At 72.0% G+C, this 56537-nt stretch carries 50 protein-coding genes and 2 pseudogenes (2 of these 52 only partly in view); 19 read left to right on the top strand and 33 right to left on the bottom strand.

Annotated elements, in window-relative coordinates:
• From ACGFNV_RS25375 to ACGFNV_RS25360, 4 genes are all read right to left on the bottom strand, one after another.
• Positions 1-955, bottom strand: the 5' portion of a protein-coding gene (locus ACGFNV_RS25375) for a zinc-binding dehydrogenase (RefSeq protein ID WP_393625290.1). The gene continues 128 nt to the left of window position 1, outside the view; only the first 955 of its 1083 coding nucleotides appear in the window; the start codon lies at positions 953-955; the stop codon falls past the left edge of the window.
• Positions 956-999: 44 nt separating this feature from the next.
• Positions 1000-2388 (bottom strand): aldehyde dehydrogenase family protein, encoded by a 1389-nt coding sequence (locus ACGFNV_RS25370; protein ID WP_393625289.1) that lies wholly within the window; start codon positions 2386-2388, stop codon positions 1000-1002.
• A gap of 104 nt (positions 2389-2492) precedes the next feature.
• A complete protein-coding gene (locus ACGFNV_RS25365; RefSeq protein ID WP_393625288.1) occupies positions 2493-3851 on the bottom strand; it encodes an ABC transporter ATP-binding protein in 1359 nt (452 codons plus the stop codon).
• 175 nt (positions 3852-4026) lie between these two features.
• Positions 4027-4677 (bottom strand): class F sortase, encoded by a 651-nt coding sequence (locus ACGFNV_RS25360; protein ID WP_393625287.1) that lies wholly within the window; start codon positions 4675-4677, stop codon positions 4027-4029.
• Between the two features lie 237 nt (positions 4678-4914).
• Here ACGFNV_RS25360 and ACGFNV_RS25355 point away from each other — a divergent pair, with 237 nt between their 5' ends.
• A complete protein-coding gene (locus ACGFNV_RS25355; RefSeq protein WP_393625286.1) occupies positions 4915-5733 on the top strand; it encodes a hypothetical protein in 819 nt (272 codons plus the stop codon).
• 307 nt (positions 5734-6040) lie between these two features.
• Here ACGFNV_RS25355 and ACGFNV_RS25350 read toward each other — a convergent pair whose 3' ends face one another.
• From ACGFNV_RS25350 to ACGFNV_RS25325, 6 genes are all read right to left on the bottom strand, one after another.
• A complete protein-coding gene (locus tag ACGFNV_RS25350) occupies positions 6041-6610 on the bottom strand; it encodes a hypothetical protein (RefSeq protein WP_393625285.1) in 570 nt (189 codons plus the stop codon).
• A gap of 101 nt (positions 6611-6711) precedes the next feature.
• Positions 6712-7965, bottom strand: a complete 1254-nt coding sequence (locus ACGFNV_RS25345) for an MFS transporter (RefSeq protein WP_393625284.1) — start codon at positions 7963-7965, stop codon at positions 6712-6714.
• 58 nt (positions 7966-8023) lie between these two features.
• The gene (locus ACGFNV_RS25340) at positions 8024-9493 is read right to left on the bottom strand and encodes a CitMHS family transporter (protein WP_393625283.1); all 1470 of its coding nucleotides are present in this window, start codon (positions 9491-9493) and stop codon (positions 8024-8026) included.
• Positions 9494-9670: 177 nt separating this feature from the next.
• Complete coding sequence (locus ACGFNV_RS25335) at positions 9671-11902, bottom strand: molybdopterin oxidoreductase family protein (protein ID WP_393625282.1); 2232 nt, start codon at positions 11900-11902, stop codon at positions 9671-9673.
• Between the two features lie 101 nt (positions 11903-12003).
• Positions 12004-12624 (bottom strand): TetR family transcriptional regulator, encoded by a 621-nt coding sequence (locus ACGFNV_RS25330; RefSeq protein ID WP_393625281.1) that lies wholly within the window; start codon positions 12622-12624, stop codon positions 12004-12006.
• Positions 12621-13205, bottom strand: a complete 585-nt coding sequence (locus ACGFNV_RS25325; RefSeq protein WP_393625280.1) for a hypothetical protein — start codon at positions 13203-13205, stop codon at positions 12621-12623. The genes ACGFNV_RS25330 and ACGFNV_RS25325 overlap by 4 nt, the downstream gene beginning before the upstream one ends.
• A 161-nt stretch (positions 13206-13366) precedes the next feature.
• Here ACGFNV_RS25325 and hmgA point away from each other — a divergent pair, with 161 nt between their 5' ends.
• From hmgA to ACGFNV_RS25310, 3 genes are read left to right on the top strand one after another with little or no spacing between them, the layout of a single operon-like run.
• Positions 13367-14719 carry a homogentisate 1,2-dioxygenase gene (gene hmgA / locus ACGFNV_RS25320; protein WP_393625279.1) on the top strand — a complete coding sequence of 451 codons (1353 nt, stop codon included), beginning with the start codon at positions 13367-13369 and terminating at the stop codon, positions 14717-14719.
• A gap of 29 nt (positions 14720-14748) precedes the next feature.
• Positions 14749-15498 carry a GntR family transcriptional regulator gene (locus tag ACGFNV_RS25315; RefSeq protein ID WP_393625278.1) on the top strand — a complete coding sequence of 250 codons (750 nt, stop codon included), beginning with the start codon at positions 14749-14751 and terminating at the stop codon, positions 15496-15498.
• A 25-nt stretch (positions 15499-15523) separates the two neighbouring features.
• Entirely contained in the window at positions 15524-16675 is a 1152-nt protein-coding gene (locus ACGFNV_RS25310) for a type ISP restriction/modification enzyme (protein WP_393625277.1), read from the top strand.
• Here ACGFNV_RS25310 and ACGFNV_RS25305 read toward each other — a convergent pair.
• On the bottom strand, positions 16672-17385 hold the full coding sequence (locus tag ACGFNV_RS25305; RefSeq protein WP_393625276.1) for a TetR/AcrR family transcriptional regulator C-terminal domain-containing protein: 714 nt from the start codon (positions 17383-17385) through the stop codon (positions 16672-16674). The two genes, ACGFNV_RS25310 and ACGFNV_RS25305, sit on opposite strands and share 4 nt — an antisense overlap.
• 63 nt (positions 17386-17448) lie before the next feature.
• Between ACGFNV_RS25305 and ACGFNV_RS25300 the strand changes: the two genes are divergently transcribed.
• The 3 genes from ACGFNV_RS25300 to ACGFNV_RS25290 are packed head-to-tail and all read left to right on the top strand — an operon-like array spanning position 17449 to position 20395.
• Complete coding sequence (locus tag ACGFNV_RS25300) at positions 17449-18393, top strand: ATP-binding cassette domain-containing protein (RefSeq protein ID WP_393625275.1); 945 nt, start codon at positions 17449-17451, stop codon at positions 18391-18393.
• Positions 18390-19166 carry an ABC transporter permease gene (locus ACGFNV_RS25295; protein WP_393625274.1) on the top strand — a complete coding sequence of 259 codons (777 nt, stop codon included), beginning with the start codon at positions 18390-18392 and terminating at the stop codon, positions 19164-19166. The genes ACGFNV_RS25300 and ACGFNV_RS25295 overlap by 4 nt, the downstream gene beginning before the upstream one ends.
• Positions 19167-19198: 32 nt before the next feature.
• Positions 19199-20395 (top strand): CaiB/BaiF CoA transferase family protein, encoded by a 1197-nt coding sequence (locus ACGFNV_RS25290; RefSeq protein ID WP_393625273.1) that lies wholly within the window; start codon positions 19199-19201, stop codon positions 20393-20395.
• A 9-nt stretch (positions 20396-20404) separates the two neighbouring features.
• Here ACGFNV_RS25290 and ACGFNV_RS25285 read toward each other — a convergent pair whose 3' ends face one another.
• The 3 genes from ACGFNV_RS25285 to ACGFNV_RS25275 all read right to left on the bottom strand — a co-directional run bounded on the left by ACGFNV_RS25285 (position 20405) and on the right by ACGFNV_RS25275 (position 22144).
• Complete coding sequence (locus ACGFNV_RS25285; protein WP_133929279.1) at positions 20405-20671, bottom strand: hypothetical protein; 267 nt, start codon at positions 20669-20671, stop codon at positions 20405-20407.
• A 115-nt stretch (positions 20672-20786) separates the two neighbouring features.
• Positions 20787-21605 carry an anti-sigma factor domain-containing protein gene (locus ACGFNV_RS25280; RefSeq protein WP_393625272.1) on the bottom strand — a complete coding sequence of 273 codons (819 nt, stop codon included), beginning with the start codon at positions 21603-21605 and terminating at the stop codon, positions 20787-20789.
• Entirely contained in the window at positions 21602-22144 is a 543-nt protein-coding gene (locus tag ACGFNV_RS25275) for a sigma-70 family RNA polymerase sigma factor (protein WP_393625271.1), read from the bottom strand. Before ACGFNV_RS25275 ends, ACGFNV_RS25280 begins: the two co-directional genes overlap by 4 nt.
• Positions 22145-22349: 205 nt before the next feature.
• Between ACGFNV_RS25275 and ACGFNV_RS25270 the strand changes: the two genes are divergently transcribed.
• The 4 genes from ACGFNV_RS25270 (at position 22350) to ACGFNV_RS25255 (ending at position 28918) form a co-directional block, all read left to right on the top strand.
• Positions 22350-23870, top strand: a complete 1521-nt coding sequence (locus tag ACGFNV_RS25270) for a DUF4331 domain-containing protein (RefSeq protein WP_393625270.1) — start codon at positions 22350-22352, stop codon at positions 23868-23870.
• A 128-nt stretch (positions 23871-23998) separates the two neighbouring features.
• Positions 23999-25540: a tetratricopeptide repeat protein gene (locus tag ACGFNV_RS25265; RefSeq protein ID WP_393625269.1), complete on the top strand. Its 1542-nt coding sequence runs from the start codon at positions 23999-24001 to the stop codon at positions 25538-25540.
• Positions 25537-27267 carry a nickel transporter gene (locus ACGFNV_RS25260; protein WP_393625268.1) on the top strand — a complete coding sequence of 577 codons (1731 nt, stop codon included), beginning with the start codon at positions 25537-25539 and terminating at the stop codon, positions 27265-27267. Before ACGFNV_RS25265 ends, ACGFNV_RS25260 begins: the two co-directional genes overlap by 4 nt.
• 58 nt (positions 27268-27325) lie before the next feature.
• On the top strand, positions 27326-28918 hold the full coding sequence (locus ACGFNV_RS25255; protein WP_393625267.1) for a protein kinase: 1593 nt from the start codon (positions 27326-27328) through the stop codon (positions 28916-28918).
• A gap of 3 nt (positions 28919-28921) precedes the next feature.
• Here the strand turns inward: ACGFNV_RS25255 and ACGFNV_RS25250 are convergent, their stop codons facing one another.
• Positions 28922-29728: an SGNH/GDSL hydrolase family protein gene (locus tag ACGFNV_RS25250; protein WP_393625266.1), complete on the bottom strand. Its 807-nt coding sequence runs from the start codon at positions 29726-29728 to the stop codon at positions 28922-28924.
• Between the two features lie 272 nt (positions 29729-30000).
• On the opposite strand from ACGFNV_RS25250, the gene ACGFNV_RS25245 reads away from it, so the two are divergent.
• Both ACGFNV_RS25245 and ACGFNV_RS25240 read left to right on the top strand, forming a co-directional pair.
• Positions 30001-31095 (top strand): DUF5925 domain-containing protein, encoded by a 1095-nt coding sequence (locus tag ACGFNV_RS25245; protein WP_393625265.1) that lies wholly within the window; start codon positions 30001-30003, stop codon positions 31093-31095.
• A gap of 29 nt (positions 31096-31124) precedes the next feature.
• On the top strand, positions 31125-31895 hold the full coding sequence (locus ACGFNV_RS25240) for a DUF72 domain-containing protein (RefSeq protein ID WP_393625264.1): 771 nt from the start codon (positions 31125-31127) through the stop codon (positions 31893-31895).
• Positions 31896-31963: 68 nt separating this feature from the next.
• Here the strand turns inward: ACGFNV_RS25240 and ACGFNV_RS25235 are convergent, their stop codons facing one another.
• Positions 31964-32335: a GntR family transcriptional regulator gene (locus ACGFNV_RS25235; RefSeq protein ID WP_393625263.1), complete on the bottom strand. Its 372-nt coding sequence runs from the start codon at positions 32333-32335 to the stop codon at positions 31964-31966.
• Positions 32336-32406: 71 nt separating this feature from the next.
• On the opposite strand from ACGFNV_RS25235, the gene ACGFNV_RS25230 reads away from it, so the two are divergent.
• Together ACGFNV_RS25230 and ACGFNV_RS25225 are read left to right on the top strand one after the other, a co-directional pair.
• Positions 32407-33336 (top strand): GNAT family N-acetyltransferase, encoded by a 930-nt coding sequence (locus ACGFNV_RS25230; protein WP_393625262.1) that lies wholly within the window; start codon positions 32407-32409, stop codon positions 33334-33336.
• Positions 33317-33817: a DUF402 domain-containing protein gene (locus ACGFNV_RS25225; protein WP_393625261.1), complete on the top strand. Its 501-nt coding sequence runs from the start codon at positions 33317-33319 to the stop codon at positions 33815-33817. Before ACGFNV_RS25230 ends, ACGFNV_RS25225 begins: the two co-directional genes overlap by 20 nt.
• 64 nt (positions 33818-33881) lie before the next feature.
• On the opposite strand, the gene ACGFNV_RS25220 is transcribed toward ACGFNV_RS25225, so the two are convergent.
• Positions 33882-34496, bottom strand: coding sequence for a class I SAM-dependent methyltransferase (locus ACGFNV_RS25220; RefSeq protein WP_393625260.1), 615 nt, complete (start codon positions 34494-34496; stop codon positions 33882-33884).
• A 163-nt stretch (positions 34497-34659) separates the two neighbouring features.
• Here ACGFNV_RS25220 and ACGFNV_RS25215 point away from each other — a divergent pair, with 163 nt between their 5' ends.
• Positions 34660-34794 carry a hypothetical protein gene (locus tag ACGFNV_RS25215; protein ID WP_133929265.1) on the top strand — a complete coding sequence of 45 codons (135 nt, stop codon included), beginning with the start codon at positions 34660-34662 and terminating at the stop codon, positions 34792-34794.
• A 14-nt stretch (positions 34795-34808) separates the two neighbouring features.
• Here the strand turns inward: ACGFNV_RS25215 and ACGFNV_RS25210 are convergent.
• A pseudogene (locus ACGFNV_RS25210) lies at positions 34809-35072 on the bottom strand (GNAT family N-acetyltransferase); the annotation flags it as partial.
• A gap of 168 nt (positions 35073-35240) precedes the next feature.
• Here ACGFNV_RS25210 and ACGFNV_RS25205 point away from each other — a divergent pair.
• On the top strand, positions 35241-36248 hold the full coding sequence (locus ACGFNV_RS25205; RefSeq protein ID WP_393625259.1) for a lytic polysaccharide monooxygenase: 1008 nt from the start codon (positions 35241-35243) through the stop codon (positions 36246-36248).
• Between the two features lie 63 nt (positions 36249-36311).
• Here ACGFNV_RS25205 and ACGFNV_RS25200 read toward each other — a convergent pair whose 3' ends face one another.
• On the bottom strand, positions 36312-37175 hold the full coding sequence (locus tag ACGFNV_RS25200) for an esterase/lipase family protein (RefSeq protein WP_393625258.1): 864 nt from the start codon (positions 37173-37175) through the stop codon (positions 36312-36314).
• A 171-nt stretch (positions 37176-37346) separates the two neighbouring features.
• The gene (locus ACGFNV_RS25195; RefSeq protein WP_393625257.1) at positions 37347-37790 is read right to left on the bottom strand and encodes a MarR family winged helix-turn-helix transcriptional regulator; all 444 of its coding nucleotides are present in this window, start codon (positions 37788-37790) and stop codon (positions 37347-37349) included.
• A gap of 90 nt (positions 37791-37880) precedes the next feature.
• On the opposite strand from ACGFNV_RS25195, the gene ACGFNV_RS25190 reads away from it, so the two are divergent.
• The gene (locus ACGFNV_RS25190) at positions 37881-38255 is read left to right on the top strand and encodes a cupin domain-containing protein (protein WP_393625256.1); all 375 of its coding nucleotides are present in this window, start codon (positions 37881-37883) and stop codon (positions 38253-38255) included.
• Here the strand turns inward: ACGFNV_RS25190 and ACGFNV_RS25185 are convergent.
• Genes ACGFNV_RS25185 through ACGFNV_RS25175 form a run of 3 tightly spaced genes read right to left on the bottom strand, consistent with a single transcriptional unit; the run spans position 38233 to position 43824 of the window.
• Positions 38233-39375 carry an NADAR family protein gene (locus ACGFNV_RS25185; RefSeq protein ID WP_393625255.1) on the bottom strand — a complete coding sequence of 381 codons (1143 nt, stop codon included), beginning with the start codon at positions 39373-39375 and terminating at the stop codon, positions 38233-38235. The two genes, ACGFNV_RS25190 and ACGFNV_RS25185, sit on opposite strands and share 23 nt — an antisense overlap.
• A 49-nt stretch (positions 39376-39424) precedes the next feature.
• A complete protein-coding gene (locus ACGFNV_RS25180; RefSeq protein WP_393625254.1) occupies positions 39425-40393 on the bottom strand; it encodes a hypothetical protein in 969 nt (322 codons plus the stop codon).
• A complete protein-coding gene (locus ACGFNV_RS25175; protein WP_393625253.1) occupies positions 40390-43824 on the bottom strand; it encodes a DNA polymerase III subunit alpha in 3435 nt (1144 codons plus the stop codon). The genes ACGFNV_RS25180 and ACGFNV_RS25175 overlap by 4 nt, the downstream gene beginning before the upstream one ends.
• A 317-nt stretch (positions 43825-44141) precedes the next feature.
• On the opposite strand from ACGFNV_RS25175, the gene ACGFNV_RS25170 reads away from it, so the two are divergent.
• The gene (locus ACGFNV_RS25170) at positions 44142-45791 is read left to right on the top strand and encodes an alkaline phosphatase family protein (protein ID WP_393625252.1); all 1650 of its coding nucleotides are present in this window, start codon (positions 44142-44144) and stop codon (positions 45789-45791) included.
• Positions 45792-45810: 19 nt separating this feature from the next.
• On the opposite strand, the gene ACGFNV_RS25165 is transcribed toward ACGFNV_RS25170, so the two are convergent.
• The 10 genes and pseudogenes from ACGFNV_RS25165 to ACGFNV_RS25120 all read right to left on the bottom strand — a co-directional run.
• Positions 45811-46203 (bottom strand): MerR family transcriptional regulator, encoded by a 393-nt coding sequence (locus ACGFNV_RS25165; RefSeq protein WP_393625251.1) that lies wholly within the window; start codon positions 46201-46203, stop codon positions 45811-45813.
• A gap of 46 nt (positions 46204-46249) precedes the next feature.
• Positions 46250-47299 (bottom strand): NADP-dependent oxidoreductase, encoded by a 1050-nt coding sequence (locus ACGFNV_RS25160; RefSeq protein ID WP_393625250.1) that lies wholly within the window; start codon positions 47297-47299, stop codon positions 46250-46252.
• 153 nt (positions 47300-47452) lie between these two features.
• Positions 47453-48535 carry a S1 family peptidase gene (locus ACGFNV_RS25155; protein WP_393625249.1) on the bottom strand — a complete coding sequence of 361 codons (1083 nt, stop codon included), beginning with the start codon at positions 48533-48535 and terminating at the stop codon, positions 47453-47455.
• 458 nt (positions 48536-48993) lie between these two features.
• Complete coding sequence (locus ACGFNV_RS25150) at positions 48994-49899, bottom strand: S1 family peptidase (RefSeq protein ID WP_393625248.1); 906 nt, start codon at positions 49897-49899, stop codon at positions 48994-48996.
• Between the two features lie 210 nt (positions 49900-50109).
• Positions 50110-50919, bottom strand: a pseudogene (locus ACGFNV_RS25145) (DUF1684 domain-containing protein).
• A 4-nt stretch (positions 50920-50923) separates the two neighbouring features.
• Positions 50924-52267, bottom strand: coding sequence for an NtaA/DmoA family FMN-dependent monooxygenase (locus ACGFNV_RS25140; protein WP_393625247.1), 1344 nt, complete (start codon positions 52265-52267; stop codon positions 50924-50926).
• Positions 52264-53343 (bottom strand): LLM class flavin-dependent oxidoreductase, encoded by a 1080-nt coding sequence (locus ACGFNV_RS25135; protein ID WP_393625246.1) that lies wholly within the window; start codon positions 53341-53343, stop codon positions 52264-52266. Before ACGFNV_RS25135 ends, ACGFNV_RS25140 begins: the two co-directional genes overlap by 4 nt.
• An 81-nt stretch (positions 53344-53424) precedes the next feature.
• Positions 53425-54186 carry an amino acid ABC transporter ATP-binding protein gene (locus ACGFNV_RS25130; protein ID WP_393625245.1) on the bottom strand — a complete coding sequence of 254 codons (762 nt, stop codon included), beginning with the start codon at positions 54184-54186 and terminating at the stop codon, positions 53425-53427.
• Between the two features lie 47 nt (positions 54187-54233).
• On the bottom strand, positions 54234-55988 hold the full coding sequence (locus tag ACGFNV_RS25125; protein WP_393625244.1) for an FAD/NAD(P)-binding protein: 1755 nt from the start codon (positions 55986-55988) through the stop codon (positions 54234-54236).
• On the bottom strand, positions 55985-56537 hold the 3' portion of the coding sequence (locus ACGFNV_RS25120) for an amino acid ABC transporter permease (RefSeq protein ID WP_393625243.1). The gene runs 302 nt beyond the window's last position; 553 of the gene's 855 nt are visible here — the last part of the coding sequence; the start codon falls outside the window, past its right edge; it ends in the stop codon at positions 55985-55987. Before ACGFNV_RS25120 ends, ACGFNV_RS25125 begins: the two co-directional genes overlap by 4 nt.

Below are 56537 nucleotides of genomic sequence, written 5' to 3'. Positions count from 1 at the left end.
CGGCGAGCACCGGCAGGTCCCGTGCCGGGTCGGAGTTGCCGTAGACGCAGCCCGAGAGGGTCCTGCCCCAGTGGAAGATCTCCAGGGCGTTGAAGGTGACCTGCTGGTCCTTGCCGCCGATGCCGACGACCGTCGTACGGCCGCCGCGGCGGGTGGAGTCCCAGGCCGCGCGGATGGTGCTCGCGCGGCCCACGCACTCGACGGCCACATCGACACCCTGCTTGTCCGTGAGCCCCCGGATCTCGCGGGCCGTGGTGTCCGAGGCCACCACGTAGTCGGTGGCTCCGGCGGCGCGCGCCAACTCCTCCTTCTCCGGGGAGACATCGACCGCGACGATCTTCGCGGCCCCCGCGATACGGGCCGCCTGGAGCGCGGCGAGCCCCACTCCGCCGACGCCGTACACCGCCACCGTCTCCCCGGCCTCGACCCGCGCCGAGTGGTGGACGGCGCCGTAACCGGTGAGGACCGCACAGCCGAGCAGTGCCGCGTCCGTGAGCGGGACGCCCTCGGGGAGGGGCAGGACGCAGCTCGCCGACACGACCGTCTCCTCGGCGAACGCGGCGACGTTCAGGCCGGGGTGCAGGTCGGTGCCGTCGACGGTACGGGCGTACACGTCGGCGGCGCCGTTCAGCGCGTTGGCGCACAGCCAGACCTCGCCGAGCGAGCAGGCGTGGCAACCGCCGCAGGAAGGGGCCCAGTTGAGGACGACTCCGTCGCCGGGCGTGAGGCCGACGACCCCTTCGCCGACGGCGACCACCGTGCCCGCGCCCTCGTGGCCGAGGACGGCGGGGACCGGTACCCGCATGGTGCCGTCGGACAGGGACAGATCGGAGTGGCAGACCCCGGCGGCGGCGAGCCGGACGCGGACCTGGCCGGGTCCGGGGTCGGGCAGCTCGATGTCGGTGATCTCCAGCGGGGAGCCGATGGCGGGGAGTACGGCGGCACGGACGGCCATGACGGGCAACGCTCCTGACATCGGAGGGACTAGAACTGGAGGGACTAGAACTGGAGGGACTTGGTCTGGAGGTATTCGGCGAGACCGTGCGCGCCCAGTTCGCGGCCGACGCCCGACTGCTTGTAACCGCCGAACGGGGCCAGCGGGTTGAACCGGCCGCCGTTGATGTCGACCTGGCCGGTGTCCATACGGCGGGCGAAGGCCACCGCCTCGGCTTCCTCCCCGGCCCAGACGGCGCCGGCGAGCCCGTACAGCGTGCCGTTGGCGATGCGCAGGGCGTCCTCCTCGTCCTCGTAGCGGAGGATCGACAGGACCGGGCCGAAGATCTCCTCCTGCGCGATGGTCATGTCGGGGGTGACGTCGGCGAAGACCGTGGGGCTGACGAAGTAGCCCCGCTCGCGCGGGGATTCGGTGCCTCCGGCGACCAGACGGGCGCCCTCGGCGAGGCCCTTGTCGATGTAACTCAGCACCCGGGCCCGCTGCTTGGCGTTGACCACCGGGCCGATGCGCTCGCCGTACTTGGCGGCCGCGGCGGCGGCGATCCCGACCGCCTCCTCGTACTGCGAGGTGTGCACCAGCATCCGCGTCCAGGCGCTGCACGTCTGACCGGAGTTGGACATGACGTTGGCGACGCCGACGTTGACCGCCTTGGCGAGGTCGGCGCCGGGCAGGATGACGTTGGCGGACTTGCCGCCCAGTTCCAGGGCGACCTTCTTGACGGCCGCGCCCGCCGTCGCGCCGATCTGGCGGCCGACGGCCGTGGAGCCGGTGAAGGAGACCAGGTCGACGTCGGGGTGTTCGGCGAGGGCCTGTCCGGCGATCGGGCCGAGGCCGGTGACCAGGTTGAACACACCCGCCGGGAGGCCCGCCTCGTGCACCGCCTCGGCGAAGAGCTGGGCGACGAGCGGGGTGTCCTCGGCCGGCTTCACCACGATCGTGCAGCCCGCGGCGAGCGCCGGGGCGACCTTCGCGACGATCTGGTGGAGCGGGTAGTTCCAGGGCGTGATCGCGCCGACCACGCCGATCGGCTCGTGCAGGACGGTCGAGTTGCCGACCTTCTCCTCGAACTCGTACGTCGCCGCCAGCTCGGCGTACGACCCGGCGACCGCGATCGGCACGGCCGCGTGCACCGCCTGCGCGAAGGGCAGCGGGGAGCCGAGTTCGGCGGCGACGGTCTCGGCGATCTCGTCCTTGCGGACCACGAGGACGTCCCGCAGGGCGGTCAGGCGCGCGGCCCGCTCGGCGGGCGGGGTCGCGGCCCAGGCCGGGAGGGCGGCACGGGCGGCCCGTACGGCGGTGTCGACGTCCAGGGCGGTGCCGGCCGGGACCCGGCCGATCACCTGCTCGTCGACCGGGTTCACGACCTCGATGACGTCCGGACCGGCGGCGGGGCGCCAGGCGCCGTCGATGTACATGCCGTCGTGTGCCTTCATCGCGTTCCTTCCGGCGGGGCTACGTCGTACGGCACAACAAACTAGCGGCGATAGTTTTCTGGCGCCAGACACTTCCGGCCAGGGTCACCCCGGCGTGGTACGCCTCACTCCCCCAGGTCCGGCAGGTGGGACGGGGCCGGGCAGACGCGCTCGCCGTGCTGGTCGAAGACGAAGAGGTGGGCGAGGTCGACGAGGAGGGGGACCTGCATGCCCTGGCGGAGCTGGATGTCGGGGCTGGTGCGGACGACCAGGTCGCCGGGCAGGCGCGCCTCGACGAAGGCGGCGGACTCGGCGGGCCCGCGGTCGCCGTCGCCGGCCACGTCCAGGACCGCTGTCGGGACCGCCCCCCGCAGCGCGACCGCCCGTTCCCGGAGGCGGTGAAGAACCGTTCCGTCGCTGCGCGTCCGCCCGCGCCGGGCCGCCCGGACCCCGGGCCGCGCGGCCTCCAACTCGGGTACGACGGCGGGCCGGGAGCCGGTGTTGAAGTGCACGATGACCTCGTGCCCCTGGTACTCCAGGTGCTCCACCAGGCCGGTGAGCACCACCTCGCCGGGTCGCGCGGCGGCGGGCTTGGCGATGCGGACGGCCTCCGAGCGCAGGCCGACGATGACCTCACGGCCCTGCTGGACGCGCAGCAACTGGTGGTCCAGTGAGAGGGGTTCGGGCAGACGCAGGGCCTGCTTGCCGAGGCTGATCGTCATCGTTCCGTCGAGCGGGGCCCGGACCACACCGCGGATCAGGTTGATGCGCGGGGTGCCGATGAAGGCTGCGACGAAGACGTTGCGCGGCAGGGCGTAGACGGCGCGCGGCGTGTCGACCTGCTGGAGGACGCCGCCGCGCAGTACGGCGACCCGGTCGCCGAGGGACATGGCCTCGGCCTGGTCGTGGGTGACGTACACCGTGGTGACGCCCAGGTCGCGGGTGAGGCGGGAGATCTCGGCGCGCAGGTGGCTGCGGAGCTTGGCGTCGAGGTTGGACAGCGGCTCGTCCATCAGGAAGGCGGAGGGGTGGCGGGCGATGGCCCGGCCCATGGCCACGCGTTGGCGTTCGCCGCCGGAAAGCTGGGCGGGGAAACGGTCGAGGAGGTCCTCGATGCCCAGCATGCGGGCGGTGGTGTCGATGCGCGGGCCGGGGTCCTCGCCGGGGGCCTCGATGCGCAGGGGAAAGCCGATGTTGTCGCGGCTGGTCATGTTCGGATAGAGGGCGAAGTTCTGGAAGACCATCGCGATGTCCCGGCCGGACGGCGGCAGATGGTTGGCGTACTCGCCGTCGAGCAGCAGCTCGCCCTCGTCGATCTCCTCGAGGCCGGCGATCATCCGGAGCACGGTGGACTTCCCGCAGCCGGAGGGGCCGAGGAGGACGAGGAACTCCCCCGGGTTGATGTCCACCGACAGCCGGTCCACCACGCGGACTCCTCGCGTGTAGGACTTGCTCACGTCGTGCAGAGAGATGGCGCGTGTCATGGCAGGTGCCCCCGGGGGCTCACTCGGCGCTGGTGCTCCGCGGTTCGGAAGTCCCGTGCGGGTCGTACGGGGCTCGTGGGTCACGGAAATTAACGGACAGTGTGCGGGCGAGGGAAGAGACCGGGCGGGAATAGGGCGCTCCGGTCCACCTGGTGAGAAAAGGGGGCGGTCGGATTCAGTGGGCGCGGGAGTGTTTGTCCGGTTCGTGGATCTCTTTGAGGTGGGCGAAGACGACGAGGTTGCCGGAGTAGCCGGTTCTGCGGTTGTAGTCACCGCCGCAGGTGATGAGCCGTAGTTCGGGGCGGCCGCGGGGGCCGTACACCTCCTTGTTGGGGAAGTTCGCCTTCTCGTACTTCCTGACGGCGTCCACGGTGTAGACGGCGGTCCGCCCGTCGGCCCGCCGCACCTCCACGAGGACGCCCCGCTTCACCTCGGTGAGCCCCGCGAAGACGGCGGGCCCGGTGTCCGTGTCCAAGTGCCCGACCGCCACAGCGGTCCCCTTCTCCCCCGGAGTCGGCCCGTCCGCGTTCCACCCCACGAAGTTCGCCTTGCCATCGGGCGGCGCGGGAAGCCGCCGCTGCCGGTCGAGCCGGAGGTCCATGATCGGGGCCTTCAGACTCAGGTAGCGGATGAGGAGCACGGTCGCGCGCGAGCGCGGCAGAGGGCGGGGCCGGGGCTTGGCGGGTGGACGGCGGGGGATGGCGGGGGGCGCGGGGTGGGGGTTTTGGGCGGCGGGAGCGGCGGGGGTGGTGGGCTGGGCGCCGGGGGGCGTGGGGTTGGGGTTGGCGGCGGGGGCCGCAGGGCGGGGGTGCTGGGCGCCAGGCACCGCGGGGTTGGGACGCTGGGCGCCCGGGCGCGCGGGATTGGGACGCTGTGCGGCAGCGGCCGCAGGGCCGGGGCGCTGGGCGCCAGGCACCGCGGGGTTGGGACGCTGGGCGCCCGGGCGCGCGGGATTGGGACGCTGTGCGGCAGCGGCCGCAGGGCCGGGGCGCTGGGCGCCAGGCACCGCAGGGTTGGGACGCTGGGCGCCCGCGGCCGCAGGGCCAGAGGCGGGCCGCTGAGGTTGCTGCTTGGCGCCGCCCGCGCCGGGGTGTTCGGGTCGAGCCTCGCCGGGTTCGGCACCGGCTCCGGGCTGCCGCGGGGGCACGCCGTTGGGGGCCGGACGAGCGCCGGGGGGTTGTGGCCGTGCGGCGTCGGCAACCGGACGGGCGCCGGGCCGCTGCGACTTCGCCCCGACGACACCGGTTCCGGACGGCTGTGGCCGCGCCGCACCAGGCCGGGCACCGGGGCCGGGCCGGTGCGCGTCAGCCCTGCCCGCACCGGCGCCGGGCGGCTGCGGCTGAGCCGTGCCCGCAGCGGCGCGGGTCTCGGGCCGGGCGGGGCGTGCGGTGTCCGCGTCGGGGAGGGCACCTGGCCGGCCCGGCCGCACGCTCCCCGACTGCTGGGGGCGCGCTCCGCCCACGTCGGCGCACACCGGCGACCCGTCAGGCCGTGCCCGGTCGGCGACGTCACCACGGGCGCCTGGTCGGCCCTGCTGGACACTTCCCGGCCACCCGGTGCCACCCCGGCCAGCCCGGGTGCCAGGCGGCTCACGTCCGGCGTCGTCCCCGGCAGTGCCGGGACCCGGCGCCACGCCCCCGTTGCCGGCCCGCGCCCCGGACGACTCACGCCCGGCCGCACCAGCGCCACCCGCACCCGCACCCGCACCCGCACCCGCACCCGCACCCGCCGCAAGTTCCCCCTGCCGCGCTTCGCCGACACCGGCACCAGGCCCACCGGGCCGGGCTCGGCCCGCGGAGGCACCAGGCCCACCGGAACGTACGCCGGCCGCAGCCGAAGGGGCGCCCGGTCCAGCGGAACGTACGCCGCCCGCGGCGGCTGAGCCTCCCGGACCACCCGGCTCCCCACCTCCCGCGTCGACCCGCTCACCCGGGCAGCGGGGCCCGGCCCTCCTGGTCCGCGCCCCCGCACCGGCCGCCTCCGCACGCGCCCCAGCCGCACCCCGCTCCGCCACCTTCCCCCGTGCGTCCACGCGGGCCCCGGAGGAGCCCGGTGGGGCGGCCGTGGCCGGGGTCGGGGGTTCCTCGTCCTGGGCGCACCAGACGCCGCCCGCCACCAGGGAGGCGGCCAGTACGGCCGTTCTCGTGAGGCGGTAGGCGCGCGTCCGGTACCAGGGCCTGCGGGCTCGCCTACGCGGCGCCATGGGGACGGCGCCGGAGCCGGAACCAGACCGCTCCGCCGACCGCGGTCAGCCCCACCGCGGCCGCACCGGCGACCGGGGTGAAGGCGTCGGCGCGGGCCAGTCCGCCGCCGCCCGCGGGCGGGCCGCCGTTGGGCACGCCGATCGAGTCCGGGCACTCGGACTGGAACACCTTCTGCCTGGGGGCACCCGTGCCGCCGACGACCGTCCACTCGAGCGTGTACTGCCCCGCGGGCAGCATCATGTTCTCGGTCACCCCTTCGCCGTTGGCCAGCGTGATGACGCCCGTGAGCGTGGCTCCCGTGCCCGTCTGCGCGGACTGCGGCTCGATGGTCCAGTTGACGCCCTGGGCGACGTCGAAGTTGAACGCGTCGAGGTAGAACCTGCAGACCTTGGGCTGGTTGGCCCGGGCCTCCACGGCGGTGCCCGCCATATGGATCTTGATGTCTCCGTTGTCCCCCGGGGCGGCCACCGCGGCCGGGGCTCCGAGGAGCAGGGCTCCGCCGACGGTGAGTGCCGCGAGTGCGGCGGCTCTGCGCGGACGGGACGAGGTCGGCATACGAGACCCTCCAAATCAGGTGATTTTCATACAAATCAGACTGCACCTGATTCGATGTCACACTTCGTCCGGAGAGTGTGGGAGGAGCGCCCCACGCTCCGTCAGATATCGCTCTTCCGGCGCAACCGCGACGACGGCCCGGGTCGCCCGGCCCGGCGCCCTCCCGCCGCCTCCACCGCGCCGTCCGCGGTCTTCTCCGGTGACCGCAGCGCGATCCCCGACGACAGCAGCAACAGCGCCCCGAGCATCACGAACGGAGCGGCCGCCCCCGCGACTCCCGCGATCAGCCCCGCCGCGGCCGGTGCGGCGACCTGCCCGAGCCGGTTGCCGGTCAGTCGCAGGGCGAGAGCCGTGGAACGGGCCCCGTCGGGGGCGGCCTGGACGACCGTCGTCATGGACAGCGGCTGACCGACGCCGAGGCAGAAGCCGAGCGCGGCCAGCATCAGCCCGAGCGCCCACACCGGCACCGGCACCGCGATGCCCGCGCACAGCAGCGCCGCCAGCAGACACGTCACGGTCAGCAGCCACGCCCGCCCGAGCAGCCGCAGCAGGGGCGTGAGCACCAGGCGGCAGGCGATGGTGGCCGCCGCCCGCAGGCTGAGCAGGACGCCGATCACGGACGGCGCGATGCCACGGTGTTCGCCGACCACCGGCAGGTAGGCGGTGAGGATGTCGGTCGCGGACAGCACGGCGAGGCTGATGAAGATGCCCGCGGGCACACCCCGGGCCCGCAGGATGCGCCGCACCGGCACCGGCTCGCCGCGCTCCGCAGGGGACTTGGACGTCGTACGGCTCTCTATGCGCCACAACGACGTGAACGCGACCGCCGCCCCCGCGCCCGCGACGACGAGGGCCAGCGCGCTGGTGCCCGCCATGTCGGGGCCGCCGATCAGGGCGCCGGCCGCGATCGGGCCGACCAACTGGCCGAGGGAGGCGCCGATGGTGAAGTGACCGAAGTTGCGGTCCTGTTCGTGCGGGGCGGACTGGCGGGCGACGAGCGACTGGGCGCCGATCACGAAGCACAGGTGCCCGAGGCCCATCACACCGCTCCACAGGGCCATCGCCCACAGGGAGCCCGCGAGGCCACTGAGCGCGCAGCCGCCGGATATCAGCACGACGCCGAGCGGCAGCAGGGGCGCGCAGCGGCCGTGGTCGGTACGGCGCCCCAGGGGGACGGCCGCGAAGAGTGGCAGCAGCGCGTACACGCCCGCGATGACACCGATCGCCCGCTCGTCCGCGCCCAGCGCGAGGGCCCGGTAGGACACGGCGGGCCGGGCCATCGACACCGCCCCCTGCGCGAAGCCGAAGGCGATGACGAGGCGAAGCAGCCAGCCGCGGTTCCCACCGGGCCCCATGGCGAAGACCTCCTGTGAAGGCTCGAAGGATCAGAACAGTCGGAGGGGGGCGGGAGGGTCAGATGATCCCGAAGAGCATGCCCGACGCGAGGATCACCAGGCAGGTCAGCGCCGCCCACTTGACCACGAACCGGGTGTGGTCGCCGAACTCGACCTTCGCCATGCCGACGAGGACGTACACGGCGGGGACCAGCGGGCTCGACATGTGCAGCGGCTGGCCGACCAGCGAGGCGCGGGCCATCTCCAGCGGCGTGACACCGTGCGCCGCGCCGGCCTCGGCGAGGACGGGGAGAACACCGAAGTAGAAGCCGTCGTTCGACATGAAGTAGGTGAGCGGGAGGCTCAGGACGCCCGTCACGAGGGCCATGTGCGGGCCCATGCCGGCGGGGATGACGTCCACCATCCACTTGGCCATGTGGTCGACCATGCCGGTGCCCTGGAGGACGCCGGTGAAGACGGCGGCGGCGAAGACCATGCCGGAGACGTTGAGGACGTTGTCGGCGTGGGCCGCGAGGCGGGCCCTCTGGTCGGGGATGCGCGGGAAGTTGACGGTCAGCGCGAGCGCGGCACCGAGCAGGAACAGCACCGGGATCGGCAGGTACTCCATGATCATGGCGGCGAGCAGGGCCACCGTGAGCAGCGCGTTGAACCAGTACAGCTTGGGGCGCAGCGTGGCACGGTTCGGGTCGAGGCCCTGCATGCCGTCGTCGGACTCGTCGTCGTCGCCGAGGGCGACATCGGCGCCGGAACCCCCGGTGCGGGCGGCGCCCTTGCCGGGGCCGGAGGAGCCGGAGGCCCCGGAGCCGGCGCCCACGAGCACCGCCTCGGTCTCCTTCTCCTCGATCTTCTCCCCGGCCTTCTCCGTGACCTTCTCCTCGGCGTGGCCACCGACCAGCGCCTCGTCCAGCGTCAGCACGCCGAGCCGCTTGCGCTCGCGGCGGCCGAGGACGTACGAGAGGGCGATCACGAAGACCAGGCCGACGGCGAGCGCGGGGATCATCGGGACGAAGATGTCGCTGGCGTCGAGCTTCAGCGCGGTGGCGGCGCGGGCGGTCGGGCCGCCCCACGGCAGGGTGTTCATCACGCCGTTGGCCATGGCGGCGACACCGGTCATCACGACCAGGCTCATCTTCAGGCGCTTGTACAGCGGGTACATCGCCGAGACCGTGATCATGAAGGTGGTCGAGCCGTCGCCGTCGAGCGAGACGATCGCCGCGAGCAGGGCCGTGCCGACGACGATGCGCAGCGGGTCGGCCTTGCAGAACTTGAGGATGGCCCGGACGATCGGATCGAAGAGGCCGACGTCGATCATCACACCGAAGTAGACGATCGCGAACATGAGCATCGCCGCGGTGGGGGCGAGGCTGGTGACGCCGTCGATGACGTAGTCACCGAGCTTGGCGCCCTTGCCGACGAACACACAGAACAGCGCGGGGATCAGCACGAGCGCCGCGATCGGCGACATCTTCTTCAGCATGATCAGGACCAGGAAGGTCGCGATCATGGCGAAGCCGAGGATGGTCAACATGAGTGGATACCTAACGTTCGCCCTTGAACTCCCACCAGGGCCGGCGGTTCGACGACGTTAGGTCTGTTCGTTTGGCGTTAACAAGACGTTGACGTGCGAGCAATAAGCGCAAAACTGCTGGTCACGGCTTTGCTGAGGTCAGAGGCATAAGCATTTCGGCCATCGGAGCCGTATTTTTCACGCCAGCGGGGCCAGTTCGACGGGGACGCCGTTGAGGACCGCGTTGCCCGAGAGGGGGTCGAGCAGGCTGCCGTCGAGGAGCTGGTTGACGTTGACGCCGGGGTCGGTGGCCGCGTGGCTCATCCGGGTGCCGGGCCGGTCGTGGCCCCAGCCGTGCGGCAGGCTGACCACGCCCCGGCGCACGCCGTCGGTGACCTCGGCCGGGGCCGTCACCTCTCCCCCGGCGCCCTTCACCCGCACCGGCGCCCCGTCGCGCACGCCGAGCCGTTCGGCGTCCTCGGGGTGGATGTGCAGGGTGCAGCGGTTGCTGCCGCCGGTCAGGGCGGGGACGTTGTGCATCCAGCTGTTGTTGGACCGCAGGTGCCGGCGCCCCACGAGGACGAGTCCGGCGGGGCGTTGCGCCAACGCCGCGCGCAGCCGCGGCAGGTCGTCCGCGATCGGCGACGGCAGCAACTCGACTTTGCCGCTCGGGGTCTTGAGCGGCTGGGGCAGGCGGGGCCGCAGCGGACCGAGGTCGATGCCGTGCGGATGGGCCAGCAGTTTCTCCAGGCTCAGCCCGTCCGGTCGTACGCCGAAACCGTCGCCGTAGGGTCCGAGGCGCAGCATCATGTCGAGTCGCCGCTCGGGGCCGTCGGCGCCGGTGAGCAGGGACGCCAGCTCGCGGGGGTCGCGGCCGTGCACGGGTGAGTGGGGTTCCTTCACGGCCTTGCCGAGGGTCTGGTCGAGGACCAGCGTGTCGACGGCGGACGGGTCGGCGCCGTGCATGCCGGTGACGGCCAGGATCAGCCGGGCGAAGATCTCCGTCTCCGCCATCCGGCCGGGCTCCAGCCGGAGGGCGGGGCGCGTGTAGCGGACCTGGTTGCGTACGGCGAGGGTGTTGAAGGCGAAGTCGTGGTGGGGGCTCTGCGAGGGCGGGGGCGGCGGCAGGACGACGTCCGCGTGACGCGAGGTCTCGTTGAGGTACGGGTCGACGACGACCATGAAGTCCAGGGAGTCCAGCGCCTTGTCGAGGCGGTCGCCGTCGGGGGCCGAGAGCACCGGGTTGGCGGCGACGGCGATCAGCGCCCGGATCGGCTCGCCCTCCTCGGTGGCGGTGTCGATCTCCTCGGCGAGTACGGAGAGCGGCAGTTCGCCCTTCGCCTCGGGGTGGCGGCCGACCCGGGAGTGCCAGCGCCCGAGCGCGAAGCCGCGGCCGGGTCCCGCGGGGCGGGGCGTCCGGTCCGTGGCGGCCAGCGGGAAGAGGGCGCCGCCGGGCCGGTCGAGGTTGCCGGTGAGGATGTTGAGGACGTCGACGAGCCAGCTGGCGAGGGTGCCGTGCGGGACCGTGCAGCTGCCGATGCGGCCGTACACGGCGGCCGTGGGCGCGGCGGCCAGCTCGCGGGCCAGGGCACGGGTCACGGAGGCCTCGACGTCACAGGCCTCGGCGACAGCCTCGGGGGTGAACTCCCGTACGGCGGCGTGCACTTCCTCGACGTCCTGGACGTGCGGGCCCAGCTCGCCGAGGTCGACCAGGCCTTCCTCGAACAGTACGTACGTCATCGCCGCGAGCAGCAGCGCGTCGGTGCCGGGCCGGATCGCGACGTGCCGGTCGGCGAGCTTGGCGGTGCGGGTGCGGCGCGGGTCGATGACGGTGAGGGTGCCGCCGCGGGCCTTGAGCGCCTTGAGCCGGCCGGGGAAGTCGGGCGCGGTGCACAGACTCCCGTTGGACTCCAGGGGGTTGGCGCCGATGAGGAGGAGGTGGTCGGTGTGGTCCAGGTCCGGTACGGGGATGGCGTTCGCGTCGCCGAACAGCAGCCCGCTGGAGACGTGCTTGGGCATCTGGTCGAGCGTGGAGGCGGTGAACAGGCTGCGGGTGCCGAGGCCGGCGAGGAGCACCGCCGGGTAGAGGCCGCCGGCCACGGTGTGCACGTTGGGGTTGCCGAGGACGACCCCGACGGAGTGCGGCCCGAACCGCTCGACGACCGGCCGGACGCCCGCCGCGACCGCGTCGAACGCCTCCTCCCAGCTCGCCTCCCGCAGCTCGCCGTCCTTGCGCACGAGGGGCGCGCGCAGCCGGTCGGGGTCACTGTCGACGGCTCCGAAGGAGGCCCCCTTGGGGCAGATGAATCCCTTGCTGAACACGTCGTCCCGGTCGCCGCGGGCGCCGGTGACCTTCGTGCCCTCGATGGTGAGCGTCAGCCCGCAGGTGGCCTCGCACAGGGGACAGATACGCAGAGCGGTGCGGGACACGGGTCCTCCTGGGGGCAGCGGTGCCTGTCCCGGATGAGCATACCGACCGGTATGCACGGAGGGGAGGGCCTCGCCCGGTCGAAACCGGCGCCGAAGCGCTCTCAGTCCAGTACCCGCGCCAGATAGGCCCGCAACAGCTCCCGCGCTTCCGTGATGATCTTCTCGTCGCCCTCCGGGTCCACCCGGAAGGCGAGGTGCACCAGGGTGTCCGCGGTCTCGACGGCGACGAGGAAGGTGCGCTGCATGTCCTCGTCGGGTTCACGGCCGAGATAGCCGGAGAGGAGCTCGGTGAGGCGCTCGGCGACCCGGTGGTTGGGTTCGCCGTCCCGGGCCCCGACCGGGATCTGGTTGCCGAAGTCGACGAGGGAGAAGCCCGGCGCGGTGCGCTTCATCCCCAGGTACTCGTCGAGCACCGCGTCCATGGCGGCCCGCCAGTCTCCCCCGCCCCCGGCCTCCTTCAGCCGCTCGGTGACACGCTCGGTGTAGCGCTCCAGGTTGCGCTGGGCGAGCGCGTCGGCCATCGCGCGCTTGTTGCCGAAGAACCGGTACACCGAGCCGATCGGGACGCCGGCGCGCAGTGCCACGGCGCGGGTGCTCAGGGCGTCGTAGCCGACCTCGTCGAGGAGGTCGGCGCAGGCGTCGAGGATCCTGGTCAGGCGTTCCGCGCTGCGCCGCTGCACGGGCGCACGGCGTAGCGATGTCGCGTGGGGCACGGGCTTCATGATGCCTCTCCGCCGCGGTCCGGTGAACCTCGCCCCCCAGTACGGGGCGAAGCGCTCCCGGAACTCACCGCGGGCGTGGGCTCGGCGGCCGAGGCGGTGATGTCCGCCGTGCACTCGACCGACTCGCCGTCCACGGCCCAGACCGTGTCGTCGTCGGCGTACAGGCGCGCGGTGACGTGGTGGGTGCCGTGCGGGAGGAAGGCGGCCGCGAGCCGGTGGTCCGGGCCGCGCAGGGTGGCGACGGGGCGGCCGTCCACGAAGAGGCGTGCGATGCCCTGTCCGGCCACGGCCCGTGCCGCCGTACCGGCCGGTGAGAAGCGGAAGGCGGTGACGGTCAGCCGCACGTCCCAGCTGCCGTCGGCGTCGGGCTGGACCTCCATGGCGACCCGGGGTGCACCCTTGTCGTCCACTTCCCGCAGGCGGTGCCCCTCCCGGTCGGTGTCGTCCAGGAGCTTGCCCACGGGCGACGACTCCCCCGGCCCGGCCTGCCCGTAGGCATCACTCGAAGCGCAACCCGCGGATCCGGTCACCATCAGGACACAGACCGCGAGCGCGGCGAAGAACCCCCGCTTCCACGACATGCCGGGGAGCGTAGAACATCCGTCCGACACCTCGGATCCCCCTGTGGTCGGGTTCTCGAGGCACCCGTGTAGTCCTCCATGAGGAGATCACGTCGGCCTCTTGCGCCCCGGAAACCGCAATCCTACGGTGATACATAGGAATCGGACGCAAGGGAGCGACCATGGGCAGCGGGGACGCACGGAAGACCGCCGAGGGGCTGACCTACCTCTCCGGTTTCGGCAACGAGCACAGCTCCGAGGCCGTCCCGGGCGCCCTCCCCGAGGGCCGCAACGCACCCCAGCGCGCCCCCCTCGGCCTGTACGCGGAACAGCTCAGCGGTACGGCGTTCACCGAGCCCCGCGCCCACAACCGCCGCTCCTGGCTGTACCGCATCCGCCCGTCGGCCGCCCACCCGGCGTTCACCCACACGCACAACGGCCGGGTCCGCTCGGCGCCCTTCACGGAGTCGGTGCCCGACCCGAACCGGCTGCGCTGGGACCCCCTGCCCGAGCCGCAGGAGGGTACGGACTTCCTGGCCGGCCTGTGGACCCTGGGCGGCAACGGCGACGTCACCCAGCGCACCGGCATGGCCGTGCACCTGTACCACGCGGACTCCTCGATGGACCGCGTCTTCAGCGACGCCGACGGCGAGCTGCTGATCGTCCCCGAGCGCGGCGGCCTGCTGCTGCGCACGGAGTTCGGCCTGCTGCACGTCGAGCCGGGCGAGGTGGCCCTGATCCCGCGCGGGGTCCGCTTCCGCGTCGACCTCCTGGATGCCGCGTCCGACGGCGGGCAGAGCCCGACGGCCCGCGGCTACGTCTGCGAGAACTACGGCGCCCCCTTCCGCCTCCCCGACCTCGGCCCGATCGGCGCCAACGGCCTGGCCAACCCCCGCGACTTCCGGGCGCCGGTCGCCGCGTACGAGGACGTCGAGGGCCCGGTGGAGGTGGTGAACAAGTTCTGCGGCAACCTCTGGACGGCCCACTACGACCACTCCCCGCTCGACGTCGTCGCCTGGCACGGCAACCACGTCCCCTACGTCTACGACCTGCGCCGCTTCAACGTCATCGGGACGATCTCCTACGACCATCCCGACCCGTCGATCTTCACGGTGCTGACGTCGCCGTCGGACACCCCCGGTCTGGCCGGCGTCGACTTCGTGGTCTTCGCACCGCGCTGGCTGGTGGGCGAGGACACGTTCCGGCCGCCGTACTTCCACCGGAACGTGATGACCGAGTACATGGGCCTGATCGAGGGCGCCTACGACGCGAAGACGGCCGGAAAGGGGGGCTTCGTGCCGGGCGGCGGCTCGCTGCACAACATGATGTCGGCGCACGGCCCCGACCGGGAGACCTTCGACCGGGCGAGCGCCGCCGAACTGCGGCCCCAGAAGGTCGACGACGGCCTCGCGTTCATGTTCGAGACCCGCTGGCCGATCACCCTCACCCCGCACGCGGCCCGCGCGGAGCACCTCCAACCGCACTACGACGACGTGTGGCAGGGCCTCCAGCGGCACTTCCGCCCCTTGCACTGAGGGAATTCCTGCCGGTACGGATGACCCCTGTGACCTCCTTCGCCCCGGACTCGATCGTCCTCAACCGCAAGCTGCCGCTCTGGTACCAGGTGTCGCAGTCGCTGCGTGCCTCGATACTCGGCCGCTCGCCCCAGGACCCGTTGCGGCTGCCCACGGAGGAGCAGTTGGCGGGCCACTACGGGGTGAGCGTGCTGACCATGCGGCAGGCGCTGAAGGAGCTGGAGGCCGAGGGGCTGATCAGCCGGCACCGCAGGCGCGGCACCTTCATCGAGCCGGACGTGCGGCGGGGTGCGCCCGTGCGGCTGCTCGGCTCGGTCGACGCGATCGTGGCCCAGCAGTCCGGCATGGCGACGGAACTCCTCGGCCACGGGCGGGCTCCGGTGCCCGCCGAACTGGCCGAGTTCTTCCCGGACCTGGCCGAGGTGGCGACGTACCACCGACTGCGCGGCGACGAGAAGACGGGCGAGCCGACCAACCACGCCCGCAACTACGTCCGTCCGGAGATCGCCGCCCGCGTCGACCCGGACGACCTGCTGCGCTGGCCGATGACCAAGGTGCTGCGGGACGTCGTGGGCGCGGACATCAGCCGGATCACCGACACCGTCGAGGCCCGGCTCGCGGACCCTGAGACCGCCCAGCTCCTCCAGGTGCCGCTGCTGAGCCCGATCCTGCACTACACCGGCGTGACCTACGACGGGGACGGGCGGGTCCTGGACGCCGCCGTCATCCACTACCGGGGCGACCGTTTCTCCTTCACGGTCACCCTCGACGCGACATGACGTGCCGTGGGCAGTCCCACGTACCATGCCCAGCGTGACGCACGACGACGCTCCGCCGCTGGCGGACCTCATGCCGTGGTCCGTCGCACCGCCCCGGCTCGGCCGGGGCTGGCCGGCGGCCCCCGACCCGGCCTCCCTCAAGGCCCGCTGGGACGCCCTCATGAAGGCGGAGGGCCCCGACCGCGAGGCCCTGTTCGAGTCGACGCGCGCACGCACCCCGCACACGGCGGTGGGCCAACTGCCGGGCCGGTCCGGCGCCGGCACGGGGAAGCTGGCCCGTGCCTCGGGCCCGTGCCCGGATCCGGTGCGTGTCCTGACCGCCCCCTTCGACGAGCAGTGGCTCATCCCCGACCACCGCCTGATCGATGCGGCCCGCCCCGAGCTGTGGCGGGTCGCGGACGAGCAGCAGATCTTCGTACTGGAGACCCCGGAGTCACCGGAATCACCCCTCCTGGCGACCTCCCTGGTCCCCCTCCTGCGCCCCGGCCGCGTCCGCCCGCTCTACCGCCGCCCCGGCGCCGAGGAACCCAACCTGGCCCCGGGTCTGCTGGACGCGCTGGGCCACTCCCCCGATCCGGTGGACTTCCTGGCCTGGACCCTGACCGTCGCCCGCCCCGACCTCACCGTCCCCCTCACCCGGGACCCCGACCTCTGGTCACGGGGCGTCGAGACGGGCCGCCGCATCCTCTGGCTGCTGCGCCGCGACGGCGACCGCCCCAAACTCCCCGGCGGCCGCCGCCCCTACGTGCGTGCCCCGCTCCCCACCCGTCCCCTCGCCCTCCACTACGACCGCGACGAGGAGTCCCTCCACCTCGACGAGGGCCGCATCTCACCGGTGCCCCCGCAGGCGTGGGACTTCGAGGTGGGCGGAACCCGGGTCCTGGAGGCGTGGTTCACGGCGAGAACGGCCGAGACCGCGGCCCCGGGCACCCTGTCCGCCCTCCGCCCGGTGACCTGGCCGCAGACCTGGACCTCGGAACTCCTGGAACTGATCACGGTGTTGGCCCTGCTGGCGGAACTGCGCCCACAGCGGGAGGCGTTGGAGCTGACCGACCCGATCACGTCGGCGGAGCTCCGCGCGGCGGGCGTACTGCCGCCCCCGGGCTCGGCCCGCAGACCGGCGTCGGTGCTGGACCACCACGAGGAGGGCCCCGAGGGCCAGTTCACGTTGCTCTAGGCGCCGCGCTCGAAGCCGTCGAGCACCCGCACCAGCATCCGTTCGAACACCGCCTCGAGATCGATCGGCCCCGCGTCCTCCGTGAACGCCGCCGCCATCCTCGGATACGCCCCGCCGGCGATCTGGCTGCCCAGATACGCGATCCGCACGGCGTTCTCCTGCTCCTCCGACCACGGCAGCGACCGGGTGCGCTCGGCGGTGGCCAGCTCGTTGCCGACGTACGTCGTCACGACCCCGTTCACCATCGCGATCAGCTCCAACTTGGTGCCGTAGGGCGCCTTGAGCGGATCGAGGCAGGTCAGGCAGTGCTCCAGATAGCGCAGGGCATTCGGGCTGAACCCGTACACCGGTGACATCAGCCGGGGCAGCCAGGTGTGCCGGTACATCAGGGCACGGGTCTGGCGGGCGACGCGGACCATGTCGGCCCGCCAGTCCCCGCTCGGCTCCCACGGCTCGTGCTCGCCGCTGACCGCGTCCACCATCAGCTCGTACAGGTCCTCCTTGCGGGGGACGTAGTTGTACAGGGACATCGTCCCGCACCCCAGCGCCGCCGCGACGTGCCGCATCGACACCGCGTCCAGCCCCTCCGCGTCGGCGATCCGCACCGCCGCCGCGGCGATGTCCGCCCGGGTGTACGCCGGCTTGGGCCCCCGGCCCGCCCGTTCGGGACGGGCCCAGATCACTTCGGGTACGGCCGCTCGGCCCGCCATCGATCATCACCTCGTCCACCATCCTAGTTACGTACAGCGTACGTAGTGCGCTATGGTCGCACCATGACTTCTACGTACGCTGTACTTAGTGAAGGCCTGGAGAAGCGTTTCGGTGAGGTGCGCGCGCTCCAGGGCCTCGACCTCGCCGTCCCCCAGGGCACCGTCTGCGGCCTGCTCGGGCCGAACGGGGCGGGCAAGACCACGGCGGTACGCCTGCTGACGACGCTGCTGCGGCCCGACGCGGGGTCGGCCCGGGTCGCCGGACACGACCTCGTGCGGGACGCGGCCGCCGTCCGCGGGGCCATCAGCGTGACCGGGCAGTACGCGTCGGTCGACGGCGACCTCACCGGCCGCCAGAACCTGCGCCTGTTCGCCCGGCTGCACCGGATGCACGACCCGGGCGGGAGGACCGCCGAGTTCCTCGACCGCTTCGGGCTCACCGAGGCCGCCGACCGGCCGGCGTCCACCTACTCGGGCGGTATGCGGCGCCGCCTCGACCTCGCGGCGAGCCTGCTCCGCCGCCCCGAGGTGCTCTTCCTCGACGAGCCCACGACCGGCCTCGACCCGGCCAGCCGCAACGACATCTGGGACGCCGTCCGCGAACTCAAACAGGACGGCACCACGGTCGTGCTGACCACCCAGTACCTGGAGGAGGCCGACCAACTCGCCGACGACATCGCCCTGGTGGACCGGGGCAGGGTCGCGCACACCGGATCCCCCCGCGAACTCAAGGCGCTCATCGGCTCCTACGCCGAAGTGGTCGTCGCGGACCCGGACGTCCTGGCGAGGGCGGCAGGGGTCCTGGACCAGCTGACCGGCACCGAGCCGACGTTCGACCACGAGCGCGCGGCCGTCGGCGCGGTCACCCGGGACTCCACGCTCACCCTGCCCCGCCTGGTGCGCGAACTCGACGCGGCGGGCGTGCCGTTGCTGGACGCGACCCTGCGCCCCCCGACCCTCGACGAGGTGTTCCTGCGCCTCACCACCGACCAGGAGGTCGCCGTATGAGCACCCTCGCCTTCGACGGCACGGCCATGCTGGGCCGCCAGCTGCTGCGCGTGCGCAACAACCCGGCGCTGGTGATCCTCACCCAGACCATGCCGATCACCATGCTGCTGTTCTTCGGCTACGTCTTCGGCAGCGCGCTCGCGATGCCGGGCGCCGAGTACCGGTCGTTCCTGGTGCCGGGCCTGCTGGTCGCGACCGCCGCGAACGGGATCATGACCGGTATGTTCCAGGCGGCCCAGGACCTCCACCGCGGGGTGACGGACCGGCTGCGCACCCTGCCGGTGAGCCGGGCGGCCGTGCCGCTCGGGCAGGCGGCCGCCGACATCGTCGTCACGGCGGCCGGGACGGTGCCGTTCCTGCTGGTGGGCCTCGCGGTGGGCTGGCGCATCGACGGCTCGGCGCCGGCGGCCGTGGGCGCCCTCGCCCTGTTGCTGCTGTTCCGGTTCGCCTGCACCTGGATCGGGATCCACCTCGGGCTGCTGACCAAGAGCGAGGAGGCGGCCGGTCAGCTGGGCAGCGCGACCTTCATGCTGCCGCTGCTGTCCAACGCCTACATCCCCACGGACAACCTGCCCGGCTGGCTGCGCACGCTCGCCGAGTGGAACCCGCTCAGCGCGGTGTCCACGGCCCTGCGGGACCTCTTCGGCAACGCGCCCGTGCCCGACGGCGCCTCCTGGCCGGTCGCACACCCGGTCGCCGGGTCGCTGGCCTGGAGCGCGGTACTGCTCGCGGTGTTCGTGCCGCTCGCGGTGCGCAAGTACGCGCGGCCATGACAGAAAGGGGCGGCGCGGGCATGATCCACCTTATGGATCAGCTCCCGCCGCCCCTCGAGGGCATCACGGTCGTCGCCGTCGAACAGGCCGTGGCGGCGCCCTTCGCCACCCGTCAGCTCGCCGATCTCGGTGCCCGGGTCATCAAGGTGGAGCGGATCGACGGCGGCGACTTCGCGCGCGGCTACGACACCGCCGCCGGGGGCCTGGCCTCGCACTTCGTGTGGTGCAACCGGGGCAAGGAGTCCATCGCGCTCGATCTGAAGGACCCGCGGGGCCTGGACGTCGTACGGCGACTGGTCGCTCAGGCGGACGTGTTCGTGCAGAACCTCGCGCAGGGGGCCGCCGCCCGGCTCGGCCTGGACGCGGCCGGCCTGTGTGCGGCGCACCCGCGGCTGGTCGCCGTGGACATCTCGGGGTACGGGGCGACAGGTCCGTACGCGGACAAACGGGCGTACGACATGCTCGTGCAGTGCGAGGCGGGTCTGGTCTCGGTCACGGGAACGCCCGAGCAGCCCGTCAAGGCGGGGATCCCGGCGGCCGACATCGCGGCCGCCATGTACGCGTTCTCGGGGGTCCTCGCGGCGCTGGTGCGGAGGGGGACGACCGGGCGGGGCGGGCCGGTGGAGGTGTCGATGCTGGACGCCCTGGCGGAGTGGATGGGTCATCCGCTGCACCACGCGATGCACGACGGGACGGCCCCGGCCCGCACGGGTCTGGCACACGCGGTGATCGCGCCGTACGACGCCTACGCGACGACGGACGGCGGGCGGGTGCTGCTGTCGGTGCAGAACGACCGGGAGTGGCGGCGGCTGGCGGAACAGGTCCTCGGCCGGCCCGAGTTGGGGACGGATCCGGCGTTCGCGACGAATGCCGCGCGGGTGGCCAATCGGGAACGTACGGACGCGTATGTGGCCGAGGCACTGGGTGCGCTGGGCACCGGGGAGGCACTGGCCCGGCTGGAGCGGGCCGGGCTCGCCTGCGCACGTCTGCGGGACGTGCACGAGGTGGCGGAGCATCCGCAGCTGGCGGCCCGGGAGCGGTGGCGGGAGGTGGGGACGCCGGTCGGGCCGCTGCGGGCGCTCCTGCCGCCGATCACTCTGCCGGGCGGGGAGGAGGCGCGTATGGGGAACGTGCCCGCGCTCGGGGAGCACACCGAGGCCTTGCTGCGCGCCGTGGGGATGACGGACGACGAGGTCGCAGCATTGCGCCGGGACGGTGTGGTCGCCTGAGCGCGGACCTCAGTTCCCGCCGAACAGCGAACGACGCAGCCGACGCAGGGGTGCGAAGAGGGAGACCCGGCGAACCCGCGCGCCCCTGTCGCTGCGCCGCTGTGTGGTGTCCCTGGCGGTGAGCTCACGCATCAGCGAGGTCGCCTCGGCCGTCTCCCGCTGCGGCACGGCGGGACCCGCCAGTACCGAGAGGTGGCGGTCGAGGCGCGAACTGGTCGCGCTGCTGCCGCAGGTGATCGCAGGGACCCTCGCCCTGCGCGCTGTTATCTGTTCCATGTCACTCCCCACCCGTACGAGTCCACCCGGCCCGGGCAGGTTAACCCTATCGCCCCGTCCGGGCACCCGTGTATCCCGGTCACAGGATTCACCTACCCCACAAGGGGGTTGACGATTACTCTCCGAATCCAACAGTTTTCAGGGCGAGTTGGACAATCGGCTGCGTAGTGGGCTGCACCGATCCCCCTTCGGGTTCGACGGTTACGGCGAGTGACGTGGCGGCGGTGTCGAGACCGGTCGCGACCAGGGGCGTGTCGCCGTCGAAGAGTCCGAGGGAGCGTGGTTGCACGTCGGGGCGCATGAGCCACAGCTGGTGCACCTGTCCGCTGGGCAGGTCGCCGTATCCGCTCAGGGTCACGATCGCCTCCTTCTTCGAGGCGGAGGCGATCACTCCGATACTTCTGCCCTCGGCGTCTCTGCCGGTGCTCGCTCGTGCGTCCGGAGCCGCCAGAACGTGGGCGATCTCACGTGACTGGGCCCGCTCGGCATTCAACTGGTCCTGGGTGCGGTTGGCCTGGACGGCGAAGAGCGAGGCGACGACGAGAGCCGCGGCGGCCGTGGCGGTGGCGAACGGCACGAACAGGGGGCGGCGGCGCTCACGGGGCGCACGGGCGCGCGCGGGAGGCGGCTGGGCGCCCCACACGTGCGGCGGCAGCTGGGGAGCGTGCTCCCGCACCGGCGCCCGCTCCTGCGGAGTGGCCCGTACGGCGGCCAGCACCCGGTCGCGCATCGCGGCCGGCGCCGGGGCGGCCGTCGACCAGGCCAGCCGGACGGCGTCCTCGGACAGGGCGCGCACCTCGGCGGCGCAGCGGGCGCAGCCCTTCAGGTGCTTCTCGAAGCGGCGCCGCTCCTCGGGGTCGAGGGCGTCGAGGGCGTACGGGGCCGCCAGGGAGTGCGGGTCGTCGCGGCCGAAGAGCCGGTCGAGCAGACTCATGCGGCACCTCCCAGGCATTCGCGCAGCCGCGTGAGTCCGTCGCGCATCCGCGTCTTGACGGTGCCCAGCGGCAGCGAGAGCCGCTCGGCCACTTCACGGTACGTGTAGCCGTCGTAGTAGGCGAGTGTGACGGACTGGCGTTGCAGGGCCGTGAGGCGGTCCAGGCAGCGGCGCACGTACTCGCGCTCCAGACCGGCCTCGACCTCCTCGGACACCTGGTCGAAGGCGGGGTGGTGGGCGCGCTGGGCCTCGCGCTGCTCGCGTTCGCCGGCCGCGCGGGCGCTGCGCACCCGGTCGACGGCGCGGCGGTGGGCGAGGGTGAGGATCCAGGACAGGGCACTGCCGCGTCCGGGGTCGAAGCGGGCGGCGGAGCGCCACAGTTCGAGCAGCACCTCCTGCGCCACCTCCTCCGACTGCGCCGGATCCCTCACGACCCGCCGCACCAGTCCGAACACCGGTCCCGACACCAGTCCGTACAGCTCCTCGAATGCCCGTTGGTCGCCACCTGCCACGAGCACCAGTAGCTCGTCCGCGTCCACGCGGTCCCCCTCTCTGCGGCCGCACCCGCCCCGTCCCGCCACACCAGGCATTCGCAACGAACACACCTCCGGAGGGGGTTACGGATCAGCGTGCCCCAAACGCGGGTGGAGGAAAGAAAAAAAGTTTTTCGCCTCAGACCAATCCGATCGGCCTTCCGCTGCGTATCACTGTCCGTCAGGCAAGTTGGCACTGAGGACGGACGGCATGACACCTACTTCCAAGCGCGGCCCGGGACGCCGGAGCGTCGCAACTCTCATCTCCGGAGCGCTGGCCGCCGGAGGAATCGCGGCAGCCGGCGTCTCCGCGCTGGAACCGCAGGCGGCCTCCGCCTCCAGCCACCGGGAGGCTCCGCTGATCTCGGGGACTCCCCAGTACGACAACACGGACGTGTACGCCTTCGTGAGCCCGGACAAGCCGGACTCGACGACGATCGTCGCGAACTGGATCCCCTTCGAGGAGCCGGCCGGCGGACCGAACTTCTTCCCGTTCGCCGAGGACGCGCAGTACGACATCAACATCGACAGCGACGGTGACGCCAAGGAAGACCTGATCTTCCGGTACACGTTCAAGACGCACGTCAAGAACAAGAAGACGTTCCTGTACAACACCGGCGCGGTCGAGAGCCTGGACGACCCCGACCTGAACGTCACGCAGACGTACGACCTCGAGCTGATCAAGCTGAAGAAGGGCTACCAGGTCTCGAAGACGAGGGTCGCCTCCGACGTCCCCGTGGCGCCGTCCAACGTCGGCAAGGCGTCGATGCCGGACTACAAGAAGCTGCGCGACCAGGCGATCTACAAGCTGCACAACGGCACGCAGACCTTCGCCGGACAGGCCGACGACCCGTTCTTCCTGGACCTGCGCGTCTTCGACCTGCTGTACGGCGGGAACCTCTCCGAGGTCGGCAACGACACGCTCAAGGGCTACAACGTCAACTCGATCGCGCTGCAGATCCCGAGCTCGCTGATCACCGAGTCGATGCACCAGCCGATCGTGGGCATCTGGTCGACGACGCAGCGTCAGAACGCGCGCGGTGAGTACAAGCAGGTCTCGCGTCTGGGCAACCCGCTGGTCAACGAGGTCGTCAACCCGATCAAGGACAAGGACAAGTTCAACGCGTCCGAGCCGAAGGACGACGGCCAGTTCCTGAAGAACGTCACCAACCCCGAGCTGCCGAAGCTCATCGAGGCGATCTACAAGATCAAGGCGCCGGCCGAGCCGCGCAACGACCTCGTCGACGTGTTCCTCAAGGGCGTCAAGGGCCTCAACCAGCCGAAGCACGTGACGCCGTCGGAGGAACTGCGCCTCAACACCTCGATCAAGCCGACCGCCAGCCCCAAGCGGCTCGGCGTCCTCGACGGCGACAACGCGGGCTTCCCGAACGGCCGTCGTCTCACCGACGACGTGATCGACGCCTCGCTCCAGGTCGTCGAGGGTGAGCTGCTGGGCGCGAAGAACGACCTGGGTGACGCGGTCGACAAGAACGACAAGGACTTCGAGAAGTACTTCCCGTACGTCGCGCTGCCGACGGAGGGTTCGCGTGGTGCGCTCGCCAAGGGCGCCAGCGGCAGCAACGACGTCCGCAGCCAGCTCGGTGACGCGCTGACCCCGGCCGGCGAGGGCAACACCACGCTGATCGCCGCCTCGGCGGGCGCCGGCGCGGCCGGTGTCCTGCTGATCGGCACGGGCCTCATGTGGTGGCGTCGCCGGAACCGGGCGTACTAGTCCCGGATCCGCGCGCCCTTCGACTGGCGCGGCCCGCACATCCCATCCCCCACGGTGCGGGCCGCGCCGCAATCCCCCCACGCAGCAACCCAGCTCGTTGATCCACCCCAGGCGACCGAGGAGAGGGCATGTCCCCGCGCACCAACGACGACACACCGGAGCGGGCCCCCGGCACCCCACCGGCCACCCCGGCACCGGCAGCCGCGGAGAGCGTCGACATGCCGTCTCCGGAACACGCCGATGAGCACGACTGCGCGACCTCCGACACCGACCGGCATGCCCAAGAGAGCGCCGTGAACATCGAGTCCACCGACGAGCGGGTCGCCGCCGCCGGGCGGCGGTGGCGGCGGGCTCAGCTTTTCGGGTGCGCGGCCATGCTGGCCGTGGGGCTGACCGCGGGGGCCATCGCGTTCGGGGCCGCGCGGGACGGCGGGAGCGCCGTACCGGTGTCCGCGGCGGGAGCCGTCTCGCCGGCGTTGCTGGGCAGCGGGGACCTGGACGCGAGCATCACCGCCCTGCAAACGCATCTCAAGGGCCAGCCGAAGGACTTCGGCGGCTGGGCCACCCTCGGTCTCGCCTACGTCGAGCAGGCCCGCACCAAGGGCGACCCCTCCCGCTACCCGCAGGCGGAGAAGGCGCTGAAGCACTCCCTGGAGCTGCGGCCCGACAACGACCAGGCCCTGGCCGGCCGCGCGGCGCTCGCCGCCGCCCGCCACGACTTCGCCGGTGCCCTGAAGTACGCCGACCAGGCCCTGAAGCAGAACCCCTACAGCGAACGCGCCCTGTCGTCCCGTATCGACGCCCTCGTCGAACTCGGCCGCTACGCCGACGCCGCGAAGGCCGCCGACACCGCCGACGAACGACGCCCCGGCGTGCCGGTCTTCACCCGGTACGCGTACGTGCGTGAACTGCGCGGAGACGTGAAGACGGCCGAGCGGGTCCTGAAGCAGGCGCTCACGAGCTCCACCACCCCGGGCGACATCGCGTACGTCGCCGGCCAGCTCGGTCAACTCGCCTGGAACCAGGGCGACTACGACAGCGCCCTCACCTACTACGCGCGCGCCCTCGCCGCCGACGAGAACTACCTCCCCGCCCTGGAAGGCCGCGCTCGCGCGCAGGCCGCGAGCGGAGACAGCGCGGAGGCGATCAAGGGCATGGAACAGGTCGTCGCCCGCTACCCGCTGCCCGGCCCGCTCGTCGTCCTCGGCGAGCTCTACGAGCAGCGCGACAAGGCCGGCGACAAGGACAAGGCCCGCGACCAGTACACCCTCGTCGACGCGTGGACGGCCCTCGCCCGCGCCAACGGCGTCAACGCCGACCTCGACACCGCGCTCGCCGCGGCCGACCACGGCGACCGGGCGACGGCCCTGCGCGCGGCCCGCGCCGATTGGGCCCGCCGGCACACCGTGCACACGGCGGACGCCCTCGCCTGGGCCCTGCACGTCAACGGCAAGGACGAGGAAGCCCTCCCCTACGCCCGGCAGGCCACGGCCACCGGTTACCGCAACGCCGCGTTCCTCTACCACCGCGGCATCATCGAACGCGCCACGGGCCACACCGAGGACGCCCGCACCCATCTCACGGCGGCCCTGAAGCTGAACCCCGGCTTCTCGCCCCTGGGTGCCCGCGAGGCCCGCGGCGCGCTGAAGACGCTGGAGGCGGACAAGTGAGCCCCCGTCGTTTGTTCGCCTCCTGCGCGGCCGTCCTGACGGCCGGGTGCGCGCTCGTGCTCGTCCCTTCCACGACCGCGAGCGCGCACCCCCTGGGCAACTTCACCCTCAACCGCTACGACGGACTCGTCGCCGCCCCCGGACAGCTCCGTGTCGACCACGTCGAGGACCTCGCCGAGATCCCCGCCACCCAGGCCCAGCCGGACATCAAGCGCCTCGGCATGACCGAGTGGGCGAAGCAGCGGTGCGCGAGCGCCGCCGAGGGCAGCGAGGTCACCGTCGACGGCCGCCACGTCGCCCTCACCGTCGCGAGCAGCGAGGCGCAGGTGCGTCCGGGCCAGGCGAGCCTCGACACCCTGCGCGTGGAGTGCCGGATGACGGCCCCGCTGCCCGAGCGGGACACCGTCGCCCTCGGCTTCCACGGCGCGGGCGCGTCCTCGGGGCCGGGCTGGCGGGAGATCACCGCGCGCGGCGACCGGATGACGCTCACCGCGTCGGACGTACCGACGAAGTCGGTCTCGCGCGAACTCACCTCGTACCCGGCGGAGTTGCTCTCCTCCCCCGCCGACACCGCGGCCGCGTCGCTGCGGCTGCGCCCCGGCGGTCCGGCCCTCGCCGAGGAGGACGGCGCGGCGCCCGCCGCGTCCGTGCTGCCGCGCGGCGCCGACCGCTGGACCCGCGCCCTCGACGACCTGGTCTCCCGGCAGCGCCTCACGGTCGGCTTCGCCGCCCTGGCCCTGCTCATCGCCATCGGCCTGGGCGCGATGCACGCGCTCGCGCCGGGCCACGGCAAGACCATCATGGCGGCGACCGCGGCCGCCCGCGGGGGCAAGGCACGCCTCAAGGACGTCCTGCCGATGGCCGCGTCGGTGACCATCACCCACACCCTCGGCGTCGTCGCCCTCGGCCTCCTGGTGACGGCCGGCTCGGCGGCCGCCCCGTCGGTCATCGCCTGGCTGGGCCTCGCGAGCGGCGCGCTGGTCCTCGTGGCGGGAGTGACCCTCGTACGACGGGCCTGGCGCAACCGGAGCCAGGGGCACGGCCACGGCCACGATCACGAACACGGCGGGCACGGGCACAACCACGGCCACGATCACGGCGGACACGGGCACACGCACGACCACGGGCATGATCACCCGCACCCGCACGACCACAGCCACGACCACGACCACACCCCCTCGCACCAGCCCGCCGACACTCCCGACCGCGACCTGGTCCTGGTCGGCGCCCACCCCCACGCCACCCCCACCACCACGCTCACGGAAGCCCCCGCGCACACCCACGAGCACGATCACGAGCACGAGCACCACAAGCACCCTCACCCGCACCCCCACACCCTCGAACACACCCACGGTGGCGTCACCCACACGCACGCCACCGCCCCCACCCTCCGCGGCACGATCCTCCTCGGCTTCGCCGGTGGGCTCGTGCCCAGCCCCTCCGCCGTCGTCGTGCTCGTCGGCGCCGCGGCGATGGGCAAGGCGTGGTTCGGGCTGCTGCTGGTCCTCGCATACGGCATCGGTCTCGCCCTCACGCTCACGGCGGCCGGGTTCGCGGTGGTGAGGCTGGGCACCGCGATGAACCGCCTGGTGGACCGGGGCTCGCGCTGGAGCGCCGGCCGGGCGGTGACGCTGCTGCGCACGGCCACCCCCCTGGTGTCCGCGCTGGTCGTCGTGGCACTCGGGGTCGGATTGGTGCTCAAGGGGGCGGCATCCGTACTCGGCTGAGCTACTTTTGGGGAGGTATTGGCCGGGATGCGAACCGGGATGCGGAATGGGGGCGCCGGTGTCCGAGGAACCGGGCAGTGAACGTCTGATCGCGGGCCGCTACCGTCTGCTCGCCCCGCTCGGCGAGGGCGGCATGGGGACGGTGTGGCGGGCCCACGACGAGGTGCTGCACCGCGAGGTCGCCGTCAAGGAGGTGCGGGCCCCGGCCGGGCTGCCGATCTCGGACGTCGAGCGGTTGTACGCCCGCCTCGAGCGCGAGGCGTGGGCCGCGGCCCGGGTCGCCAACCGCAACGTGGTGACGGTGTACGACGTGGCCACGCAGGACGGCCGCCCGTGGATCGTCATGGAGCTGGTCCGTGGTATCTCGCTGGCGGATCAGCTGGACGCCGAGGGCCCGCTCACCCCGCAGCACGCCGCGTACGTCGGCGCCGAGGTGCTGGCCGCGCTGCGCACCGCGCACGAGGCGGGGGTGCTGCACCGCGACGTGAAACCGGCCAACGTGCTGATCTCGAACGACGGCCGGGTGGTGCTCACCGACTTCGGTATCGCGACCGTCGAGGGCACCTCCGCGCTGACGATGACCGGCGAGGTCATCGGCTCCCCCGAGTTCCTCGCGCCGGAGCGGGCGCTGGGCCGCACGCCGGGTCCCGAGTCGGACCTGTGGTCGCTCGGCGTGCTGCTGTACGCGGCGGTGGAGGGCAACTCGCCGTTCCGCCACGACACCCCGCTGAGCACCCTGCGCGCGATCGTCGACGAGGAGCTGCCGCCGCCGCGCCTGGCCGGTCCGCTGACCCCCGTCATCGAGGGGCTGCTGCGCAAGGATCCGGCCGAGCGCCTGCCCGGCGACCGGGCGGAACAGGAGCTGCGCGTGGTCGCGGCGGGCGGCCGGCCGAGCGCGGACACGGCCCGGACCGTACCGGCGTACGCGCCCACCGTCGCCGGCCCCTCCACCACCGCACGGCAGGGGCCGCCGACGCCGCCGCGGCCGGTCCCCGTTGTCGGGCCGGACCGGCCGGAGCGCGACCGCCGCTCCGCGGGCGTGCTGGTGGCCGGGGTGGCCGTCCTGGCACTGGCGGTGGCGGGGCTGACGTACGCGCTGCTGAACAGCGACGGCGACGGCGACCGCAAGGGCAACACGAACAGTCAGAGCGGTGGGGTCGCGACCCCGACTCCGACCCCGAGCCCGGAGAAGAGCACGGCGGACACGGAGAAGGCCAGTCCCACGCCCAGCCCGACCAGGAGCAGCGAGTCACCGGCGCCGCAGACCGTGAAGGTGAGCCTCGCGGGGACGCGTACCGACTACTCCGGCAGCTGTCCGCCCCCGAGTGGTGGGGCGCCGTCGTTCACAGCCACCTTCACGGTGGGTCGGCTGCCCGCGAAGGTCGACTACCGCTGGGTGACGAAGGACGGCGAGGTCTCCGACCCGGGCTGGAAGACGCTGTCGTTCCCCGCGGGCGGCGGGAAGTCGAAGCAGGACACCGTGAACGTGACGACGAACGCCGAGAGCGGGACGTACCGCAACGAGATCAGTGTCGAGGTACGCGATCCGGTGGAGACGACGTCCACGTCGGTGCCGTTCTCCATCACGTGCGAGACGGAGACCCCGACGGACGGGGCCTCCCCCTCGCCCTCGCCTTCGCCCTCTGAGTGAGGGTCAGGCGGCGTTGGTCAGGACCGGCAGGTAGCCGCCCGACTGCCCGGCGGCGGTCGGGTGGTAGGACTCGCCGATGTTGAGCCAGCTGACGCTGTGCAGCCAGGAGCTGCCCGAGCAGATCTCGTGCCCGCTGAAGGTGGTGCGCACGTCACCGAAGGTGAAGCCGTGGTCGGCGGCGCGCTTGGCGACGGTGGTGTCGAGGTGGTCGGCCGCGTCGTTGATGGCCTTGCGCTTGGTCTCGGACAGGCCGAGACAGGTGGTGCCGAGCTGGTAGAAGCGGGGGTAGCCGATGACGACCACCTCGGCGGCGGGGGCTTTGGCGCTGATCGCGGAGTAGACCTTGTCGAGTTTGCCGGGCAGCGTCGAGTCGACGTACGCCCGGGCGGTGTTGATGCGGGAGACGCACGCGCTGTCGGACTGCAGGACACACGTCGTCATGACGTCGGCGAAGCCGGCGTCGTTGCCGCCGATGGTGATCGAGACGAGGCCGGTGGTGGAGCCGAGGCCGCCGAGCTGATTCGCCAGAACGTCATCCGTTCGGGCGCCCGAGCATGCGGCGAACGTGAACGACGACGGTGAGTGGGCGGCGTTCCAGAGGTAGGGGTACGCCTTCGTGCTGCGCTTGCAGTCACCGCTGGAGCTGATGTAGCTGCCGGAGCCGACTCCCGAGGAGTAGGAGTCGCCGAGCGCCACATAGCCGCCGGACGCCGCGAGTTGGGATGCCTGCGCCGCGGTGGCCCCGGTGAGGGCGGTGGCGGCGGCGAGGAGGATCGAGCCCAGGAACTGGGCAAGTCGGGAACGTCTCATGGAACCTCCCTTTAGCAGGATCTCTGCCCCAACTGTCGTAGCAACTAAGCGCGTTGACGGAAAGCGTTCATACCAAGAGCATTTGGTACGACCCGGTTGCGTCTTGACCCCCGCCTCGGCGGCGGCCAGGGGCAGGGCGCGTGGGCGCACGGGTCGGTGACAGGGCGAGGGCACGCAGGAGGCGTGCGCCCAGCGAGCCGAACACGCCCGACACGCCACCCGTAGCCGGGAAACCGGGTGCGCACGGGCCCCGGGTGCCGGATCATGGCCGCATGTCCGCGCACCCACACGACGCCCTGCCGATCCGGCTCAACGTCGACGACTCCGACTCCCCGTCCGACGTCGTCGACGCGCTGTTCCTCGGCCGCTTCGCGACGGGCGAGCAGCCGTTCTCGCACGCGGCGAACATCGACCGCGTACGCGCCGGCGCGACCCTGATCCCCCCACAGGCACGGGTGCTGCGCGTCGCCCGCGACGACGACCGCAGCGCGACCCTGGCGGAGGGCGACGGCTGGACGCTGCTGGTCTCCCGCTGGAACCGGGGCGCCGACGTCACGGTGACCGCGACCAGCGCCGAACTCGCCGCGAAGGTCCTCGACGAGGCGACGGACGGCGCGGCCGACGAGCCCGAACCGCAGCCGGAGAACGTGACGATGGGATTCTGGTACGTGTCCCCGAGGCGGGGCCCGCACCGTACGACCCGTCAGATCTCCGCGGGTACCTGGGACGAGGTGCGGCAGAACTACACCGCCCCCGTCGCCGACGCGATGGACCGCCTGATGGGGACCACCCCGGAGGACATCGCCGGCCGGCTGCTCCTGCTGCACGGCCCGCCCGGCACCGGCAAGACCTCGGCGTTGCGCACCCTCGCCCGCTCCTGGCGGGACTGGTGCCAGGTGGACTGCGTACTGGACCCCGAGCGGCTCTTCTCCGACGTGGGGTATCTGATGGACATCGCGATCGGCGAGGAGGACGGCACGGGCAAGGGCCGCTGGCGGCTGCTCCTGCTGGAGGACTGCGACGAGCTGATCCGCGGGGAGGCGAAGCACACGGCGGGCCAGGCGCTGTCCCGCCTGCTGAACCTGACCGACGGCCTGCTCGGCCAGGGCCGCAACGTCCTCGTCGGCGTCACCACCAACGAGGACCTGGAGCGCCTCCACCCCGCCGTCGTCCGCCCCGGCCGTTGTCTGGCCCGTATCGAGGTGGGGCCGCTGACTCGCCGGGAGGCGGTGGACTGGCTGGGCAGCGAGGAGGGCGTCGGCCCCGAGGGTGCCACCCTGGCGGAGCTGTACGCGCTGCGCCGGGGCATCTCCCCGACGTCGCTGCCGGAGCCGCGGGGCCGCGCGGACGCGGGGCTGTACCTGTAGGTGCCCGCGGACGGTGCTTTGATTGTCGTATGACCCTGTTCGTCGGTACGTCGGGGTGGCAGTACAAGGACTGGCGGGACGTCCTGTACCCGGCCGGGACACCCCAGCGGCTGTGGCTGGAGGAGTACACGGCGCACTTCGCCACGGTCGAGATCAACAACGCGTTCTACCGGCTGCCGTCCCACGAGACGTTCGAGTCCTGGCGGGACCGGGTGCCCGGTGACTTCGTGGTCGCGGTCAAGGCGAGCCGCTATCTCACCCACATCAAGCGGCTACGGGAGTCCGAGGAGCCGGTGCACCGCCTGATGACCCACGCGGCGGGCCTCGGCGCCCGCCTCGGCCCGGTCCTGCTCCAGCTTCCGCCGAACCTGCGGGTGGACGTGCCGCTGCTCGACACCTGCCTGGCCCACTTCCCCTCCGGCACCCGGATCGCGGTCGAGCCACGCCACGAGTCCTGGTGGACACCCGAGGTGCGGGCCGTCCTGGAGTCCCGCGGCGCGGCACTGTGCTGGGCCGATGTGCGCGCCCGCCCCGCGACACCCCTCTGGCGCACCACCGACTGGGGCTACGTCCGTTTCCACCAGGGCCGCGCCCACTCCTGGCCCCGCTACGGCCGCCGCTCCCTGGAAACCTGGATCGACCGCATCGCCACGACCTGGCCGGACGCCGGCGACGTCTACACCTACTTCAACAACGACCCGCACGGCGCGGCCGTGGCGGACGCGGTGGTGTTCGGGAGGGCGGCAAGGAGAGCTGGTTTGACGGTGACGAGGACGCCGGAGTCGGTACCGGCAGGTTGACCGTCCCTCTCCGCTGCACGACGGAGTCTCCCTCCCCCGCACGACGGTGAGCAGGTGCGCCCCGCACTTCACTGATCCCCGTAAGCCGCCCGCAGGGCATCCCGCACAGCGGCCAGCGCCGCGTCCTCCCCGAGCCCCAACCGCCGCGCCCTCTCGGCGTAAGCCTGCGCGGCCAGCGCGGCCTCACGCTCCGCCGCCGACCCCACCGCCGCGACGAACGTCCCGTTGCGCCCCCGCGTCTCGATCACCCCGTCGCTCTCCAGCGCCCGGTACGCCTTGGCGACGGTGTTCGCCGCCAGCCCGAGCGACTCGGCGAGCCCCCGCACCGTCGGCAACCGGTACCCGACCGGCAGCGCCCCCGACCGCGCCTGCTCGGCGATCTGCGCCCGCACCTGCTCGTAGGGCGGTGCGCTGTCCTTGATGTGGATCTTCAACGTCACGGACTGATTCTCCCGTACCCGCGGGAAAATGGGAGGCACCCGAACACGCCCCCCACGTAACGTGCGCCGTCATGACCGTCATCGTGCGCGACCTGCGCCCCGAGGTACCGACCGACGCCGAAGGCTTCGTCAGAGTCCGGCGGCTGGCCCTGCCCTTCATGGTGACCACCCCGGAGTCCGTGGTCCACCACCTCACGCACGCCCACCCCGAAGCCCGCTTCCGCCAGCTCCTCGCCGAGGCCGACGGCGAGATCATCGGCACGGCCCAGGTCGGTCTCGCCCACGACAGCCCGGAGCCGGGCCGGGGCTTCGTGAACGTGTACACGCATCCGGAGCACACCGGGCGCGGCGCGGGCACCCTCCTGGCCCGGGCCGGTGCGGAGTACCTGAGCGGGCTCGGGGCGACCCAGCTGTTCACCTGGGTCCTGGACGAGCCGGGCAATCGCGCCTTCGCCGAGCGGCACGGCTACCAGGCCAGCCGCTCCGCGCACTTCCTGCGCCTCGACCTGACGAACGGCACACTGCCGCCGCTCCAGGACGCCCCGCCCGGTGTCGAGCTGCGCACCGCCGCCGACTTCGCGGACGACCCTCGTCCGCTGTTCGAACTCGACGCGGAGACGACCGCCGACGAACCGAGCGACGTCGGTGCCGAGTTCACGGACTACGAGGCCTGGCTCGAGGCGACCTGGAAGGCCCCGCTGCTCGACCTCGACCTGACCACGGTGGCCGTCGTCGACGGCCGTCCCGCCGCCTTCACCCTGGCCCACACGGACGGCGTCACCCGCTACTCCAGCGGCATGACCGGCACGGCGCGCGCCCACCGCGGCCGGGGCCTGGCCAAGCTGGCCAAGATCCACTCCCTGCACCGCGCCCGCGCCCGGGGGTACACGGACGCGTACACCGGCAACGACACCGGCAACGACCCCATGCTCGCCATCAACAAGTGGCTCGGCTACCAGATCTGCGCGACCGAGGTGCGCTTTGCCCGTGAACTCGTCTGACCCCGCCCCGCTCATCGACGTCGTCCTCGTCAAGGCCGGCCGTACGAAGATCCGCTACCCCGCGGAACTGCTCCGGGACGACGGCACGCGGATCGTCGTCCGCGCGCCCTTCGCGGGCGGCGCCGTCCGCGACTTCGGCTTCGTCCGCTTCGAGCCCGGTGACGTCTTCACGGAGTACTACTGGCGGGACCGCTGGTACGCGGTCATGGAGGTGCGCGATCCCGACGGCGTGCTCAAGGGCTGGTACTGCGACATCGCCCGCCCCGCCACCCTCTCCGGCAGGGAGCTGGTCGTGGAGGACCTCGACCTGGACCTGTGGCGTTCCGCCGACGGCACGGACGTACGACGGCTGGACGAGGACGAGTTCGAGGAGAGCGGCCTCACGGAGACGGACCCGGAGGCCGCGGCCGCGGCGGTGGCCGCGCTCGACGAACTGGAGGCACTGGCGCACGGGAAGGACTTCGAGGCACTGCTGGCGTAAGCCGAGGGGGCACTCTTGACGTGAGCCGAGGGAGGCACTCCTGGCGCAAGCCGAGGGGGCGCCCTCAGACCGTCGCCACCACCGCATACCGCTCGTCCTCCACCGCCTTCCCCCACAACCGCGCGTCGTGCGCCAGCGGCTCCACGCGCACGTCCTCGGCGAGCGGGGCGAGCAGTGCGGTGAGCCGGTCGGCGGGTATGCCGACGGGGCTGACCGTCCCCCACACCCCCTCGACCAGGACGAGCCGCCCTCCCGGCCGCACCAACCCGCGCCAGTGCCGGAGCACGCGGGCCGGGTCGGGCAGCGTCCACAGGACGTGCCGTACGAGCACCACGTCGAAGAGCTGCTCGCCCACCGGCGGTGCCGCGGCGTCACCGCACAGGAACACCGCGTCACGGCCGACGAGCTTGGCGCGGGCGAGGTCCACCATGGCGGGCGACAGATCGACTCCGGTCACCCTGTGCCCGCGCTCGGCGGCGAGGAGCGACAGGCTGCCGGTACCGCAGCCGAGGTCGAGGACGTCGCAGGGGTGCTCCGGAAGCCAGGCCCGGAGCCGATCCGCCCAGGCGGCGCGCACCATCGGGTCGCGCAGACCGTGGTCGGGCTCGTCGTCGAAGGTGATGGCCAGGTCGTCCCACTCCACACGCACCGCATTCATTCCGTCACTGTCGTCACTCATGCGGCAAGGGTGCCAGCCACCACTGACAACCGGCTGAACCCCCGAATCCACAGCCTAATCGTGACAACCGCCACTGACAGAACAGTGGTGGATGAGGAACCCTCCCGGAAAGGGTCTACCTCCGTGAAAGCGCGGAACCCGGTAGCCCCTGAAGGAGGCAGCCATGCGCCGCATGACAGTGCAGAAGCCCCTGAAGAAGACGGAGAGCCGCCGGGTCCGCGAGGAGGCCGAGGAGCGCCCCGCCGGGCGCCCCGAGGTGCGCAAGGACATCGCACGCACCTGGTGGCCGGACGGCTGACCCCATGAGACGGGTCAGTTGAGTCGCTTGCGGTAGTGGATCCGGTCGTAGGGCCCGTCCACGCGACGCTCCACGACCTCATAGCCGTACTTCGGGTAGATCTTCTGGTTCTCCCACATCATCGCGTTCGTGCAGAGCCTGACTTCAGGCAGCCCCGAGGCCCGCGCCCGCTCGTCCACGAACCCCAACAGCCGCCGCCCGACGCCCTTCCCATGGGCGTCGGGCCGCACGGCGATGCTGTCGAGGAACAGGTGGTCCTCCAACTCCTCCACCACGACCTCCACGTCGGTCATGCTCAGCACCGTACCTACCTGAGCCCAGCCTGAGCCCTCCCTTAACGCGACCATAAGGATCTCCCCCACCCGCCCTCAGCAGGCGATTTCGCGGTTCCCCGGGGCTAGTTTCGTCTCGCCCCTCCCGTATCGGAGCCGTCGAGGAGTCCCCGCATGCCCGCATCCCGCAAGGTCGCCGCTGTCGCCGTGCTCGGCGCCGTCCCGCTCGCGCTCGGTGTGTCGGCCGCCGGGCCGGCGTCCGCGCACGGGTCGATGGGGGATCCGGTGAGCCGGGTCGCGCAGTGTTACGGGGAGGGACCGGAGAGCCCGAGGTCGGACGCGTGCAGGGCGGCGGTCGCGGCCGGTGGGACGCAGGCGCTCTACGACTGGAACGGCGTGCGGATCGGTGACGCGGGCGGGCGGCACCGGGAACTGATACCGGACGGCAAGCTGTGCAGCGCGAACAACGCCGAGTTCAAGGGGCTCGACCTGGCCCGCGCGGACTGGCCCGCGACCGGCGTGCACAAGGGCTCGTACACCTTCAAGTACCGCGTGACCGCCCCGCACAAGGGCACCTTCACGGTGTACGTCACCAAGGCCGGGTACGACCCGACCAGGCCGCCGGCCTGGGACGACCTGGACCTGGCACATCCCGTGGCGACGGCCGTCGACCCGGTCGCGGCGGGCGGCTTCTACACGTTCTCCGGCACGCTTCCCGAGCGCTCCGGCCGGCACCTGCTGTACGCGATCTGGCAGCGCTCGGACAGCCCGGAGGCGTTCTACTCCTGCTCGGACGTGTCCTTCGGCGGAACCGATCCTGCGGACGGCGGCTCCGCCCCGGCCGCCAGGATCCCTTCCACCCCATCCGCCCCTTCCGCTTCCGCCCCCTCCGACGACCAGATCGAGGCAGGCGCCGACAAATCCACGATCGAGCACGGCGGTCACGGCGGTCACGGGGACGACGCCCGTACGTCGGTGAAGCCCACGGCGACGACCGCGGCGGACACCGCCTCGGCGAACGCCCCCTCAGCGGCCGGCGCCGCCAGCCTCGCAGAGACCGGCGGCGACGGCAGCACCCCGTACCTCGCCGTCGGCGGTGCGACCGCACTCACGCTCGGCTCGGCGGCGCTGTTCGCGTCAGTGCGCCGACGTGCGGTGAGCGGTGGTCGGCGCGGTCGCTGAACGGACTCCGGGGCCTGACCGGCGGCTCAGGTCGGTCAGGCCCCGGCGATGCGCGCCCGTCGGTCAGTCGACCACCGACGCGCAGGTGGTGGCGGTGGCGTGGGCCGGGTCGAGCGCGTTGGCCACCTCGTGGAAGGCGATCCGGTCGGTGATGCCGATCAGCGCGTGCTCGGACAGGTCGAGCGGGCACAGGTCCTGGATCAGGACGTTCTTCACGTCGGGCCCGCTCAGGAACTGCGTCCGGTACGGCGTGACCACCTCGTCGTACTGAGTGGCGATGACCGTGTAGTGGACGCCGGGCACGGTGTCGCCGCCCGCGTTGAGCCGGGTCATGAAGTCGGACCCGACGATCTGCTGGGCGAGGGCGGGGGTGGCGGCGGTGAGCAGGTCCTCGGCGCCGGGGAAGTACGGCAGCAGCTTGGTGAGGCCGGACAGGGTGGTGCCGTGGTTGTTGGGGGCGATGCCGACGAGGGCGTTCACCTTGGCGGCTCCGCCGAGGAACTTGAGGTAGTAGCGGGGCATCATGCCGCCCTGCGAGTGCCCTACGAGGTCGGCCTTGGTGGCACCGGTGGCGGCGAGCACCTTGTCGACGAAGGCGGACAACTGCTCGGCCGACTTGTCCATGGGGCCGAGGGCGTGGAAGAACGGCACGCCGGGCAGCTGGCCGTAGTCGAGGGAGAAGACGCAGTAGCCCCGGTGCTCCAGGTACGGCGCGAGGGCCAGCCAGTTGTCGACGGAGTTGGCGAGGGTGCCGTGGACCAGGACGACGGGGCGGGGGTGGGCGGCGGAGGGCTTGCAGGAGTAGTCGTTCCAGCCCGTGCTGATGGCGGTGTTCGCGTGGGTGGCGGTGGCGGGGACGGTGACGGCGGCGGCGGCGGTCAGCAGCAGCACGGCCAGGGATCTGAGCGCTCGTTTCCAGGGCAGCATCGGGTGATCTCCTTGCGGCTCAAGGGAGTGCGACGGCTCTACGCCCTGTGACCCGGATCACGAGGATGCTGTTCTCTCGTCAAGTTACGGACGAGTAGCTGACAGGGGAAGTTACGCGTCAGTAAAAACTTCCGGCGACAGGCACCAACCCCCGAGGCACCTGACGAACCATCACCAGGTGGGCCTGATGGGCCCGTAGGGCGCGATGCGCAGCAAGTTCTCGCGCAACTCCCGCACTTGCCCCTCCCCCAGCAGCTCGCCCCACTCCCGCACCACCTCCGCGGCCGCCTCCTCCGCCGCCCTCGTACAGGCCCAGCCGCGTTCGGTCAGCACGATCAGCCGCGCCCGCGCGTCACCGGGATGCGGCCGCCGTTCCACGTACCCCTTGCGCACGAGCTCGTCCACGAGTTGGCTCGCCGCCTGCTTGGTCACCCCGAGATGCGTGGCGAGGTCGGTGACCGTCGCGCCGTCGGGGGCCAGCCTCGTGAAGGCGAATCCGTACGCGGGCCGCCCCTCGAATCCACGCGCTTCGACACCGTCATGGATGCGTTGCGTGAGCCCACTGGCGGCGGCGAGCAGGGCGGCGGTCAGGGCCAGAGCCTCGGAGTTCTGCACCCCCGCATTGAAACACCCTTGACGTATTGGTCAAGCACCTTGACCATATAGTCAACCTGCTTGACCATTTGATCCCAGGAAGGCCCCACCATGCCCGTAGTCCGCTCCTCCGAAGCCGTCGTCCACGAGATCCACGGCGCCCGCTTCATCGCGTATGCCAACCCCCTTACCGGCAGCAAGGAACTGTGCGCCTGGCGGGGCGAGATCCCGCCGGGGACGAAGGCGCCCGTGCACACCGTCAACCGGGAGGAGATCTTCCATCTGCTCGTCGGTGAACTGGTCCTCACGCTCGACGGCCGCGCGGAGCGGATCAGGGCCGGCGACACGGTCATCGTCAACCCGGGCACGGCCCTCGGCGTCGAGAACCCGACCGATCACACGGCGCTGTCCTGGGTCACCACGTCCATCGGCCTGGAGGCGGTGCTGGCCGACGGAACGCGGATCACTCCCCCGTGGGCCAACTGACCCTGTCGGCCACGAGTTCGGAGCGGATCAGCTCCAGGAGCCGACCCGTCCAGTTGCGGCCGCGGTCGTCGCGGGTGTCCCTCCAGTACGGGGATTCCTCGTAGCCGGTGTAGCTGAGTCCGGCGTCGCCCGTGGAGAGGAGGATCTCCGCGAGTTCGGGGTGCTGGGTGAACTTGGCGCGGAGCAGGCCGGCCATGACGGCGAGGCGTACGGCCGGCCAGTCGTCCCTGCGGGCGGCCCGGCCGCCCTTTTCCTGGGCCTCGTCGGCACTCGGGGTGTCTCGGACGGCGGTGCGGTCGGCCTCGCCGGCCGTGGACAGGGCCCAGTAGCCGTGCAGGACGGAGGGGTAGGTGTCGCCGGCGTAGCGGATCGGGGCGGGGAAGTCGTTGCGCAGGGCGGAGATGCCGGGGTCGGCGGGGCGGCCGTTCGGGAAGTGGGTCCGGTGCAGGACGACGGCCGGGCGCCCCGGCCCCGTCGGGTCGTCCGCGCGCCATACGGCCCGCTGTTCCCGCTCCTGCGCTACGGCCTCGTCCCCGCGCCGGAAGTAGTCCAGCGCTTCCTCGTGCATCTCGGCCGTCACCACGGGACCGTCCCCGTCGGCCCGTTCGCCGATCTCGGTGACCAGGATGCGCAGGGGACGGTCCTGGAGATCCATGTCGCCGAGGCAGTAGACGCGTCGGTGCGGCGGAATGGCCAGGTAGGCGTCCCGGAGCAGGGTCCGGTTGTCCTCGGTGGGCGCCTGCTGGAAGCGGCGGATCGCCTCCCAGCAGCGCTCGTCGGTCCGCGGGCGGCCCGCCAACTCCTCGATCCGGTCGGCGACTTCGAGGAGGAAGCCCTCCGGGGTCAGCGGTTCCGGGTAGCGGGAGTCCCACTTGTTCTCGGGCGGCTCATGGGGAGGCGCCGCCGGGTCCGTGACCGCGATCCGGCCCGACTCCAGCATGCGCTCCAGGCCCGCCAGGTCCGTCGACCGCCCGCAGGCGATCCTGCCGTCGGCGAAGACGACCAGGTCCTCGACGGAGTACAGGTCGGGCAGCAGCTCGTGACGCCGCCAGACATGGCACCATGTGCCGTCGATCTTCTCCCCGTCCACCGTCCGGTACGTCGGCCCCCGCCATGTCATGGGGTGACCCTATGTCATGCGCGGCCGGTACGCCGGGGCGCCGGCATCCTCACGCCGCCAACGCTCCCGGCTTCACCGCCCCCGGCCCGAACCTCGCTCGCGCGCGGTCCGCGGCCTGTTCGAGGCGGCGCAGCTTGTCGTCGGTGGGGTCGAAGGTGAGCTGGTGGGCGGCCTGTTCGGCGGGGGCCAGGCCCTCCGCGCGCAGGGCCATCGCGCGGACGCGGGCGCGCTGGAGGCCGAGGGCCTCGTACATGCCGTACGCCGTCCTGGTCAGCGCGGCGGAGTGCGCGGTCGGTTCCTTGAGGGTGCGGCTGCGGGTGGTGGTGGAGCGGTCGGCGTAGCGCACGGTGAGGGTGAGGGTGCGGCAGATCTTCTCCACGGCGCGCAGCCGGCTGCCCAGTTCGTCGGCGGCGGAGAGCAGCGCGCGGCGGTGCCGGTCGGGGTCCAGCTCGTCGCGGGGGAAGGTGCGTTCGGCGACGAGGGAGCGGGAGACGGCGTTCGGTACGACCCGGCCGCGGTCGATGCCGTTCGCCTTCTCGTGCAGCTCGCGGCCGGTCTTCGCGCCGACCAGGCGCTGGAGCGTGGACAGGGGCGCGGCGGCGACCCGGCCGAGGGTGTCGAGGCCGTAGTCGCCCAGTGTGCGGGCGGTCGCGGTGCCGACTCCGGGCAGCGCGGCGACGGGCTTCCCGGCGAGGAACTCCGCGACGGCGTCCTCGGGGACCGCGCAGGTCGTCCCGGGCCTGGCGTCGCGCAGGGCAACACGAGCCGACATCGGTCCGGGTCCCGCGCCGATCAGGCAGTCGACCCCGTACAGCGCGAGAGACCGTACCCGGATCATGGACGCCAGCTCGACGGCGTCGCGTCCGAAGTACCGTTCGGCGCCGCGCAGATCGGCCAGCGCCCCGTCCGGCGGCAGCGCCTGGACGACGGGCGTGAAGTCCTCCAGGAGCCCGAGCAGTCTGGGCAGGGCGGCCTCGTACAGCGGAGGCAGCTGGAAACGTACGCAGAGGATGGTCATCCCGCACTCCCCGGACTCTGGTGCCACAACTTCCGTACTTTCGCGGGCTCTTCGCCCGCCGGACGCAGATCGGCCCAGGGGTGCATCTCGTACCCCGTGGGCATGCGGATCGTTCGGGCCGCCGCCGGTTCGCCGTCCCCGGGCCCCTCCGGGGCGGGCTCCGCCAGCCGGGCCGCCACCTCGTCGAGGCCGCCCGCGACGCGCAGTTCGACCAGTTCGGCGAGGTTCCAGGCGGCGGATCCCACCACGCTGAGGCTGCGCGGGCCCCGGCGCTGGACCACTCCGCGCACCAGCAGCAGCCAGGAGTGGAAGACGGTGTGGGCGCAGGCGTCGTGGGAGTCGTCGAAGAAGGCGAGGTCGACCAGGCCGGTGCCGTCGTCGAGGGTGGTGAAGATGACCCGCTTGCCGGAGCGGATCGGTGGGGTCTGGGTGGCCGCCTTGGCGCCCGCGACCAGCACCGTCTCTCCGTGCCTGGCCTCGCGCAGTCGCCGTGCCGAGACCACGCCCAGCTCGTCGAGGAAGCCGCGGTGGTCGTCCATCAGGTTGCGGGAGGCGTCCATGGACAGCACGCCCAGCTCGGCGCTGAGCCGCTCGGCGGACGACAGGTCCGGCAGCCCGGCGGGAGCCGTCTTCTTACCGCCCGCCAGCGGGAGCTGGCCCTCGCCGCCGCCCGCGCCCCGGGCGCCCCGGTGCAGTTCGGTCAGGTGCAGTTGGAGATCACGCCGGTTGGCGCCGAACGCGTCCAACGCGCCCACCTGGGCCAGCCTCTGAGCGATCGGACGACTGGGCCGTGCCCGCTGCCAGAAGTCGAGCAGCGAGGCGTACGGCTGTCCGTCGGCGATGCGCGCGGCCTCGGCCTCGCTGATGCCGTGCACGTCGGAGAGGGCCAACCGGAGTCCCCACACCCCCGATTCAGACACCAGTTCGATACGGTGGGCGACGCCCGACTCGTTCACGTCCAACGGCAGGATCGGCACCCCGCGCCGCCGCGCGTCCGCCAGCAGCAGCCGCTTCGGGTACATCCCGGGGTCGTGCGTGAGCAGGCCCGCGTAGAAGGCGGCCGGGTGATGTGCCTTCAGCCACGCCGACTGGTACGTCGGTACGGCGAAGGCGACCGCGTGCGCCTTGCAGAAGCCGTAGCTACCGAAGGCCTCGACGATCTCCCAGGTCTGCTGAATCGTTTCTGCGCTGTATCCGTTCGCCGCCGCGCGCTGCGCGAACCAGACCCGGATCCGTCCCTGCGACTCCGGATCGGACAGCCCGCGCCGCACCCGGTCCGCCTCGCCGCGTCCGCGGCCGGTCATGATGGCGACGATGTCGATGATCTGCTCGTGGAAGACGACGACTCCGTACGTCCCCTTCAGCGGCTCCCGCAGATCGGGGTGCGGGTACCGGACGGGCGCCCGCCCGTGCCGTGCCTCGATGAACGGCCGCACCATGTCGGCGGCGACCGGGCCCGGCCGGAAGAGGGAGATGTCGACGACCAGATCGTGGAAGGTGGCCGGCTGGAGCCGTCCCACCAGGTCCCGCTGGCCCGGCGACTCGATCTGGAAGCAGCCCAGCGTCTCGGTGGAACGGATCAGTCGATACGTCGCCGGGTCGCCCTCCGCGACCGAGTCCAGGTCGATCCGCTCGCCCGTCACCCGCTCCACCTCGGCGACCGCGTGCGCCATCGCCGACTGCATCCGCACCCCCAGCACGTCCAGCTTGAGCAGCCCGAGGTCCTCCACGTCGTCCTTGTCGAACTGCGACATGGGCAGACCCTCGCCGCTGGTCGGCATGACCGGCGTACGGGCCAGGAGGGAGGCGTCGGAGAGCAGGACCCCGCACGGGTGCATGGCGACCCCGCGCGGGAGGGCGTCGAGGGCCTCGACCAGCTCCCACAACCGGCCGTACCTCTCCTTCTCCTCCGCCAGGTCCTTGAGCTCGGGCAGTTCCGCCAGCGCCGCGCGGGCGTCGCGGGCGCGGATGTGCGGGAAGGCCTTGGCGATGCGGTCGATGTCGGCCGGGTCCATGGACAGGGCCGCGCCGACGTCCCGGATCGCGTGGCGCACCCGGTACGTCTCCGGCATCGCGACCGTCGCGACCCGCTCGGTGCCGAACCGGTCGATGATCGCGCGGTAGACCTCCAGGCGGCGCGCGGACTCCACGTCGATGTCGATGTCGGGCAGGACCACCCGCTCCTTGGACAGGAAGCGCTCCATCAGCAACCCGTGCTCGATCGGGTCGGCGTGCGCGATGCCGAGGAGGTGGTTGACGAGGGAGCCCGCGCCGGAGCCGCGCGCGGCGACCCGGATGCCCATCCCCCGCACGTCGTCCACGACCTGGGCGACCGTCAGGAAGTAGGAGGCGAAGCCGTGGTGGGCGATGATGTCCAGCTCGTGGTGCATCCGCTCCCAGTACTCACGGCGCCCGTCGTAGCCGCGCAGCACCATCCCGGCCGCGGCCCGCGAGGCCAGCGCCCGCTGGGCGGTGCGGTGAACGGCGCCGACGAGGTGCGGCTCGGGGAAGTGGACGGTGCCGATGCCGAGGTCGTCCTCGGGGTCGACCAGGCACGCGGCGGCCGTGGCCCGGGTCTGCTCCAGCAGGCGGTGGGCGGTGTCACGCCGGTAGCCCGCGGCCTCGACGACCCGCTCGGCCACGTGCAGCATGGCGCCCGCGTCCTTCAGCCAGGCCTCACCGGAGTCCAGCCCCTTGGTGGGGTCGACCGGGACCAGCCGGCGGGCGGCGTCCAGGACGTCGGCGACCGGGCCGAGGCCGGGGTCGGCGTACCGGACGGCGTTGCTGAGCACCGGCCGGATCCGCTGCTCGGCGGCGAAGCCGACGGTGCGGGCGGCCAGGCGCAGGGAACCGGGCCCTGTGCCCTCGCGGCCGTGCCAGACCACTTCCAGGCGCAGGGCGTCGCCGTGGACCTCGCGCCAGGGGGCGAGGAGCTTCGCGGCGCGGTCCGGGCGCCCGGCGGCCAGGGCCCGGCCCACGTCGGAGTCGGGGCCGAGCAGGACGGTCAGGCCGTCGCCCCTGTTCCGAGCCCAGGGCAGCAGCGGGGTGCCCTCGCTCTCGTGCGCCGCCGTGACGATCCGGCACAGGTCGGCCCAGCCGCGGGCGCCGTCCCGGGCGAGGAAGGTGACCCGGGGTGTCGACTCGTCGATGAAGGCACCGCCGCGCACGGGGGTACGGCGCCTTTCCCGTCGTACGTCACCTTCCTGGCGTACGGGCCCGGCGACCGCCAGGTCCACCCCGAACAGTGGACGGACGCCCGCCTTCGCGCAGGCCTTGGCGAAGCGGACCGTGCCGGCGAGGGTGTCGCGGTCGGTGAGGGCGAGGGCGTCCATGCCCCGCTCGGAGGCGCGCTCGGCGAGGCGCTCCGGGTGCGAGGCCCCGTACCGCAGGGAGAACCCGGAGACGGTGTGCAGATGCGTGAATCCCGGCACACGCACCTCCCGCAGCCGTGAGCCCCACCGGACTCTCGAACATCAGTTCCCTACTCTCCGACCCCCACCATACCCTCATCCCGAACATCTGTGCGACATCTGTTCGAGCACGTCCCACCTGCGCAAACACCCGACTACCCAGACCGTGAGGACGTGACGCGGACCGCAGGTGCGGTACGGTCGGCGGACTTTGCATGCCCAGATGATGTTCTTTGGCAGAATCCGGCACGCAAGTCCGGTTCCGTACACGTTCTCCCCTTCCAATGTCGGTGCCCGACCGCAGGTCACACGCTCCGCTCAGTTCGAGGAGAACCACCGTGTTCCGACACCCGCTGCGTCCCGTCGCGGCTGCTGCCGCCGCGCTCGCCGCCGTCGGCGGTCTCACCGCCATGACCGCCTCCCCCGCCGCCGCCTCACCCACGTCCCGCTCCCGGCACGTCCTGCTGCTGTCGGTCGACGGTCTGCACCAGTCCGACCTGGAGTGGTACGTGGCCCAGCACCCGCGTTCCGCGCTCGCCCGCCTGGCCGGCGGCGGTGTGGAGTACACCCACGCGAGGACCACCGTCCCCTCGGACTCCTTCCCCGGCATGGTCGGCCAGCTGACCGGAGGGGACCCGGGTGTCACGGGCGTGTACTACGACGACACCTACAGCAACGCCCTCCTCCCGGCCGGCACCACCAGCTGCGCAGGCGTCGAGCCGGGAGCCGAGGTCGACCTCACCGAGGACCTCGACAAGAACCAGAACTCCATCGACGCGGGCCAGGGCCTGTCCGGCCTGCCCGGCAGCATCCTGAACATGACCGGCGCCGCCGCCGACCTCATCGACCCGGCCAAGCTGCCCGTCGACCCGAAGACCTGCAAGCCGGTGTACCCGCACTCGTACCTCAAGGTGAACACGGTCTTCGACGTCGCCCGCGACGCCGGGCTGCGCACCGCGTGGTCGGACAAGCACGTCGCCTACGAGATCCTCGACGGGCCGTCCGGCAACGGCATCCAGGACCTGTTCGCCCCGGAGATCAACAGCCAGGCCCTCGGCTACCCCGCCGGCCAGGACTGGACGAAGGACAACGCGGCGACCGAGCAGTACGACGCGTACAAGGTGAAGGCCGTCCTCAACGAGATCGACGGCTACGACCACAGCGGTGCCCACAGAACCGGCGTCCCGGCGGTCTTCGGCATGAACTTCCAGTCCGTGTCCACCGCCCAGAAGCTGCCCGTCTCCGACGGCCTGACGGGCGGGTACACCTCGCCCGGCGTGCCCGGCCCGCTACTGGCGAAGAACCTCGGCTTCATCGACGAGGAGGTCGGGGCGTTCCTCGACGAGATCCACAAGCGGGGCCTCGACGGCAGCACGACCGTCATCCTGTCCGCCAAGCACGGCCAGTCGCCCACCGACCCCAAGGCGCTGACCCGCATCGACGACGGGCCGCTGCTCGACGGCCTCGACGCCGCCTGGAAGGCCGCCCACCCCGGCGCCGGCGACCTGGTCGCCCACGCCGTGGACGACGACGCCATGCTGCTGTGGCTCAGCGACCGTTCCCAGGCCGCCGCCGACTTCGCCAAGGCCTACCTGCTCGCCCGGTCCGGCACCGCCAACGGCATCGACGGCGCCGCCAAGCCGTTCACGGCGAGCGGCCTGCAGACCGTGTACGCGGGCGCGGCCGCCGCCCGGTACTTCCACGCCCGGCCGGGCGACTCACGCGTGCCTGACGTGTTCGGCATCAGCCAGTACGGCGTCGTCTACACCGGCGGCAAAGGCAAGATCGCAGAGCACGGCGGAGCACACGCCGACGACCTCGACGTGCCGCTCGTCGTCTCCGGCGCCACCACCCCGCACGGCGTGCGGGTCAGCGGGCCGGTCAGGACCACGCAGATCGCGCCGACGATCCTGCGGCTGCTCGGCCTGAACCCGCGCGACCTGGACGCGGTGCGCATCGAGCACACGCGCTCTCTTCCGGTGCGCTGACCGAGCCCGGAGAGCCGGATCAGGCGACCTCTTCCGGTGCGGCATCACCCGGTGTCGCCAGCCAGGGCATCCGGTGCACCAGGGTGTCGTGCAGCCGCGTCAGGGCCACGATCTTCTCCTGCAGTTCGGCCACCCGTTGTGCGCCGACGACGTAGCCGTCGGCGCACGACGGCGAGTACTCGAAGACTTCGGGCAGATCGGTGTCGAGGTAGCGCACGAAGGACTTGACGTTCTCGACGGTGAACCCGGAGGCGAGCAGGTCGCGGACGTTGCCGACCCGGGTGACCGCGTGCGGGCTGTAGACGCGGTAGCCCGACGGTGTCCGGGCGGACTCCAGCAGACCCTGCTCCTCGTAGTAGCGCAGGGCGCGGGTCGTGGTCCCTGTCCTCGCGGCCAGTTCACCGATCAACACGCAGCCACCTCCAGGATGATTGTCGGGCGTGACGGACACGTTGTGCTCAACTCCCCAGGCGGACCACGGTCTTCCCGGTGTACCTCCCGCGGACGAGATCGAACAGTGCCTGGGGGGCGTTCGCCAGTCCGTCGATCACCGTCTCGTCGTAGACGATGGATCCCTCGCGCAGCCAGTCTCGGAACTGATCGCCGAACTCCGCGGCCCGGTCCAGGTGGTCCCACAGGGTGAAGCCTCGGATGGTCAGGCGTTTGCCCAAGACGCTCAGCAGATCACCGGGGCCCTCGTCGGGGCGGGCCGTACTCTGGCGGTTGAGGGCTCCGCAGACCGCGATACGGCCGTGCACATTCATGACCTCGATGGCCGCGCGCAGTTGCTCGCCTCCCACATTGTCGAAGTAGACGTCGATGCCGTTCGGCGCCGCTTCGCGCAGCCGGTCGAGGACCGGTCCGTCGTGGTGGTCGAAGGCCGCGTCGAAGCCGAGATTCCCGGTCAGGTGGGCGACTTTGTCCGCCGAGCCGGCGCTGCCGATCACCCGGCCGGCTCCCTTGAGCCGCGCTATTTGACCTGCCATGCTCCCGGTGGCTCCGGCCGCGCTCGAGATGAAGACGGTGTCGCCGGGCCGCAGCCGGGCCGCGTCCATGAGGCCGACGTAGGCGACCAGCCCGAATCCCAGATGCATGGAAGGGCTGGGGTAGGCCGCCTTGTCCACGCGGCGGAACGCACCTGCCTCGGCCACGGCGTACTCCCGCCAGCCGAGCCGATGGACCACCAACTCCCCCTCGCTCAGCGACTGGTCGGCCGAGGCGACCACTTCTCCGAGCGCGTCCCCGTACATCACCTCCCCCACCTCGTAGCGAGGCATGGGCAGCGAGGACCCGCCCGCGATCAACATGAGCATGCCGGGATCGAGCGACATGAACAGGTTACGGACCAGCACCTGGCCCGGTGCGGGGTCCGGTACGCCCACCTCGGCGATCTCGAAATGGTCGAGTGTCGGGAGCCCGACGGGCCGTGCCGCGAGTCGGACCTCCAGGCTCGTGCCGGGGACGCCGGGAAAGGGGGCCCGCGTTGCGTTCTTCGCAAAGGTCTTCATACCGCTGACGCTAGGCCTTGACCCATGCGTGAAGGTCAACCCGTCCCGCCGCTGAATTCGCGGCGCCGACCGGCGCTCACGCTGACCGGCGGCGGACAGCCCGAAGTCCCGCCCCTCGCGCGCGGGACGGGACTTCAACCGTGGGGGGAAAGCTCAGCCGATCTTCGTACCCGTCGCCGACAGCGCCTCCGTCACCGGCTGGAAGAAGGTCTCCCCGCCGGAGGTGCAGTCGCCGCTGCCGCCCGAGGTGAGGCCGATGGCGTTGCTGCCCGAGAAGAGGGAGCCGCCGCTGTCACCGGGCTCGGCGCAGACGTCGGTCTGGATGAGGCCGTTGACGATGTCGCCGTTGCCGTAGTTCACGGTGGCGTCCAGACCGGTGACCTTGCCCGAGTGCACCTGGGTCGTGGAGCCGCTGCGGGTGACCGACTGGCCGACGGTGGCCGCGGCCGCGCCCGTGATCTGCTGCGCGGAGCCGTTGTAGAGGTTGACCTCGCTGGGGTGGTCCACGCCGGCGGCGTACTTGACGAGGCCGTAGTCGTTGTCCGGGAAGCTGGAGTCCTCGTTCGTGCCGATCTGCTTCCCTGAGGAGTCCGTCCAGGTGGAGATGGCTTCGGTGCAGTGACCGGCGGTCAGGAAGTAGGGCTCGCCACCCTTGGTCACGTTGAAGCCGAGCGAGCAGCGGCCGCCCGAGCCGTTGATGGCGTCGCCGCCGGCGACGAAGGGCTTGAACTCCCCCTTCGTCCGCTGGACCTCGGCGACCGGACCGAGACCGTCGACGACCTTGGTGAGCTTGGCCCACTCGGCGTCGGAGACCGTGCGGTCCGCGGTGACGACGACCTTGTTGGTCGTCGGGTCGGTCACCCAGGAGGTGCCGGGGATGGTCGCGTCGGCCTTGAGCGTCGTACGGGCGCTCTTCAGCTGGGCGAGGGAGTGCTCGACGACTCTGGCCCTTGCGCCGGCCGCCTCGACGGTCTTGGCGGCGGCCTCGTCGAGCACGTTCACCACGAGCGCCTTGGTCTTTGCGTCGTAGTACGTTCCCGCCGCGTCGGTACCGAGGTCCTCGCCGAGCGTGGAGGCGAGCTTTCCGGCCGCCGCGATCGACAGGGGCTGGGGTGCGGCTGCCTTCGCGGGCTCACTGGCGTTCGCAGTCTGGAAGGTGACTCCCGCGGCGACCAGTGCGGTGACACCCGCTCCTGCCACGGCTATTCGGCGCCCGGATATGCGTCGGTGCTTCAACTCGCGTCCTCCTGTGGGGGGTCGGCCCGGAGATTATGGGGACCTCGCGGGCCGGAAGGCTCATTGACGAGCGCCTACTCTTTCGAACCCCCCGGGGAGCACACAAGGGTGACTTCAGGACGCGCGTAGAACGGAAGTTGTGCGCCCCCTTCGGCTTGACTGTCCACGGTCACTCCAGGGGCCTTCACATCGCAAACACTACCTGGGGGTAACTCTTCACCGGTCGCCGAGAATCCGGGAGGACTAGTCCTGTCTTGAAATCGCCCCTCCGGAGTCCTGGGACAACAGAGCTCCGGTGGACGGACGTTGCTCCTGCACCGGTTGCTGCACCACAGGCCGCCCCTGGGCGCAGAAAAGAGGGAGCCCCCGCACGACGGTTGTCGTGCGGGGGCTCCCGTCCGCTGTCGGCTGCTGCGTGGGCCGTGCGGAATCCGGTGCGACCGGTGGTGCGGACCGGCCTAGAAGACGCTGACGCCGTAGGCGTTCAGGGCCTCCACCACGGGCTGGAAGAAGGTCGTGCCACCGGAGGTGCAGTTGCCGCTGCCGCCGGAGGTCAGGCCGTAGGCGACACCGTTGGTGCCGTACAGCGAACCGCCGGAGTCGCCGGGCTCGGCGCAGACCGTGGTCTGGATCATGCCGTAGACGATGTCACCGCCGCCGTAGTTGACGGTGGCGTTCAGGGCGGTGACCCGACCGCTGTGGATGCCGGTCGTCGAGCCGTCACGGGTGACCGTGGTGCCCACGCTGGGCGTGCCCGCGCTGGTGATGTCCGTGTTGCCGGCGGTGCCCGACTTCGTGACCGACGAGTTGGTGTAACGGACGAGGCCGTAGTCGTTCGTCGGGAAGCTGGAGCCCGCCGTGGTGCCGAGCGTGGTGCTGTGACCCGAGTTGGACCACCAGGTGCCCGCGCCGTCGGTGCAGTGACCGGCGGTCAGGAAGTAGTAGTTCCCGGAGCTGTCCCGGACGTTGAAGCCGAGCGAGCAGCGCCAGCTACTCGCATAGATGGCGTCGCCGCCCGCGATGTACTTCTGGAACTTGCCCGGAGCGCGCTTGATGGTGAGCGCGTCGGCGTTGACGCCGGCCTGCTCCTTGATCTTGGCGATCTCGGCCTTGGAGACCGTGCTGTCGGCGGTGACGACGACACGGTTGGTCTTGGCGTCGACCGCCCAGGCGGTACCGGGGACGTCCGCCTTGAGCACCGAGTCGCCGGCGCTCTTGAGCTGGGTGGTGCTGAAGGTGGCTGCTTCGTTCGCGCTCGCGTTGGGGATCGCGATCGCGGCGGCGGCCACGAGTCCGGTGGAGACGGCGATCAACCGGGTCCGTCTCGTGATGCCGCTGGTGGGGGTGGTGCGCTTGATCCTCACGTTTCGTTCCCTCCCAGGGGAAGTCGGGGGCCCGCGTGGGGTGGGGGCCCGTGAGGCGCAGTCGAGGGGCACATGTGCCGGATTCCGGACACGCCGTGCCCCTGACAAGCGCTGTGGGGAGTATTCGGCCGACGGGACGATCGACACAAGGGCGCCTTTCGGCCGTCACCCCTTGAACGAAGTGGGAGATTTGGCGACTTCGCGCCGGTATCAGGCCGGTTTCCGCTCCCCCGCCTCGATCGCGCTGTCGAGCCGGTTGCCGGGCGGCGGGAAGGGGCACAGGAAGTGGTCGGCGAAGGCGCACGGCGGCAGCACGGCCCGGTTGAGGTCGACGGTGGTACGGCCTTCGGGGTCGGGCGCCGCCACGTCCAGGAACCGGAACCGGTAACTGCCGTTCCCGCTGGTGGCGTCCGCGAAGACGGCCCACAGCGAGCCGTCGCCCCGGACGGTGACCTGAAGGGTGAGCTCCTGTCCTTCGAGGGTGAACGCCAGTTCCCCGCCGAGCGCGAGCCCGCGCTCACGTCCGTCCGCGTTCGCCACCCGCACCGTGCGGTGCTCGTCGTACGGGGTGCAGCGCCCGGGCACCGACCAGCGCGGATCGTACGGCGTGGCGTCGATGCCGCGGAACGCCTGGCGCGCCGCGGAGCCAGGGTCGTAGTCGCGGACGCCCCAACTCCCCTCGCGGACCAGGACGACCAGCCGTCGCTCGCCGAACGCGACCCGGGCCGACTCGACCCGGCCCTGGTCGGGGCCGACGCGGACGGTGCCGGAGACGGCCGTCCACCGTCAGACCGTCCGCCGCAGCGGCCGTGAGCGCCACGGCGTCCCCGTCCGCCACCCACGTCCCGGGGATGTCCGGAATTCGCCCCTCCGGATGATCCTCGAGCCTGGGGGTGCCCCCAGGCCGTTCAGGCACTGGGGGAGGGTGCCGGTGAGCGCGAGCGGCCCGTAGGGCCCCGCCACCGACTCGACGCGGTGCTCGTGCCACCGCTTCCACGCGTCGAACGCGTCCGTGGTCATGCGATCATCCCTTCCCCACGGGCTCGGACAGCCCGAGATGTGAGCGCAGCGTGGTCCCCTCGTACTCCGTGCGGAACGCGCCGCGCTCCTGGAGCAGCGGCACGACCCGGTCCACGAACTCGTCGAGGCCGCCGGGCGTGAGGTGCGGGACGAGGATGAAGCCGTCGGCGGCCTCGTGCCGTACGAACGAGTGGAGTTCGGCCGCGACCGCCTCCGGCGTGCCGATGAAGGACTGCCGTCCGCTCGCCTCGATCACCGTCTCCCGGATGGACAGCCCCTTCTCCTTCGACAGCGCCCGCCACTTCTCGGCGATCGCGACGGTGTCACCGCGCCGGGTCCGTCCCTGGGTGATCGACGAGTCGGCCACCGGGTCGATCTCGGGAAGCGGCCCGTCCGGGTCGTACGAGGACAGGTCGACGCCCCAGATCTGCTCCAGCGCGAGGATCGCGTTCTGCGGTGAGACCTGTTGCCGCCGGATCCCGGCCGCCCTCTCCTGCGCCTCGGCGGCGGTGTCAGCGAGGACGACGGTGACACCGGGCATGATCTTCAGGTCGTCGGGCGTACGGCCGTACTTCTCCAGGCGCTTCTTCACGTCGGCGTAGAAGGCGCGCCCCGCCGCCTGCGAGCCGTGCCTGGTGAAGATCACGTCTGCCGTGGCGGCGGCGAACTCCCGCCCCTCGTCGGAGTCGCCGGCCTGAATCACCACCGGGTGGCCCTGCGGGGAGCGCGGCACGGTGAACTCACCCGCGATGTCGAAGTGCCGTCCCCGGTGCGCGAACGGCCGGGGTACCCCGGCCGGGGTCCAGGAGTCCCACAACTCCCGTGCGGTGGCGACGAACTCGGCCGCCCGCGTGTACCGGTCGGCGCGGTCGAGGAAGCCGCCGCGCCGGAAGTTCTCCCCGGTGAAGGCGTCGGAGGAGGTCACGACGTTCCAGGCCGCCCGGCCCCCGCTGAGGTGGTCAAGGGTGGCGAACCTGCGTGCGATCTCGTACGGCTCGTTGAAGGTGGCGTTGACGGTGGCGGCGAGGCCGAGCCGCTCGGTGACGGCGGCGAGCGCGTTCAGCACGGTGATCGACTCGGGTCTCCCGACCACGTCCAGGTCGTGGATGCGGCCCTTGTGCTCGCGCAGCCGCAGCCCTTCGGCGAGGAAGAAGAAGTCGAACAGGCCGCGTTCGGCGGTCCGCGCGAGGTGCTCGAAGGAGGAGAACTCGATCTGCGACCTCGAGTCCGGGTCGGCCCAGACGGTGGTGTTGTTGACGCCGGGGGTGGGGGTCCCCCCGCTCGAGCGAAGTCGAGAGTGGGGGAGTGCGGCGAGATGGATCTGTTTGCGCGGTGCCGCCGTTGTCATGAGGCTCCCCCTGCCACGGCGTACCGGTTGACGGGCTTGGCCAGGCCCAGGTGCTCCCGGAGCGTGCTGCCCGGGTAGAAGGTGCGGAACAGGCCGCGGTGCTGGAGCAGCGCCACCGTGCCGTTGACCAGCCGCTCCAGGTCCCGGCGGGGGTCGACGGGTCTGAGGTGGAAGCCGTCGGCGGTGCCGTCCGTGTGCCAGGTGGCGATCAGTTCCGCGAGGTCGACGGGTCCGCCCCGGTACAGCGGTCCCTGCGCGCTCTGCCGGGGTCCGCCCCCTCCGTGGCCCGGCTCGGCCGCGTGTTCGCCGCCGCCGAGATCGACGAGGAGGCTCACCAGGACCCGCAGGGTGTCCGGGTCCCGGCCGAACCCGGCGGCCAGGCCGCGCAGTTGGTCCCGTACGGCTCGGGCCTGCGCGGAACTCGCCGCGCGGACGAGCGCGACGTCGGCGTACCGGGCCGCGGTCCGCCGGGTGTGTCCCTCGGTGGCGTCGACAACCCGCACCGGGTGGCCCTGCGGGGGCCTGGGCACGATCGAGGGGCCCTTGACCGAGAAGGCCGAGCCGGTGAAGTCGACGTGGTGCAGCTTGTCCCGGTCGATGAAGCGGCCGGTCGCCACATCCCGTATCTCGGCGTCGTCCTCCCAGCTGTCCCACAACCGCGCGGCCACGTCGGCGACTTCACCGGCCTCCTGCCACAGCGCGTCGGCGGGCGCCGCGTGCCGGCGGCCGAAGAGGCGGGCCTCGCCCTCGGTGACCGACACGTCGATCCGCCAGCCCGCCCGGCCCCGGCTGACCCAGTCGAGGGTCGCGACGGCCGCCTGGACGTGGAAGGGCTCGGTGTGCGTGGTGGTGACGGTGGGGACGAGACCGACACGGTGCGTGGCGGGCGCCACCCGGGACAGCACGGCGAGCGCGTCGGGCCCGGGGCGGGCGAAGGTGTCGTCCAGCGTCACGAAGTCGAGACCGCCGCGCTCGGCGAGCCGCGCCGCCTCGACGTGGGGGCCGGCGTCGAAGACGGTCGGCTGATCGACGGCGGCGGCCAGGTGCAGCAGGCCCCGGCCGTTCGGTGCGCTCATGTGGCGAAACCCTTTCTGAGGTGGACCGTTCAGAGGACCTTGGACGTTCAGAAGACCGGGACGTTCAGAAGACCTGCACGTTCAGAGGACCTTGGACAGGAACGCCCGCGTTCGCGCCTCGCGCGGAGCGTCCAGTACGTCGCCCGGCGCGCCCCGCTCGACGATCCGCCCGTCGTCCATGAACACGACCGTGTCGGCGACCTCACGCGCGAACCCGATCTCATGGGTGACGACGATCATCGTGGTGCCCTGCCGGGCCAGGTCCTTGATGACGTCGAGAACCTCACCGACCAGCTCGGGGTCGAGCGCGGAGGTCGGCTCGTCGAACAGCAGCAGCTTGGGTTCGAGAGCGAGCGCCCGCGCGATCGCGACCCGCTGCTGCTGTCCACCGGAGAGCTGGCGGGGACGTGCGTCCGCCTTGTCGGCGAGGCCCACCCGGTCCAGCAACCGGCGTGCGCTGTCCAGGGCCTCCTCGCGCGGCCGCTTCAGCGCGGACACCGGTGCCTCGACGACGTTGTCCAGCACGGTGAGGTGCGGGAACAGGTTGAAGTTCTGGAAGACGAAGCCGATCCGCGTGCGCTGCTTCAGCACCTCACGCTCCCGCAGCTCGTGCAGCTTGTCCCCGGAGCGCCGGTAGCCGACCAGGGCACCGTCCACGCTGATCGCGCCCCGGTCCACCTTCTCCAGGTGGTTGATGGTGCGCAGCAGCGTGGACTTGCCGGAGCCGGAGGGCCCGAGGATGACGGTGACCTCGCCGGCGCGGACCTCGAGGTCGATGCCCTTGAGCACCTCCAGCGGCCCGAAGCTCTTGTGGACGGACCTGATGTCGACCATGACGCTCATCGCGTGAAATCCCTTGGTGAAGTGGCGTAGGGGGGACCCGAGTCGGCTTACGCGGCGAGGCGACAGGCCAGGTCCCGCAGGAACACCAGTGCGGCGCGCGCGGTGGCGTCGTTCTGCCGGAACGCGGGGCCTCCGGTGCGCGGCCGGGTGAAGGCGCCGGGGGTACGGCCGTCCGTGTAGGGGCCGAGCGCGAAACGCCGGGGGTGCGGGCGCCCGGCCCGGTCGAGGATCCGCCCGTCCGCGGGGTCCACGCGCAGCAGGCCTTCCGGGGTCTCGGCGGCTCCGTCGGCGCGCAGTCGGCGCAGCAGCGGGTCGCGGACGCGTCCGATCGTGGGCTCGGGCAGCCGCGCCTCGACCAGCGCCCGGGCCTCGACGAAGGAGCCGGGCACGGTGGCGCTCGACGCCCGGAAGACCCCGTCCCGCGCGGTGACGGTCATGTCGGCGCCGACGAACTTCAGCAGGCCCGCCCGGGACAGCGCGAGCATCTGCCGCAGCCGGGGGCCGGGCGGTCCGGAGGCGAGGTAGCTGAAGAAGCCGTGCCACCAGGGGCCCACGTCACCGAGCCGGACCAACTGCCCGTAGACGGACAGCAGTCCGAAGAACACCGACTGGTCGGCGCTGTGCGCGGGGTCGTGCCGACGGCTCAGGTCGTCCTCGATGTAGCCGCGCAGCCCCTCCTGGAACTCCTCGTGCGTCGCGTACCGCACCCCGTCCAGCGGACGGTCGAGCGCGGCGAGGTCCAGTCGGTCCGCGGTGTCGGGCACGGCGGCGGCCACGAGTACCTGCCGTTCGGCGGGGTCCACCGTCGCGTACTTCTCCTCGAAGTCGACCCGGTCCATGGCGGTCCGCTCGGGGTGCGCCGTGAACAGCCGGTGGTAGTGCGCGAACCCCAGTTCCTTCTCCACCAGCGGCCACACGTCCCGCCGGAAGTCGAAGCCCTCCGGCCGGGCGAGCAGCCCGTCGACCTCGGTGGGCCCGAAGAACCGCGGCAGCGGGGGCCGTTCGCCGCCGAGGTCGTAGCCGATCTTCGAGTGGTACGGCACTCCGCGCCGCGACCCGACATGAAGGACCGGCTCACGCCCCGAGGGAACGTAGGTGTCGCCGTCGTAGCGTCCGCCCCGCCCCTCGAAGAGCAGGACCATCAGGTCGACGAAGGCGAGCCCGAGGCCGCGGACCAGGACGGGTTCGCCGGCCTCGATCGCGGACAGGTCGCTGTCCGCGGTGAAGTCCGGCGGGAGGTGGACCAGGTCGTGGGTGCGCGCATACGCAGCCAACTCGCGTTGTTCGTCGTCGAGTTCGGCGTCGAGGTGACCGATCGCGAGGACGACGAGGTCGGCCACGAGCGGACGCGGACGCCCCTCCAGCCACACCTGCTGCCGGCCCTCGCGGGGCCCGCTGACACGCAGGGCGCGCCGGGGGTGGTGGTGGACGGTGACCCCCTCGGGCAGCGCCGCCACGGCCTGCTCGTGAACCCAGCGCAGATACGCGCCCTGCGTCTGCCGGTCGGCGAAGACACGTCCGTCGATGCCGGCCCACTCGTGCAGCGAGGGGCCCTCCCGCACGGGCCCGGCCATGTCCACCGTCTCGTCGGTGAACATGGTGGTGTCCTCGGCGTGCGAGTTCATCCACAGCAGCGGCGACTGGGCCGCGCGCCAGATCCGTCCGGCGCCCGGCGGATAGGGGTCGACGAGATGGATGTCGAGGCCGGCACCGTCGTACAACTCAGGGGAGTTGGCGGCGATCCGCTCGATCAGGCCGGTCCCCCGCGGACCGGCCCCGACGATCACGAGCGAGCGCCTCATCGGGTGCGCTCCGAACCGCGGGCGTAGTGCCGCTCGACGTAGTACTGGCCGACGCCGAGCACCGAGGTGACGACGGTGTACCAGATCGTGGCGACCATCAGCAGCGGGATGACCTGGTAGGTGCGGTGGTAGATCAGCTGCACGGAGAAGAGCAGGTCGCTGACGGCGATGACGCTGACGATGGAGGTGCCCTTGAGGGTGCCGATCAGCATGTTGCCGGCGGGCGGCACGATCGAGCGCATGGCCTGCGGCAGCACGATCCGCCACCAGCGGCGCCACCGGCTCAGACCGAGCGCCTGCGCGGCCTCGATCTGGCCGCGGTCCACGGAGAGGATGCCGCCGCGGACGACCTCGGCGGCGTAGGCGGCCTCGTGCAGCGTCAGGCCGATGATCGCGACGGTCACCGGGCCGAGCAGGTCGACCGTCTTCACGCCGAGGATCCGCGGGTACAGCGCCCCGATGTTGAACCACAGCAGCAGCTGGACCAGGATCGGGATCGAGCGGAACAGCCACACGTATCCCCAACTCACCCCGCGCAGGACGGGGTTG

It is taken from the genome of Streptomyces sp. NPDC048751, assembly GCF_043198595.1.
Classification (GTDB): Bacteria; Actinomycetota; Actinomycetes; order Streptomycetales; family Streptomycetaceae; genus Streptomyces.
The sequence above is the reverse complement of the archived record's forward strand: the minus strand, read 5'-3'. Positions and strand labels throughout refer to the sequence as shown.

Bases quoted from the DNA above. Each gene is read 5' to 3' on its own strand.
- hmgA (WP_393625279.1), top strand. From the start codon at position 13,367: ATGGGCAGCGGGGACGCACGGAAGACCGCCGAGGGGCTGACCTACCTC.
- ACGFNV_RS25190 (WP_393625256.1), top strand. From the start codon at position 37,881: ATGCCCGTAGTCCGCTCCTCCGAAGCCGTCGTCCACGAGATCCACGGC.
- ACGFNV_RS25185 (WP_393625255.1), bottom strand. From the start codon at position 39,375: ATGACATGGCGGGGGCCGACGTACCGGACGGTGGACGGGGAGAAGATC.
- ACGFNV_RS25330 (WP_393625281.1), bottom strand. From the start codon at position 12,624: ATGAAGCCCGTGCCCCACGCGACATCGCTACGCCGTGCGCCCGTGCAG.
- ACGFNV_RS25295 (WP_393625274.1), top strand. From the start codon at position 18,390: ATGAGCACCCTCGCCTTCGACGGCACGGCCATGCTGGGCCGCCAGCTG.
- ACGFNV_RS25215 (WP_133929265.1), top strand. From the start codon at position 34,660: ATGCGCCGCATGACAGTGCAGAAGCCCCTGAAGAAGACGGAGAGCCGC.
- ACGFNV_RS25250 (WP_393625266.1), bottom strand. From the start codon at position 29,728: ATGAGACGTTCCCGACTTGCCCAGTTCCTGGGCTCGATCCTCCTCGCC.
- ACGFNV_RS25280 (WP_393625272.1), bottom strand. From the start codon at position 21,605: ATGAGTCTGCTCGACCGGCTCTTCGGCCGCGACGACCCGCACTCCCTG.
- ACGFNV_RS25325 (WP_393625280.1), bottom strand. From the start codon at position 13,205: ATGTCGTGGAAGCGGGGGTTCTTCGCCGCGCTCGCGGTCTGTGTCCTG.
- ACGFNV_RS25350 (WP_393625285.1), bottom strand. From the start codon at position 6,610: ATGCCGACCTCGTCCCGTCCGCGCAGAGCCGCCGCACTCGCGGCACTC.
- ACGFNV_RS25345 (WP_393625284.1), bottom strand. From the start codon at position 7,965: ATGGGGCCCGGTGGGAACCGCGGCTGGCTGCTTCGCCTCGTCATCGCC.
- ACGFNV_RS25230 (WP_393625262.1), top strand. From the start codon at position 32,407: ATGACCGTCATCGTGCGCGACCTGCGCCCCGAGGTACCGACCGACGCC.
- ACGFNV_RS25130 (WP_393625245.1), bottom strand. From the start codon at position 54,186: ATGAGCGTCATGGTCGACATCAGGTCCGTCCACAAGAGCTTCGGGCCG.
- ACGFNV_RS25240 (WP_393625264.1), top strand. From the start codon at position 31,125: ATGACCCTGTTCGTCGGTACGTCGGGGTGGCAGTACAAGGACTGGCGG.
- ACGFNV_RS25340 (WP_393625283.1), bottom strand. From the start codon at position 9,493: ATGTTGACCATCCTCGGCTTCGCCATGATCGCGACCTTCCTGGTCCTG.
- ACGFNV_RS25310 (WP_393625277.1), top strand. From the start codon at position 15,524: ATGCCCAGCGTGACGCACGACGACGCTCCGCCGCTGGCGGACCTCATG.
- ACGFNV_RS25365 (WP_393625288.1), bottom strand. From the start codon at position 3,851: ATGACACGCGCCATCTCTCTGCACGACGTGAGCAAGTCCTACACGCGA.
- ACGFNV_RS25180 (WP_393625254.1), bottom strand. From the start codon at position 40,393: ATGACCATCCTCTGCGTACGTTTCCAGCTGCCTCCGCTGTACGAGGCC.
- ACGFNV_RS25245 (WP_393625265.1), top strand. From the start codon at position 30,001: ATGTCCGCGCACCCACACGACGCCCTGCCGATCCGGCTCAACGTCGAC.
- ACGFNV_RS25305 (WP_393625276.1), bottom strand. From the start codon at position 17,385: ATGGCGGGCCGAGCGGCCGTACCCGAAGTGATCTGGGCCCGTCCCGAA.
- ACGFNV_RS25300 (WP_393625275.1), top strand. From the start codon at position 17,449: ATGACTTCTACGTACGCTGTACTTAGTGAAGGCCTGGAGAAGCGTTTC.
- ACGFNV_RS25290 (WP_393625273.1), top strand. From the start codon at position 19,199: ATGGATCAGCTCCCGCCGCCCCTCGAGGGCATCACGGTCGTCGCCGTC.
- ACGFNV_RS25370 (WP_393625289.1), bottom strand. From the start codon at position 2,388: ATGAAGGCACACGACGGCATGTACATCGACGGCGCCTGGCGCCCCGCC.
- ACGFNV_RS25265 (WP_393625269.1), top strand. From the start codon at position 23,999: ATGTCCCCGCGCACCAACGACGACACACCGGAGCGGGCCCCCGGCACC.
- ACGFNV_RS25160 (WP_393625250.1), bottom strand. From the start codon at position 47,299: ATGAAGACCTTTGCGAAGAACGCAACGCGGGCCCCCTTTCCCGGCGTC.
- ACGFNV_RS25205 (WP_393625259.1), top strand. From the start codon at position 35,241: ATGCCCGCATCCCGCAAGGTCGCCGCTGTCGCCGTGCTCGGCGCCGTC.
- ACGFNV_RS25125 (WP_393625244.1), bottom strand. From the start codon at position 55,988: ATGAGGCGCTCGCTCGTGATCGTCGGGGCCGGTCCGCGGGGGACCGGC.
- ACGFNV_RS25140 (WP_393625247.1), bottom strand. From the start codon at position 52,267: ATGACAACGGCGGCACCGCGCAAACAGATCCATCTCGCCGCACTCCCC.
- ACGFNV_RS25135 (WP_393625246.1), bottom strand. From the start codon at position 53,343: ATGAGCGCACCGAACGGCCGGGGCCTGCTGCACCTGGCCGCCGCCGTC.
- ACGFNV_RS25220 (WP_393625260.1), bottom strand. From the start codon at position 34,496: ATGAGTGACGACAGTGACGGAATGAATGCGGTGCGTGTGGAGTGGGAC.
- ACGFNV_RS25200 (WP_393625258.1), bottom strand. From the start codon at position 37,175: ATGCTGCCCTGGAAACGAGCGCTCAGATCCCTGGCCGTGCTGCTGCTG.
- ACGFNV_RS25285 (WP_133929279.1), bottom strand. From the start codon at position 20,671: ATGGAACAGATAACAGCGCGCAGGGCGAGGGTCCCTGCGATCACCTGC.
- ACGFNV_RS25270 (WP_393625270.1), top strand. From the start codon at position 22,350: ATGACACCTACTTCCAAGCGCGGCCCGGGACGCCGGAGCGTCGCAACT.